The sequence below is a fragment of the Gemmatimonas sp. genome, from assembly GCF_044345575.1.
GTDB lineage: Bacteria > Gemmatimonadota > Gemmatimonadetes > Gemmatimonadales > Gemmatimonadaceae > Gemmatimonas.
In genome coordinates, this window is sequence record NZ_JBIJAW010000002.1 from 1 (window position 1) to 44,532 (window position 44,532).

47 protein-coding genes are annotated in these 44,532 nt (G+C 66.5%); 43 read left to right on the plus strand and 4 right to left on the minus strand.

Annotation, left to right across the window (positions count from 1 at the left end):
* The 3 genes from ACIQ6O_RS00200 to ACIQ6O_RS00210 form a co-directional block, all read right to left on the minus strand.
* The coding region (locus ACIQ6O_RS00200) for a tetratricopeptide repeat protein (protein ID WP_396205749.1) at positions 1-973 on the minus strand (973 nt) is incomplete at its 3' end.
* A 7-nt stretch (positions 974-980) separates the two neighbouring features.
* Positions 981-1,460, minus strand: a complete 480-nt coding sequence (gene fliW / locus ACIQ6O_RS00205; RefSeq protein WP_396205750.1) for a flagellar assembly protein FliW — start codon at positions 1,458-1,460, stop codon at positions 981-983.
* Positions 1,461-1,480: 20 nt separating this feature from the next.
* Positions 1,481-2,392, minus strand: coding sequence for a flagellin (locus ACIQ6O_RS00210; protein ID WP_396205751.1), 912 nt, complete (start codon positions 2,390-2,392; stop codon positions 1,481-1,483).
* Positions 2,393-2,664: 272 nt separating this feature from the next.
* Between ACIQ6O_RS00210 and ACIQ6O_RS00215 the strand changes: the two genes are divergently transcribed.
* The 42 genes from ACIQ6O_RS00215 to ACIQ6O_RS00420 all read left to right on the plus strand — a co-directional run bounded on the left by ACIQ6O_RS00215 (position 2,665) and on the right by ACIQ6O_RS00420 (position 43,503).
* A complete protein-coding gene (locus ACIQ6O_RS00215; protein WP_396205752.1) occupies positions 2,665-4,161 on the plus strand; it encodes a sigma-54-dependent transcriptional regulator in 1,497 nt (498 codons plus the stop codon).
* A gap of 373 nt (positions 4,162-4,534) precedes the next feature.
* Positions 4,535-4,834 (plus strand): hypothetical protein, encoded by a 300-nt coding sequence (locus ACIQ6O_RS00220; RefSeq protein ID WP_396205753.1) that lies wholly within the window; start codon positions 4,535-4,537, stop codon positions 4,832-4,834.
* Positions 4,834-5,454 carry a flagellar basal body rod protein FlgC gene (locus ACIQ6O_RS00225; RefSeq protein ID WP_396205754.1) on the plus strand — a complete coding sequence of 207 codons (621 nt, stop codon included), beginning with the start codon at positions 4,834-4,836 and terminating at the stop codon, positions 5,452-5,454. Before ACIQ6O_RS00220 ends, ACIQ6O_RS00225 begins: the two co-directional genes overlap by 1 nt.
* Before the next feature lie 149 nt (positions 5,455-5,603).
* A complete protein-coding gene (locus ACIQ6O_RS00230) occupies positions 5,604-5,975 on the plus strand; it encodes a hypothetical protein (RefSeq protein ID WP_396205755.1) in 372 nt (123 codons plus the stop codon).
* A 53-nt stretch (positions 5,976-6,028) separates the two neighbouring features.
* Positions 6,029-6,340, plus strand: coding sequence for a flagellar hook-basal body complex protein FliE (gene fliE / locus ACIQ6O_RS00235; RefSeq protein ID WP_396205756.1), 312 nt, complete (start codon positions 6,029-6,031; stop codon positions 6,338-6,340).
* Positions 6,341-6,354: 14 nt separating this feature from the next.
* Positions 6,355-8,004 (plus strand): flagellar basal-body MS-ring/collar protein FliF, encoded by a 1,650-nt coding sequence (fliF, locus tag ACIQ6O_RS00240; RefSeq protein WP_396205757.1) that lies wholly within the window; start codon positions 6,355-6,357, stop codon positions 8,002-8,004.
* Positions 8,005-8,019: 15 nt separating this feature from the next.
* Positions 8,020-9,060: a flagellar motor switch protein FliG gene (gene fliG / locus ACIQ6O_RS00245; protein ID WP_396205758.1), complete on the plus strand. Its 1,041-nt coding sequence runs from the start codon at positions 8,020-8,022 to the stop codon at positions 9,058-9,060.
* Positions 9,047-9,715: a FliH/SctL family protein gene (locus ACIQ6O_RS00250; RefSeq protein ID WP_396205759.1), complete on the plus strand. Its 669-nt coding sequence runs from the start codon at positions 9,047-9,049 to the stop codon at positions 9,713-9,715. Before fliG ends, ACIQ6O_RS00250 begins: the two co-directional genes overlap by 14 nt.
* Before the next feature lie 83 nt (positions 9,716-9,798).
* The gene (locus ACIQ6O_RS00255; RefSeq protein ID WP_396205795.1) at positions 9,799-11,115 is read left to right on the plus strand and encodes a FliI/YscN family ATPase; all 1,317 of its coding nucleotides are present in this window, start codon (positions 9,799-9,801) and stop codon (positions 11,113-11,115) included.
* Positions 11,116-11,125: 10 nt separating this feature from the next.
* The gene (fliJ, locus tag ACIQ6O_RS00260; protein ID WP_396205760.1) at positions 11,126-11,602 is read left to right on the plus strand and encodes a flagellar export protein FliJ; all 477 of its coding nucleotides are present in this window, start codon (positions 11,126-11,128) and stop codon (positions 11,600-11,602) included.
* Positions 11,603-11,648: 46 nt separating this feature from the next.
* On the plus strand, positions 11,649-12,311 hold the full coding sequence (locus ACIQ6O_RS00265) for a magnesium transporter MgtE N-terminal domain-containing protein (RefSeq protein ID WP_396205761.1): 663 nt from the start codon (positions 11,649-11,651) through the stop codon (positions 12,309-12,311).
* Positions 12,308-14,383, plus strand: coding sequence for a M15 family metallopeptidase (locus ACIQ6O_RS00270; protein ID WP_396205762.1), 2,076 nt, complete (start codon positions 12,308-12,310; stop codon positions 14,381-14,383). Before ACIQ6O_RS00265 ends, ACIQ6O_RS00270 begins: the two co-directional genes overlap by 4 nt.
* The gene (locus ACIQ6O_RS00275; protein WP_396205763.1) at positions 14,383-15,183 is read left to right on the plus strand and encodes a flagellar hook assembly protein FlgD; all 801 of its coding nucleotides are present in this window, start codon (positions 14,383-14,385) and stop codon (positions 15,181-15,183) included. Before ACIQ6O_RS00270 ends, ACIQ6O_RS00275 begins: the two co-directional genes overlap by 1 nt.
* A 13-nt stretch (positions 15,184-15,196) precedes the next feature.
* Positions 15,197-16,717, plus strand: coding sequence for a flagellar hook protein FlgE (locus ACIQ6O_RS00280; protein ID WP_396205764.1), 1,521 nt, complete (start codon positions 15,197-15,199; stop codon positions 16,715-16,717).
* A gap of 284 nt (positions 16,718-17,001) precedes the next feature.
* On the plus strand, positions 17,002-17,604 hold the full coding sequence (fliL, locus tag ACIQ6O_RS00285; RefSeq protein ID WP_396205765.1) for a flagellar basal body-associated protein FliL: 603 nt from the start codon (positions 17,002-17,004) through the stop codon (positions 17,602-17,604).
* A 24-nt stretch (positions 17,605-17,628) separates the two neighbouring features.
* Positions 17,629-18,624, plus strand: coding sequence for a flagellar motor switch protein FliM (locus tag ACIQ6O_RS00290; protein WP_396205766.1), 996 nt, complete (start codon positions 17,629-17,631; stop codon positions 18,622-18,624).
* Between the two features lie 12 nt (positions 18,625-18,636).
* The gene (gene fliN / locus ACIQ6O_RS00295) at positions 18,637-19,065 is read left to right on the plus strand and encodes a flagellar motor switch protein FliN (protein ID WP_396205767.1); all 429 of its coding nucleotides are present in this window, start codon (positions 18,637-18,639) and stop codon (positions 19,063-19,065) included.
* A 59-nt stretch (positions 19,066-19,124) separates the two neighbouring features.
* On the plus strand, positions 19,125-20,903 hold the full coding sequence (fliP, locus tag ACIQ6O_RS00300; protein ID WP_396205768.1) for a flagellar type III secretion system pore protein FliP: 1,779 nt from the start codon (positions 19,125-19,127) through the stop codon (positions 20,901-20,903).
* Between the two features lie 321 nt (positions 20,904-21,224).
* Positions 21,225-23,621: a chemotaxis protein CheA gene (locus ACIQ6O_RS00305; RefSeq protein WP_396205769.1), complete on the plus strand. Its 2,397-nt coding sequence runs from the start codon at positions 21,225-21,227 to the stop codon at positions 23,619-23,621.
* Entirely contained in the window at positions 23,614-24,060 is a 447-nt protein-coding gene (locus ACIQ6O_RS00310) for a chemotaxis protein CheW (RefSeq protein ID WP_396205770.1), read from the plus strand. Before ACIQ6O_RS00305 ends, ACIQ6O_RS00310 begins: the two co-directional genes overlap by 8 nt.
* Positions 24,061-24,088: 28 nt before the next feature.
* Entirely contained in the window at positions 24,089-26,053 is a 1,965-nt protein-coding gene (locus tag ACIQ6O_RS00315; RefSeq protein WP_396205771.1) for a PAS domain S-box protein, read from the plus strand.
* A gap of 90 nt (positions 26,054-26,143) precedes the next feature.
* On the plus strand, positions 26,144-26,530 hold the full coding sequence (locus ACIQ6O_RS00320) for a PleD family two-component system response regulator (protein WP_396205772.1): 387 nt from the start codon (positions 26,144-26,146) through the stop codon (positions 26,528-26,530).
* 8 nt (positions 26,531-26,538) lie between these two features.
* Entirely contained in the window at positions 26,539-27,750 is a 1,212-nt protein-coding gene (locus tag ACIQ6O_RS00325) for a chemotaxis response regulator protein-glutamate methylesterase (protein ID WP_396205773.1), read from the plus strand.
* Entirely contained in the window at positions 27,741-28,595 is an 855-nt protein-coding gene (locus ACIQ6O_RS00330; protein ID WP_396205774.1) for a CheR family methyltransferase, read from the plus strand. The genes ACIQ6O_RS00325 and ACIQ6O_RS00330 overlap by 10 nt, the downstream gene beginning before the upstream one ends.
* Positions 28,582-29,040 (plus strand): chemotaxis protein CheX, encoded by a 459-nt coding sequence (locus ACIQ6O_RS00335; RefSeq protein WP_396205775.1) that lies wholly within the window; start codon positions 28,582-28,584, stop codon positions 29,038-29,040. The genes ACIQ6O_RS00330 and ACIQ6O_RS00335 overlap by 14 nt, the downstream gene beginning before the upstream one ends.
* A 269-nt stretch (positions 29,041-29,309) precedes the next feature.
* Positions 29,310-29,579 carry a flagellar biosynthesis protein FliQ gene (gene fliQ, locus ACIQ6O_RS00340; protein ID WP_396205776.1) on the plus strand — a complete coding sequence of 90 codons (270 nt, stop codon included), beginning with the start codon at positions 29,310-29,312 and terminating at the stop codon, positions 29,577-29,579.
* 24 nt (positions 29,580-29,603) lie between these two features.
* On the plus strand, positions 29,604-30,428 hold the full coding sequence (locus tag ACIQ6O_RS00345; RefSeq protein WP_396205777.1) for a flagellar biosynthetic protein FliR: 825 nt from the start codon (positions 29,604-29,606) through the stop codon (positions 30,426-30,428).
* Between the two features lie 6 nt (positions 30,429-30,434).
* Complete coding sequence (locus tag ACIQ6O_RS00350; protein WP_396205778.1) at positions 30,435-31,532, plus strand: flagellar biosynthesis protein FlhB; 1,098 nt, start codon at positions 30,435-30,437, stop codon at positions 31,530-31,532.
* Between the two features lie 10 nt (positions 31,533-31,542).
* Positions 31,543-33,636, plus strand: coding sequence for a flagellar biosynthesis protein FlhA (flhA, locus tag ACIQ6O_RS00355; protein WP_396205779.1), 2,094 nt, complete (start codon positions 31,543-31,545; stop codon positions 33,634-33,636).
* On the plus strand, positions 33,629-34,486 hold the full coding sequence (locus ACIQ6O_RS00360; RefSeq protein WP_396205780.1) for a hypothetical protein: 858 nt from the start codon (positions 33,629-33,631) through the stop codon (positions 34,484-34,486). The genes flhA and ACIQ6O_RS00360 overlap by 8 nt, the downstream gene beginning before the upstream one ends.
* Positions 34,487-34,497: 11 nt before the next feature.
* Complete coding sequence (locus tag ACIQ6O_RS00365; RefSeq protein WP_396205781.1) at positions 34,498-35,382, plus strand: MinD/ParA family protein; 885 nt, start codon at positions 34,498-34,500, stop codon at positions 35,380-35,382.
* 35 nt (positions 35,383-35,417) lie between these two features.
* Positions 35,418-36,167 (plus strand): sigma-70 family RNA polymerase sigma factor, encoded by a 750-nt coding sequence (locus ACIQ6O_RS00370; RefSeq protein WP_396205782.1) that lies wholly within the window; start codon positions 35,418-35,420, stop codon positions 36,165-36,167.
* A gap of 45 nt (positions 36,168-36,212) precedes the next feature.
* Complete coding sequence (locus tag ACIQ6O_RS00375; RefSeq protein ID WP_396205783.1) at positions 36,213-36,653, plus strand: hypothetical protein; 441 nt, start codon at positions 36,213-36,215, stop codon at positions 36,651-36,653.
* A gap of 385 nt (positions 36,654-37,038) precedes the next feature.
* Entirely contained in the window at positions 37,039-37,716 is a 678-nt protein-coding gene (locus ACIQ6O_RS00380; RefSeq protein WP_396205784.1) for a flagellar hook-basal body protein, read from the plus strand.
* Positions 37,717-37,753: 37 nt separating this feature from the next.
* Entirely contained in the window at positions 37,754-38,542 is a 789-nt protein-coding gene (flgG, locus tag ACIQ6O_RS00385; RefSeq protein ID WP_396205785.1) for a flagellar basal-body rod protein FlgG, read from the plus strand.
* 23 nt (positions 38,543-38,565) lie between these two features.
* Positions 38,566-39,093: a flagellar basal body P-ring formation chaperone FlgA gene (gene flgA / locus ACIQ6O_RS00390; RefSeq protein WP_396205786.1), complete on the plus strand. Its 528-nt coding sequence runs from the start codon at positions 38,566-38,568 to the stop codon at positions 39,091-39,093.
* Positions 39,094-39,340: 247 nt separating this feature from the next.
* The gene (locus ACIQ6O_RS00395; protein WP_396205787.1) at positions 39,341-39,781 is read left to right on the plus strand and encodes a flagellar basal body L-ring protein FlgH; all 441 of its coding nucleotides are present in this window, start codon (positions 39,341-39,343) and stop codon (positions 39,779-39,781) included.
* Positions 39,778-40,878 carry a flagellar basal body P-ring protein FlgI gene (locus ACIQ6O_RS00400; RefSeq protein ID WP_396205788.1) on the plus strand — a complete coding sequence of 367 codons (1,101 nt, stop codon included), beginning with the start codon at positions 39,778-39,780 and terminating at the stop codon, positions 40,876-40,878. The genes ACIQ6O_RS00395 and ACIQ6O_RS00400 overlap by 4 nt, the downstream gene beginning before the upstream one ends.
* Positions 40,875-41,222 (plus strand): rod-binding protein, encoded by a 348-nt coding sequence (locus ACIQ6O_RS00405; RefSeq protein WP_396205789.1) that lies wholly within the window; start codon positions 40,875-40,877, stop codon positions 41,220-41,222. Before ACIQ6O_RS00400 ends, ACIQ6O_RS00405 begins: the two co-directional genes overlap by 4 nt.
* Complete coding sequence (locus ACIQ6O_RS00410; protein ID WP_396205790.1) at positions 41,222-41,767, plus strand: flagellar protein FlgN; 546 nt, start codon at positions 41,222-41,224, stop codon at positions 41,765-41,767. The genes ACIQ6O_RS00405 and ACIQ6O_RS00410 overlap by 1 nt, the downstream gene beginning before the upstream one ends.
* Before the next feature lie 3 nt (positions 41,768-41,770).
* The gene (flgK, locus tag ACIQ6O_RS00415; protein WP_396205791.1) at positions 41,771-43,219 is read left to right on the plus strand and encodes a flagellar hook-associated protein FlgK; all 1,449 of its coding nucleotides are present in this window, start codon (positions 41,771-41,773) and stop codon (positions 43,217-43,219) included.
* Between the two features lie 2 nt (positions 43,220-43,221).
* Positions 43,222-43,503: a carbon storage regulator gene (locus ACIQ6O_RS00420; RefSeq protein ID WP_396205792.1), complete on the plus strand. Its 282-nt coding sequence runs from the start codon at positions 43,222-43,224 to the stop codon at positions 43,501-43,503.
* Positions 43,504-43,505: 2 nt separating this feature from the next.
* Here ACIQ6O_RS00420 and ACIQ6O_RS00425 read toward each other — a convergent pair whose 3' ends face one another.
* Positions 43,506-44,159: a hypothetical protein gene (locus tag ACIQ6O_RS00425; protein WP_396205793.1), complete on the minus strand. Its 654-nt coding sequence runs from the start codon at positions 44,157-44,159 to the stop codon at positions 43,506-43,508.
* Between the two features lie 33 nt (positions 44,160-44,192).
* On the opposite strand from ACIQ6O_RS00425, the gene ACIQ6O_RS00430 reads away from it, so the two are divergent.
* Positions 44,193-44,532 (plus strand): motility-associated protein (locus tag ACIQ6O_RS00430; RefSeq protein ID WP_396205794.1); only part of this gene is annotated, 340 nt, incomplete at its 3' end.

Sequence of the window (44,532 nt, forward strand, 5' to 3'; positions counted from 1 at the left end):
GCGAGTCGGCGCGCAGATACGCATCGCCACTTCCCATCACCGAAGCCGAGCTGTCGAGCTGAAGGACGAAGGGCAGACTCGTGAGCGCCACCTGCACATCGTAGGTGGGTAAACTCTCGCCGAAGGCAAATACGGCGTCGGCGAGCGCCGATTGCGTCAGCAGTGTCTTGAGTGTCGCCGGGACCTGTAGGAGCACGCGCGCGCCAGACGTGCGTAGCACCGGCACATAGCGCGCAAACTGAATCGTGTCACCGAATCCCTGTTCCGCGTGTACAAGGATGGTGCGACCGGCGAGCGGCTCGCCCTGCCAGGCCGGAGCCTGCCAGGTGCGGCGTTGCCCGTCGAGCAGCGCCGTGTGACCACGCCACTCATACTCCTGCCACCCCTCGCGCCAGCGCGCCTGCGCGAGCAACGACACGGCGAGATTGAGGTGTGCGCCGGCATCGTGTGGCTCGCGCTCGATCGCGGCACGCGCCTCGGCCTCCGCATCAGTGTAGGCGTCGAGGAAGTTGAGTACGGCGACGCGGTTCGCACGGGCGTCGCGATGGGCCGGATCGAGCTCGAGGGCGCGCACGTAGGCAGCATCGGCCTCGGCGACACGGCCACACGTCTGGAGCGCGCGCCCGTACCCGTACCAGGTCATGGCGTTGGCATCCGGTGCCGCCACCGCGCGCTTGAACGGCGCAACGGCGTCACCGGCCCGGCCAGCCGCGATGAGCGCATTGCCGTAGTTGATCTGGATAGGGGCGGCCTGCGGGAGCTCGCGCGCGAGCGGCTTGAGCAGCGCAAGCGCCCCCGCCGCGTCCCCCGACTCGAGGCGCAATACGCCCAGCGCGTTCCGCACACCCACGTGCCGCGAATCCAGCGCATGCGCCCGCGCGAGCAGCGATATGGCGGTCGTACGATCGCCGCTGCGCGCCGCCGTCAGTGCATCGCCGAGCAACGCCGCGGCGGCCGTCGCCGGCTTCGCCATGCGCGCGTCAGGCTGACGGCGAATCGGCGTCGGCGCGGAGCGGATAGCTGCCGAGGGCCATCGGCCGCTGCATCGCGTGCGCCTCGTCGCGACTGACCACCTGCATCGCGACGTGAGTACGAATGTTGATCACGATCGGCGCGCGGAAGTTGCCCGTCACCGTGCCGCCCTGTGCCGTGGGGAGGGCGAGCATCACGAGCGCCAGCGCGTCTTCGGGCGCGTCGATGCCCAATGTCCTGCGCTCCTTCTCGCCGAGGTCCACCACATAGCCGGCGTCGACGACAAAGGGGTCGGCCACCACAAAGGTGGTGGCGTCGTCCCCCGTCGACTGCAGCCACCAGATGCCGTCGCGCGCGGCCGGCCGCAGCGCGTACGATCGCTGATCGGCGAAGCCCCACAGCGGCGCACAGAACGCGATGGCGAGTTCGCCGGCGCCCGGCGTATAGGAGGTGGAGGAGGTATCGGTGCCCTGGGGCTCGGTTGCCATGGATGTGGCGCTCACGGACATCAGAGGTAATTGGCGAGACTGAGGCCAAGAATGCGCGAAGTTGCACTCATGGCTGCCTGATACAGAGTCTGCTTGCCGACCAGCTCCACCATCGCCTTGTCGATTTCGGTGTCGCGGAGGTCGGCGCGATACTCCGTGAGGTTCATCTCCATGACATCGAGATTCACCTTCGCGCTTTCCATTTCGTTGATGCGCGCCCCGTTCTTCCCGACGAGCGCTTGCACCTTGTTGCTGGAGCCGGTAAGTCGGTCGGCCGCCGCCTGAATGGCAGTGCGGTCATTGTTCCCCAACGCAGTGGACAGCGCGCGCAGCGCATCGAGCGCGTCGGTATCAATGAAGACTTCGGTGGCGTTGTGGTTCGGCGTGACGAACTTGCCGTCTCCCACCTCGAGCGTGAGGTTGCCGCTCGGATTGACCGAATTGCCGCCCCCATCGGTCAGGCGCGAGAAGCTGCCGGTGGTCGGCGCCGGGGTCTGAAGGGGGGGCTCTCCGGCTCGGGTGCCACCGAACAGGTATTCGTCGGCAAAGCGGGTGTTGCCGAGATCGGCAGCGAGATTGATCAGCTGGTCGACTTCCTTCTTCACCGTCAGCCGCGATTCGGCACTGGCCGTAGCGTTGGACTGGCTGACCCCGAGCTCGATGGCGCGCGTGAGCGAATTGCCCAGAAGATTGAGCGCCGTCTCTTCCGCCTGCGCCCGGTTGATCCCGGTATCGGCATTCCGGCGGAACTGCGTAATGGCCCGCATCGAGCTGCCGAGGCGCACCAGCTGCCAGGCGTCCGTCGCATTGTCCGACATCTTCCGGATCTTCACGCCGGTGGCGATGTCGTCACGCACACGATCGATCCCCTGCATGCTCTGCTGCAGGCGGAGTTGACTCCGTGCGATGATGATCGAGTTGGAAACGCGCATGAACACCCGGGGTGAGCGAAAGCGGCAAGACCGGTAGCCCCGGTCCCGGATCGGAACAGGGCGGAAACCACCTGAGAGTATCGACCCCCCCAGGTACCACTTAACCGACCAGCACCACATGCAAGGGGTGCGCCACGCCGCTCCGGCCGGATCGTCCAGAGGCTAGTTGACTCAACGGCAAGGGTTTGCGTCAGGAAACCTTTAGCGTTTTCTTCGGTAGGCGGCTAAATTTGCCGGGTACGAAATTCCGCGCGCCCCTCCCTTTCCGTTCCATGGCCACGATTCTGTACGTCGATGACGAACCCGCGGTCGGCCTGATTCTCGAGGACTCCCTCGCGCAATCCGGTCATTCGCCTGTGGGGGCGCGCAGTGTTCCGGAAGCGCTGCTGATCCTGGAGCGGGGCGGTATCGACCTCATCATCTCCGACTACAGAATGCCGGGGCTGACGGGGCTCGAATTCCTGCAGTTGCTGGCACGGGAAGGGTACGATATCCCGCTCATCATGCTCACCGGGCATGCGAGCATCGAACACGCTGTGGCCAGCATCAAGGCCGGCGCCATCGACTATATCACCAAGCCGGTTCGTCCCCAGCAGCTCGAACTGGCCGTCGACCAGGCGCTGGAGTTCGTGCGCCTGCGCCGCGAGAACGAGGCCCTCCGCAAGGAGGTCATGCAGTTCCGCAATGAGCGGCAGATCATCGGCGACTCGCCCACGATCCGCCGGATCATGCAGACGGTGAGCATGGCCGCCCCCACCCGCGCCACGGTGCTGCTGCAGGGGGAGTCCGGGACCGGTAAGGAGCTGTTTGCCCGCGCCATCCATGACCAGTCGGAGCGCCGCGACAAGCCATTCATCAAGCTCAACTGCGCCGCGCTCCCCGAGGGGCTCATCGAATCCGCCCTGTTCGGGCACGAAAAGGGGGCTTTCACGGGCGCCATCAAGCGGGTCGAAGGCGCTTTCGAACGGGCCAACCGCGGCACGCTGCTGCTCGACGAAGTCTCCGAAATGCGGCTTGACCTTCAGGCCAAGCTGCTCCGTGTCCTGCAGGAACAGGAGTTCGAGCGCGTGGGCGGAACGGCGCCCATCAAGGTGGATGTCCGCATCGTCGCCACCACCAACCGTGATTTGGCCATGGAGGCCGATCACGGGACGTTCCGACAGGACCTCTACTATAGACTGAGCACGATCCCGGTGCTCATCCCGCCCCTGCGTGATCGCCCGGAGGACATCCCCGTGCTGGCGCTCCGGTTCGCGATGCGCGTGGCGGCAGAGCTGGGGAAGAAGATCGATGGTCTGTCGCCCGACGCCCTGGAGGCGCTCCAGCAGTACCCGTGGCCAGGCAACGTGCGCGAGCTGCAGCACGTGATCGAGCGGGCGGTGATTCTCACCCCCGACCCCATCATCCAGCCGCACTGCCTCGAGGGCACCCGGTTCGGGCTGGCGCATTCCCTAGGGGCGCCCAACATGCGCCCGCGGGCCTTTGCCACCCCGGGCATCGGGGGGGGTGGCGCCGTCCTCGCGGTCTCCGGCGCCATGGCCGCCCCTGGGGCCGCCGGCGTCGGCGGCGCACCGGCGGCGGGCGGCGGCAGCGGCAGCGGCATCGCCCTCACCTCCCTCAATGTGGCCGACGCCGAGCGGGTGCTCATTCAGCACGCGCTCCAGGCGGCGGATAACAACCGCACCAAGGCCGCAGAACTCCTGGGCATCAGCGTGCGCACCCTGCGCAACAAGCTGAACGGTCCCGGCAAGGACGGCGACGAGGAGTAGGCGGGGTACCGCATTCGCATTAAACTCGCGCGCCCCACGTGCCGATAATGCCACGGGAGCGGTTGAGAGGGGCCTGAGCCCCCTTCGCTCCCAAGGCGCGGCCGATTTCTGGCCCGACCGGCACGTGTTGCCGGGCAAGCGCCACCTTTCCACACGGCAACTTGGATCACTGGCCTACCGGCAAAACATTCCGTTTTGCCGGCGTTTTGAGCGCCCGGCACTTCCTACCTCCCGAACATCCCCCACCGCGCGAACGTCATAAGCTGTTGCAGTTATTGATCTTGTAATAAATCTGGCGCAGCCACGACCGTTTGGCCCGTCCATTGCTTTTGTCGGTACCGGATTCGCTCGCCCTTTCACTCCGGTACCTCAGATGCTCTTCGGACTCATCGATCGCACCACCAGCGCCACGACCCTCAAGGGGTCGCTCGACCGTAGCGTCGAGCGCTCGCGCGGCATCGCTGATCGCGTCTCCAAGGCCACCCTGCAGAACGGTGATGGCTTTGCCCTCGAGGCCAAGGCGGGAACGCCCCAGCCCCAGGCCAATCCCGTCAACGTGGAAGACGAAATGGTGGCGCTCGCCGACGAACAGCTCCGCTTCCTCGCGACGTCGCGCCTCCTCGAAAAGACCTATCAGTCGCTCCGCACCGCCATCAAGGGAGGTAACAGCTGATGCCGATCAACCCGATCCGGCAGCCCGCGCTGCTCCCCATCCCCGGCCAGCAGGTCGTGCGCCCCATGTTCAAGAGCATGGGCATCGCCGCCAGCGGCATCTCGGCGCAGCGCCAGCGCATGGAAGTGATCGCGCAGAACATCGCCAACGCCGACGTCACGCGCGGCCCCGACGGACAGCCGTACAAGCGTCGCGACGTGGTGCTCGAAGCCGCCACCTCGCAGAACGCCCTCTTCAATCCCGGTAACCCGGCCGCTCAGGCCATGGGATCGAGCAAGGCCACCGGTGTCTTCGGCTCCCCCGCCTTCGACGTGCCCCTCACGAGCGACGGCCCCAAGGCGATCGAAGTGCCGGTCATCGGCGCCCAGAGCGCGGGCACCGCGCCCGTCGGTGGTGAGTACGGCGTGCGCGTGGCGGGCATCGCGGAAGATCAGGGAGAAGGCCGCCTCGTCTACGAACCCGGCCACCCCGATGCCAACGAAGCCGGCTACGTGCGCTACCCCGACATCGACACCACGCAGGAGCTCGTGAAGCTCATGGACGCCAAGCGCATCTACGAAGCCAACGCCGCGGTCTTCACCACCGCGAAGTCGATGCTCCGCGCCGCGCTCGACATCTGAACGACCCGCTCGTGTAACCGCCTGTTGCGGCGGGTTCGGGATTCGGTGCGAGGTCACTTCCTCCTCCTCCTCTCCGACACCGCATCGAGTCCCGACCCGCCGCTCCTTCTTCTCGCAGCACACCGCAGCACACCCGACGTCCACCGACCATGAGCATCAACGGTATCAACTCCACTCCGCTGCTTCCCAACCTCGGCGCCACGCGCACCGAGGCCGCGCGTACGCAGAGCGCCGGCAACAACGGGGTGGCCGCGCAGCAGGGACTCACGCAGGCCCGCACGGCCAACGCACTCAAGCCGCAGACGCCCATCGCCGGCCAGGGTGCGACGCAGTCAGCGGTTCCCGCCGAAGCCCCAGCCGGTACCGACCCCGCGCTCTGGAGCGTGCTCACCGCCGAAGAACGGAACTTCTTCGCGAAGACGGCGAGCCTCGGCCCACTCACCTACAGCCGCTTCAAGGAAGCGACGACTGCGCAGACGCCTCCGGCGGCGCGCGGTGTCCGCCTCGACGTGCGCGCATAACGCGAATCGCGTAATCCACGGACCACAGACGCTCGGTTTCTCCGAATCCCCCCATGCAGACCCGTCTCGATCTCTACACACGCAACCTCACGCTCGGTCAGGACAAGGCGCTTACCACGCCCGTCCAGATCACGGGTGAGAGCAACAACAGCTTCGGCGACACGCTCACGCGGGCGCTCAACGAAGTCTCCGACGCGCGCGATTACTCGAGCGATCTCACCAAGCGATTCGCCAACGGGGAAAACGTGGAGCTGCATCAGGTGATGGCCGCGAGCGAAGAAGCCGGTATCGCCCTCGACATGGTCATCGAGCTGCGGAACAAGGTCGTCGAGGCCTACCGTAGCGTCATTGCCATGCAGTCCTGAGCCCCGACGCCACCATGAACTCCCTCTTCGATTCCATCATGGGCCGTCTCGGCGGCGGCCGTCAGGCGACGATCATCACGATCGGCGTGCTGGTGACCGCGCTCGTGTTCGGCGTGTCGCGCTGGGCAACCGCCCCCACGATGGTCCCGCTCTACGCGGACGTGCCGGTGGAGCAGGTCAAGGCGATGACCGACAAGCTTACCGAGTCGGGCATCGCGTACGAACTCGATCGCACCGGCACCACGATCCTGGTGTCGAACAACGATCTCGCCCGCGCCCGCGTGGACCTCGCCGCCGGCGAGACGCCCAACGCCGGCCGCCCCGGTCTCGAGCTGTTCGACAAGCCCACGTGGGGCATGACGGACTTCACGCAGAAGGTCAACTACCGCCGCGCGCTCGAGGGCGAACTCGAACGCACCATCGGCAAGATGAAGAACGTCGAAGCGGTGAAGGTCCACCTCGCCATCGAGGACGAGAAGGTCTTCAAGAACGACGACCGGCCGAGCAAGGCGAGCGTGACGCTCACCATGCAGGGCGGTGATCGTCCCGCGCAGGAAACCGTGCAGGGCATCGCGCAGCTCGTTGCGAGCAGTGTGGGTGGGCTCGAACCCGAGCACGTCACCGTCGTGGACGAGCGCGGCCAGGCGCTCACGATGCAGGACGAAGGCTCGCTCGCCGGGCTTTCCAGCCGCCAGCTCGCCGTGCAGAAGGAAGTCGAGACCTACATGGAGGAGAAGGCGAACAAGCTGCTCTCCAGTCTCGTCGGCAACGGCAACGCGCGCGTGCAGGTCGCGGCCGTCATCAACTTCGACAAGGTCGAGCGCACCGTCCAGGCGGTGGATCCCGAGAAGCAGGCGCTCGCCACCGAACAGAAGGCCGAAGTCACGCCCAGCTCACCGCAGCAGGGTGCCGGCTACAGCACGTCAGCCACGTCGTATGAGAACACCAAGAGCGTGGAAAGCTTCAGCGGCGCCATCGGCAACGTGAAGAAGCTCACCGTGGCCGTGCTCGTGGCCGACAAGGTCACCTTCCCCGCCGCGCCCGCTGCGCCCGCCGCTGACACGACCGCGCCGGCCGACAGCACGAAGGCCGCTGCACCGGTCGCGCTCCCCGATCCCATCATCACCGCACGCACGCCGGAAGAAATCGCGCGCATCGAAGCCCTCGTGCGGAACGCGCTCGGTGTGGATAGCACCCGCGGGGACATGATCTCCGTGGTGAGCGCTCCGTTCGACATGCCGACGCCCGCTGTTGCGCAGGCCGATACCGCCATCGCGCCGCAGGACCTCATCGGCAAGATCCAGGCGAACCCCAAGCCGGTCGTTGCCATTGCCGCCCTGGTGGTGCTGCTCGTCCTCGGACTCGCCGCCGTCTTCATGCTCCGCCCGAAGAAGCCGAAGCAGGTGGCTGCACCGCAGCTCCCCGACGCCCTGCCGCCCGGCAGCGGCTACGCCGAACTGCCCGCCAGCACGCAGATGCAGATGGCGATGCAAGAGCTCGGCGACGGCGAGGAGGAAAGCGACGAGGAAGAGGTCGAAGCGCGTCGCGCGCCGATCAAGCTCCCGCCGGTGCCGACGACCCCCGAACGCGAACAGGCTATCGCCACCGTGGAGCAGCGCCCCGATGCCGCGCTCCGTGTGACCCGTCAGTGGCTTCGCCAGTAAATCGCGGTGACATCCATGATCGCCCTCTCGAAGAACGCTTCCGATCGCTGGGCCCCAGACCGTCTGACGGGACGTCAGAAGGTGGCCATCGTCTGCATGGCCATCGGGTCCGAAGCGGCCGCCTCGCTCACGTCGCAGCTGAACGCCGAAGAAGCCGAAATCGTCGCGCTGGAAATGGCGCAGCTGGATCGCGTACCGCCCTCCACGGTCGACGCGGTGCTCAACGAATGGCTCGAAACGACGCTCGGCGTGGATTCGCTCAGCGCCGGCGGCGTGGAATTCGCCAAGGACGTCCTCGAAAAGGCCTTCGGGCCGGCCAAGGCGCAGCAGATCCTCAAGCGCATTCAGGGACAGCTCGCCGACAGCGACCGTTTCGGCCGGCTGCGTCGTGCCGATCCGCAGCAGCTCGGCAACACCCTGCGTGGTGAACACCCGCAGACCATCGCGCTCATTCTCGCGCACCTCGATCCCGCCCACGTGGCGGCGATCATCCGCGAGTTCGACCCGGCGATCGGTGGTGAGGTGATGTTCCGCATCGCCAAGATGGAAAAGGTGTCGCCCGAGATGATTTCGCTCGTCGAACGTGCCATCGGCAACGAGGCGGATCTCGCCTTCTCGGCCGGCATGAGCAGCGTCGGTGGCCCGGCCGCCGTGGCCGCGGTCCTCAACCTCGTCAGCAGCTCGCTCGAAAAGGAAGTGCTCGACCTGGTCTCCGAGAAGGATCCGCATCTCAGCGACCAGATCAAGAATCTCATGTTCGTCTTCGAGGACCTCTCGACGCTCGACGACAAGTCGCTGCAGCGCCTGCTGCGCGAGGTGGACGTCAAGCAGCTCGCCCTCGCCCTCAAGGCGGCGAGCCCCGACCTCAAGGCGAAGATCATGGGCACCATGTCGCAGCGCGCCGTGGCTGGCCTCAAGGAAGAGATGGAGTTCCTTGGCCCGGTCAAGATGCGCGACGTCGAAGCGGCGCAGACCGATATCGTCAGCAAGGTCCGCGCACTCGAGGAAACCGGCGAGATCGTGCTGAGCGCGGGTACCGACGATGTCATCGTCTGATCCGCATCGCATGAACGCCACCCCGTGGTCCCTCGATGAGTTCGTAGCGCACGACGTGTTCTTCACGTCGGCGCCAGAGTCCGACGAGACGCCGGCCACCCCCGGCGTCGACGTCGCCGCTCTGGAGGCCAACTTCGAACTGCGCCTGCAGGCCGAGCGCGCCCGCATCGAAGCCGACGCCTACGCGCGTGGCCTCGCCGATGGGGAGCGCGCCGCGCGTGCCGGGCTCGAGCAGCCGCTGCAGGCCGCACTCGACATGCTCACCGCGGCCGCACAGTCGGTGCAGCTACACGAGGCGCGCTGGCTCAACAACGTGGAAGAGAACATTGCCGCCATCGCGGTCAGCGTGGCGCGGCATATCGTGCAGCGGGAAGTCGAGCGCGATCCCACCTTCGTGGCGACGCTCGTAAACAACGCGCTCGCGCAGTATCCGATCGATCAGGAAATCATCATTCGCGTGTCGCCGGACGATCTGGCCACGTGCCGCGCCGTCATCGACAGCGACACCGACGGCGCGCGCAATCTGCGCTGGATCGGCGATGCGAGCATTGCCCGCGGCGGCTGTCTCACCGAAGGACGTGAGCGCATCATCGACGGGCGTGTGGACACCGCGCTCGAACGCGCCTATCGCACCATCGCGCAGATCCAGGCCTGAGGACGCCGACCATGGTTCCCGCCTACGTCACCCCGGCCCTCGGCACCGAGACCTACTCCCCCGATACGGCAGCGATCGACATCATGCTCGATCGGGTCGCCCGCACCGACCGCTTCGGCGAGTACGGCCGCGTCACACGCGTCGTGGGGCTGGTGGTGGAAGCCACCGGCATCGACGTGGGACTCGGCTCGCTGTGCCGCATCACCAGCCACTCGCGCGACCGCTCCGTGCTCGCCGAAGTGGTGGGGTTCAACGAGCGCAGCGTACTGCTGATGCCGCTGGGCGAACTCGATGGCCTGCACGCGGGCGCGAGTGTGCAGCCGCTCGGCCGCACGTTCGGCGTCGACGTGGGTCCCGGTTTGCTGGGGCGGGTGCTCAACGGCCTCGGCCACCCCATCGACGGCAAGGGCAAGCTCGACACGGTGGAGCGCGTCCCGCTCTCCGCCGAGCCCCCCAATCCGCTGCAGCGTGAAACCATCGAACGCCCCCTGGAAACCGGGGTCCGGGCCATCGATGGACTGCTGACGATCGGCCGCGGCCAGCGCGTGGGAATCTTCGCCGGCTCGGGTGTGGGCAAGAGCACCATGCTGGGCATGGTCGCGCGCCACGCGCAGGCCGACGTGAACGTCATCGCGCTCCTCGGCGAGCGCGGTCGCGAAGTCCGCGAGTTCCTGGAGAACTCACTCGGGGAGGAAGGGCTCGCCCGTTCGGTGGTCATCGTGGCGACCGGCGATCAGGCTGCGCTCGTGCGCGCTCGCGGTGCCCTCGTCGCCACCGCCATCGCCGAATACTTCCGCGATCAGGGCAAGCAGGTCCTGCTCATGGTGGACTCGGTCACGCGCGTCGCCATGGCGTGGCGTGAAATCGGCCTCGCCACCGGTGAGCCCCCCACCACGAAGGGCTATCCGCCCAGCGTCTTCGCCAACCTGCCTCGCCTCCTCGAGCGTGCCGGCAACGGTGAGCGGGGCGGCATCACGGGCATCTACACCGTGCTCGTGGACGGCGACGACTTCAACGAGCCGGTGGCCGATGCCACGCGCTCGATCCTCGACGGGCACATCGTGCTCACTCGGCGGCTCGCCGCGCAGAACCACTTCCCCGCCATCGACGTGCTCGACTCCAAGAGTCGCGTGAAGGACCACATCACGAACGAGCTCCAGCGCCGGTCGGGGAGTGCCATGCTCCGCCTCGAAGCGGCCTTCCGCGAAAAGGAAGACCTGATCATGGTCGGCGCCTATCAGAAGGGGAGCGACCCCTATGTGGACGCCGCGATCGCCTATCGCCACAAGGTCCTCGACTTCCTCCAGCAGCGCCCGGACGAAATCACCCATTACGGCGATACGTACGCGCAGCTGGCCCAGATCGCCGAGGCGATCGAAGCGTCCGTTCGGCGCACGTAGGAGCTGACCCGTGAGCTTCAAGTTCCGCCTGCAGCGCATTCTCGAACTCCGCGAGCAGCACGAGCAGGCCAAGGCCCGCGAGCTCGCCGCCGCGCAGAACATCGCCGAGGAGGCCGCGCAGACCAAGGACGCCCTCGCGGCGTTGCGCGCCGATTCGCATGCCCAGGTGCACGAGGCAGCCCGTTCCGAGACCCGCGTCGGGCATCTCCACCAGCTTGGCACAGTTCTCGCTTCTCTTGATGAGCGACTGGTCGTGGCCACCGACGTGTGCATGGAAGCAGATGCCGGTGTCCACAAGGCCAAACAGATCCTGGAAGAGGCTGCACGAGACCGACGCGTCCTCGACCGACTGAAAGAGCGCCATACGGGTGTATGGCGTGCAGAAGAAGCGGCCCGGGACCGGGTGCAGATGGACGAAGTCGCACTCACCCAGTTCGCACGCAAGCAGGAAGAAAAGAACACGCACTCGGCAGAGAATGCCGGGTAACCCCTCTGGGTGACCCCTCCACGACCGGAATGATGCGATGAAGGCGATGATCATCCCGATAGCCATCGGACTGCTGGCAGGACTCGGCGGCGGCTCGGGCTACGCATACATGAAGCAGTCGGCCAAGTTCGTCGTCGATTCCACCCTGGCGGTGGAAAAGGCGAAGGCGAAGGCCGACTCGGCCGCGCATGACAGCACGGGCCACGCCGACAGTACCGCACACAACGCCACCGACAGCACGGCGCTCGCCGAGCAGGTGCCGATGACACCGGCCGACAGCTTGCGCGCCGTCGAGGCCGCCCGCCAGCACGGTGAGGCATCGGCCGCGGGCTCGCATGCCGCGACGCCGGCCGCCCCGGCCAGCGAAAGCCACGCGCCGGCCAAGGGTGCGTCAGCCGCGGCATCGCACGCCCCCGCATCCAAGGCCGAGGCGAAAGCCGAAACGAAGGCGACGTCGACCAGCACCGCCGCCACGCAGGTAAAGGACGCCCGCGATCAGGCGCTGCAGACGGCGCTCCCCGAAGCGCGCCTCGCCAAGATCTTCGGCGCCATGGCCGCCAAGGATGCCGCCAAGGTGCTCGATCAGATGACCGACGGGGACATCCGCGCCATCCTCTCGCAGATGAACGACCGCCAGGCGGCGTCCATTCTCTCCGCCCTCCCGGCTGCCCGCGCAGCGTCCATCACCAAGGGTGCCGTCAAGCCATGAGTGCCATGAACGTGTTTCAGGCGGTGAATCGCCCGGCTCCGCGCGTGCCCGCCCCCCGCACCGAGCGTGTGCAGCGCGACGAGCGGGTGCGCGATACCACCGATAGCGACAAGAACGACGACAAGGCGCGCATCACCAAGGCGGACTTCGCCCAGCTGCTCGCGCTCCTCTCAGCGCAGAGCGACGGCGTTCGTGCGGACCTCGTGAAGCCGTTGCCCGAAGCGGGAGCGTCGCTGGTGGATGCCCTGCTCGACGGCGCGATGCTGGACGGTGAGGCGGCGGCGACCGCCGACGGCGTGTCGGCCACCGAAGCCGAAGCGGCGCTGCGCAACGGCCTGCTCAAGATGCAGCGTGCCGACCGTGAGGATGTGGTGGATCTCGCCGCCTATGCAAAGGCGCGGGAGGCTCGTCTCTCCGGCCTGGGCGGCATCGGCGGAGCGGTGGCCAATGCCACCGGACAGGACAATGCCCTCGATGCCCTGTCGCGCGTGGCCGCCCGTCGTGGCACCTCGCTCGAGCAGCTGCTCGCCGTAGGAGACGCACGCGGCGCCGACGCACGGGCGGCCCTCGACGCGATCCTCTCGCAGGCGGGCACAGCCACGGGCTTCAAGCTGGCCAATGCCGCCAGCGACAAGCGCTCGGCCAAGGACATCGCCCAGGAGATCCTCAGCGAGATCGACGGTCGTGGACTCGCCGGCGAGAGCGACGAATCGTCTCGGATCAACGGACTGATGAACGCGCGCAGCCATGCGGCCGACGCCGCGCTCGCCCATTCGGCAGCACTCGCGGCGGCCACGGCGGCCAGCGCGGCCAACCCGGCCTCGCCCGTCAAGAATCTCGAAGCGGTTTCGCCCGAGCTCCGCGGCAAGATGGAGCGGGTGATCGAGCGCATGAAGAACGAATACGGTCACGACGTGCAGGTGGTCGAGACGGCGCGTTCCCAGGAACGGCAGGAATGGCTGTTCGCGCAGGGACGCACCCGCAGCGGCCCGGTGGTCACGTGGACCCGCGACTCGGCGCACACGCGCGGCGAGGCGGTCGACGTGATCGTCGATGGCTCGTGGGACAACGCGGAAGGTTTCGCGCGGCTCCAGCGCATCGCGCGCGAAGAGGGGCTACGCACACTTGGCATGAAGGATCCCGGCCACCTCGAACTGGCCAAGGGGCAGGACCTGCCCAACGATCTCACGGCGCGTGGCGGGAGCATGGGCAATCCGTCGGCAGCCGGCGTGGCGCAGGTGGCGGGTGTGGCGCAGGTGGCCACCGTGGCCGACACCGCGCCCACGGGCAACGCCGCATCAGCGGCCGCCTACACCGCGGTGGCCCAGCAGACGGCACGCCAGGAACAGCTGAACAACGGCAACGCCTTCGGTCGCGGCGAACGCGACGAGCAGGGCAAGTCGCTCGACCATGGCCGCAAGCTCGGACACGAGAAGCGCGCGGCCGAGAGCGCCGACAGCTACAGCGCGTTGCAGCAGAGCGCGTCCGGTACGACGGGTGTCGAACGCAACAGCCAGCCGACGGCCGTGAACACCACCGAGCACGTGGGAAGCACGCAGGCGCAGCGCGTCTCCGACATTCAGGCGCTCCGCGCCGATGCACCGGCCGCGCCGCTCAATCGCATGACGCTCAATATCGACGGCGCCAATGGCGTGAAGCAGCAGGTCACCGTCGATCTGCGCGGTAACGTGGTAAGCACGCAGATCAACACCGATGCGGCGACCGCCGACCGCCTGCGCATGCGCACCGCCGACCTGCAGGATGCCCTCGGCCGTCACGGCCTCGAGAGCGACACGGTGAAGATCAGCGGCATCAAGCCGGCGGACGGTGTCGACCGCGGACACGCGGTGGGCGCCGAGCGCGATGCGCTCAAGGTCGGCTCCACCGCCTCATCGAATGCGCAGGATGGCGCCAACGCCAACGGGCAGCGCGACCGCGCCCCGTCGCGCGACTGGAACCAGGACGAATCGCGTCGCGAGCAGGCATCGCGTGCGCGTGACCAGCGCGAGCAGCGCGATCAGCAGCAGGATCGTCGCCGCCCGCGCCCCGACTTCCTCTTCGGAAATCCGTAATGCTCACAGCGCTTCGCAACACCTACGCTCCAGCGTTCAACACCACCTCGATGCCCGCCACGACCGGGGCGAAAGGCGCGGAACCGCCCGTTGGGCCAGCTGAACCGTCGACGCCCCGCTCGCTGCCGACGAACGCGAAAGGGGCGATGGATCGGGATCAGTTCCTGAAGATGCTCACCGCGCAGCTCAAGAATCAGGATCCGCTCAACCCGATGGACGGCAAGGACATGGCGGCGCAGCTCGCCCAGTTCTCCACCGTCGAGCAGCTGATTCAGATGAACAAGACGCTGTCCGGCCAGCAGAGCAAGGACAGCGAGATCATCGACGCCATCAACAAGCTCGGTGAATCGCAAAGCGCGCGCAGCGACGATCTCGCGCAGCTCATCGAAGGACAGATGGCGATGGCCACCGTCGGCAAGACGGGCGTCACGCCTGGCAATACCGCGTTCGTGGACCGTGATGGCAGCGGCACGATCGTCGTGGACACCGGGGCCCGCACGGGAACCGGCCGTGTCACCGTGACCGATGCCAACGGCAACACCGTGGGTACGGTACAAGTGGATGTCGCCAAAGCCGGCCAGCAGTCGTTCGCACTCGGAGATCTCTTCTCCCCGAAGCTCCCGGCCGGGAAGTACTCGTTCAAGTTCGAGGTCGCAACGGATGGCGGCCAGTTCCAGGCAGTCAAGACGTACACGGCCGGGCGGATCACCGGCATGAAGTACGAGAACGGCAACCCCATCCTGATCATCGGCGACAGTCTGGCTGTACCGATGTCGCAGCTCACGCAAATCCGCGCCTGAGGAACCACCACACATGCTTCGCTCTCTCTATGCCGGCGTCTCCGGCCTGCGCAACAACCAGGTCCGCCTCGACGTCATCGGTAACAACATCGCCAACGTCAACACCGTCGCCTTCAAGGCGGGTCGCGTAACGTTCAAGGAAGGATTCGCCCAGCTCCTGCAGGGTGCGAGCCGTCCGCCTGGCGATCAGGGTGGTATCAACCCCGTGCAGATCGGCCTCGGTATGCAGATCGGCTCCATCGACCAGATCTTCAACCAGGGTAATCTCGAAACGACCGGTCTCAACACCGACGTCGCGATCCAGGGTGATTCGTTCTTCGTCGTGCGAAAGGGCAACCAGAGCTTCTATACGCGCGCCGGCAATTTCCAGGTGGACGCGGAAGGCCAGCTGGTATCGCCGGCCAACGGCTTCATCGTACAGGGGCGCATGTACGACAACGGCCTCCCGCTCGACGGCATTCAGGACATCAAGCTGCCGTTCGGTCAGAAGGTCAGCGCCAAGCCCACGAGCGAAGCGAAGCTCGCCGGCAACCTCAACGCCTCGTCGCCGGTGTTCCAGGGCGACTTCAATGATCCGCTGGTGCGCGCCGACCCGATCAACGAGAAGGCGTGGACCGAGACGCAGATCGGCGTATTCGACTCACAGGGTACGAAGCACGACGTGAAGCTGCAGATGTGGAAGACGGGCCCGAACACGTGGGACTGGAAGATCGATCCCATCGCGTCGGCGCAGACGTTCGAAATCGAGACCGACGGCAACTCGCCGCCGAGTGACGTGGAACTCCCCACGCCGCCGAGCGGGTACGAGATTCTGCCGGAAAACGTGAAGGTCTACAGCACCACGGGTGTCGAGTATCTCTCGCCCGCCGACTTCAGCTTCAGCGCCGGTCCGCCGGCGGCGGTGCAGTTCACGGCGAGCATGCCGGCGAACTCGATGATCAAGGTGGGCTATTTCATGAGCCCGACCACGGCGACGGCGAGCGAGAACACCGGGACGTTCACGTTTGACCAGGCCGGTATCCTCAACACCAACGTGGTCGCCTCGCTGAACTTCGCGGCGCCGGGCGCCAACCCGGTGCGCATCGACCTCAAGCTGGGCGGTGGCGTGAACGGGCTCACGCAGTTCGCGTCGACCGCATCGACCGCCGTGCTGCGCGACCAGAACGGCTACACGGCCGGTACGCTGCAGAACTTCTCGATCGACCGGTTCGGCCTCATCACGGGCTTCTTCACCAACGGCACCACGAACCCGCTTGCGCGTATCGTGCTCGCCGACTTCAACAACCCGTCGGGTCTCCTGCGCATCGGTGACAACATGCTCCAGGAGTCGGCCAATTCCGGCTCGGGCGTGCTCGGGTTCGCCCTCGAAGGCTCGCAGTCGCAGCTCACGAGCGGTGCACTCGAAATGTCCAACGTCGACCTGTCGCAGGAATTCACGAACATGATCGTGGCCCAGCGCGCCTTCCAGGCCAACGGTAAGGTGGTGTCGGCGAGCGACGAGCTCCTGCAGGAACTGATGCAGGTGAAGCGCTAGTAGCCGGTAGTTAGGGGACGGCCTCCGGGAGAACCGGAGGCCGCCTCGACCGGTTTTGCCGTTTATTGGAATGTTCTCCCCGCGGCATTTTCTGCCGCTTCAATGCCTGATAGCGCATTTTGCCGGGTGTCCACCCCCCGTCGCTCAGGTCGGCCAATTCTGCCGATCAACACATAAAGCAATATAATACAACAGGTTAGCAGCGTCACGAACCTCCGCGGGATTCGTGGCACGCCCTCTGCTTCCTACGGGTCCGACGATTTCACCTTCGCCCGTATTGTCTCATGGCCAACGAACCGACTCCAGCAGCGGACGCCGCTGCTCCCGCAAAGCCCAAACTCCCCGTCCTGATCGGCATGGTCGCCGTGGGACTGCTCGTGGGTGGCGCCACCGGCGCTGTCTTCGTGGGACCCATGGTTGTCAAGAAGATGGGCAAGGTCACGCCAGTCGTCGTGGCGGTCGATGGTGAGCACGGCGATGCGGCGGCCGACGGCGAGGGCGGCGATCACGCCGACGCCAGCGCCGACGAAGCGGCCGCCGACGGCGAACACGCCGCACCGAAGGAAGGCGAAGCCAAAGCCGAGGGCGCGGCGGTGCACCTCCTCGAGAACCTCGTGCTCAACCCGGCATCGAGCGGTGGCAGCCGCTTCCTGCTCCTCACCGTCGCGATCGAGGTGGGTACGGCGAAGGCAGGTGAGGACTTCAAGAACCGAGACGCCGAGCTGCGCGACATCATCCTCACGGCGCTCGGAGTGAAGACGGTCGAAGAACTCACCGAGATTGCGCGCCGCGAACAGTTCAAGACCGAACTCAAGACCGCGATCAACGCGAAGTTCGGCAAGAAGGCCGTCAAGAGTCTCTACTTCCCGCAGTTCGTCGTTCAGTAATCCCGCAACACGGCATCGTCTGCGATGAGCTCGGAAACCCTCTCCCAACACGACATCGATCGCCTGCTCGGCGGTGGCAGTCGCGCCAGTGGTACGGCCGGCACCCCGTTCGCGAATGCGGCGCTCGATGTGCAGGTGTACGACTTCCGCCGACCACACCGGGTGTCGAAGGAACGCCTGCGCACCCTGGAAGCCATGTACGAGCGCCTGGTGAAGGCGCTCGAAGCCTGGCTCATCTCGCGCGTGCGCGGCCAGATCGAAGTACGCCTGCAGAGCGTCGAGCAATTCTCCTTCGGTGAGTTCACGCTCTCGCTGCCGATGCCCTGCTCGTCGTACATCTTCGACATCGCGGGTACCGGACAGAAGGGAGTCATCGATATCGGCCCCGAGTTCAGCACCTATGTCGTCGACCGCTTTTTCGGCGGCGAAGGCTCCGGCAACCCGCTCACGCGGGCCCTTACGCCCATCGAGCGCATGGCCGTGCGCAATGTGGCCGACAAGGTATCGTCGCTCCTCCAGGAAATCTGGCAGGACCACGTGCCCTTGGAGCTGAACATCACGGGCTTCGAGTCGTCGCCGGAAATCCTGCAGGTCGTGAACCGCGAAGATCCGGTCCTCGTGGCCAACGTGGAATTCAGCACCGGCAGCGTGAGCAGCCTGCTGCTGTTGTGCCTCCCGTTTTCGGTGCTCGACAAGTTCTTCACGTCGAGCGGTCAGCAGCGACTCGCGCTGCTCGCCACCAACGAACAGGAGCGCGAACAGACCCGGCTGCGCAGTGAAGCCGCGCTGCGCGCCACGAAGGTGCCGCTCACCGCGCGCCTCCCCGACTTCCAGCTCAGCATGCGCGACCTCGCGCAGGTCACCGAGGGGAGCATCATCCCCACAGGCATCCCCAAGGATGCGAAGGTGATTCTCCGTGCCGGTACGCAGGAACGCTTCATCGGTCACGCCGGTCGCGTGAACGGCAATCTCGCGGTGCGCATCATGGACGCGCTCCCTTCCTCCGCTATGACTCCCTGACACACCCGACTCATGAATCCCGCGGAAATTGACGCCCTCGTGGCGAGCGCCCAGGCTGCCAAGGCAGCCGGTCAGCCGATCTCCTCGCTGATGGATGGAGCCGAACCGGCCAGCGCGCCGGCGGCCCGTGCCCCGCAGCTCGCCGACTTCGAACAGACGATGCTGAACAACACCGAAGTGCCGATCGGCATGCTGCTCGATCTCACGTTGCCGGTGTCCATCGAGCTCGGTCGCACGAGCATGATGGTTCAGGAGCTCCTGCGCCTCGGCCGTGGCTCGGTGATCCAGCTCGATCGCCTCGCCGGTGAGCCCATCGACATCTACGTCGGCGAGCGTCGCTTCGCCGAGGGCGAAGTGGTGGTGCTCGGCGAACACTTCGGCGTACGCATCACGCGCGTGCTGGCCAATCCCGGCGCCGTGGGCGCGGCGAACGCGGCGTAACGCGATGACCACCGATTACGTCCCGCCGACCACCTGATTCTCTCGCGTAGACTGCTGCCATGCTGATCGCTTCCCTCGGGGTTCTTGCTGCCCTCGCCTTCGTGCTCGGACTCGGCGCTGTGTGCCTATGGGCACTCAAGCGCTGGGGTATGGGCTCGCTCAAGGCGAAGACGCGCGTGCCGGTGGAAGTCGTGCAGCGTGTGCCACTCGGCCCCAAGACCGGCCTCACCGTAGTGCGCGTAGGCGAAAAGGTCGTCGCGCTTTCCGTGGGAGAAGGTGGGGTGACGACGTTGTTCGAGCTGGCCGAGGATGACCGGCAGCGAGTGATCGCCACGAGCCAGCTGCCCGTACAGCACGCGTCCAGCACCGAAGCGACCGCCGCCTTCGCGCCGCTCGCCCCGGCCAGCTTCGCCAGCAACTTCGGCAAGCTCCTCGGCCAGAACCTGAAGAAGGAGTTCGGGCTCACGACGGATTCCGGGGTGCCCGCGGTCACGGTATCCGCGGTTGAGGTTCCCGCCGTTCACGCGTCCGCCGTCCGTGCTTCCGTAGTCCCGCTGTCTCTGACGGAACCCGCCGAAATCCCCCGGTTCCTCACCGCGCCGCTCACCACGAGCCACGGCGCCCCGGTGACCTATGCGCCGGTGGTCCGGAAGGCGGCGAGCGACACCGACTTTCGCGCCGCGCTCAACATCTCGCTGAGCGGCGCCACGCGCCTGGCTGCCCTCCTGGCCTTCGTGCTCGTGAGCACGGCCGGCACCCTGTCCGCGCAGCCCGCTCCCACGCAGCCCGCCCCCACGCAGCCCGCCCCCGCGCGACCCCAGCAGGCACAGACACAGCAGGCGCAGCCGGCCCAGCCGGCCGCGGCGCCGCTCGTGATCGACGTGCCCAAGCTCGAAATCACGCCGCTCGTCCCCATCACCACGGGTCGCCCCACGCCGCAGCGTCCGACGCCCCGCCTGTCCAACGCCGGCACCATCGCGCCCAACGCGCAGCCGCCGCGGGCCCCGCGCCCGGGGAACGGCGCACAGCTCGCGCCCCAGGCGGCGAGTGCGCGTCAGCCGATGAACAAGGTGGTGGTGGACAGCGCGCAGGACGTACCCCCCAAGGCCCAGAGCGCCACCCCCGCCCCCATTGCCGCCGACGACGCCATCATGCGCATGATGCCGCAGATGGATGTGAAGCTCGGCGGCGACGGCGACAACGGTGGCCTGCGCCTGAACGGCACCGTGGGCATCGTCATCATGATGGGGCTGCTCACGCTGCTCCCCACGCTGTTGCTCATGATGACGGGCTTCACGCGCATCCTCATCGTGCTGCAGTTCCTCAAGCAGGCCATGGGTACACAGAGCGCGCCGCCGGGGCAGCTGCTCGCGGCGATGGCCCTGCTCCTTACCGGCTTCGTCATGGGGCCCACGCTCAGCGAGATGAACCGCACGGCCATCACGCCCTGGCTCGACGGCAAGATGACGCAGGTGGAAATGATGAAGGAGGGCGTCAAGCCGATGCGCGAGTTCATGCTCAAGCAGACGCGCGAAGCCGACGTCAAGACGTTCGTGGAGCTGAGCCGCATGCCCCGCCCCGCGACCGTCGACGAGGTACCGCTGCACGTGCTCATGTCGGCCTTCGTGGCGAGCGAGCTGCGTACCGCGTTCCAGATCGGCTTCGCGATCTACCTGCCGTTCATCATCATCGATGCGGTGGTCGCCAGCGTGCTCATGAGCATGGGCATGTTCATGCTCCCACCAGCCATGATCTCCCTGCCATTCAAGTTGCTGCTGTTCGTGCTGGTCGACGGCTGGAGCCTCACCATCACGAGCCTCGTCCAGAGCTTCAAATAACTGATCAATGACTCTGACCCCGTGAAACCGGGGAGGAGTACGGGTTGTAGGGGTTGATGACGGTCCGGGGGGGGATACGTCATCGACACACGACGGCGGGTCGTCGGGCGCTCAGCAACGGGCAGCTCCGGCGGCCCGCTTCGCCATTGGGGACTGGGGGTGACCATGGCCGCGGCATTCACACGCCGGTGTAGGGATTTTTTCCAGTTCGCTGAAGGGGATTCCCTCTAAAGTGACGCTGGTACGCCTCCGACAATCACTTAGTGAGCGGGGGCAACGTCGCTTCCGATTTCTGTGGGTCCTCTGGACGGAGTGGCCGAAATGGCCGGGGCTGACGAAGGCAACGAGATCCTCAATGAGTTTCTCGTCGAGTCGTACGAAGGTCTCGATCAGCTCGATCGAGACATCCTCGAACTCGAACAAAATGGTGGCAGCACGGAAACGATTGGTCGCGTCTTCCGCTGCATCCACACAATCAAGGGTACCTGCGGGTTCCTCGGCTTCGGAACACTGGAGTCGGTGACGCACGTGGGTGAAAACCTGCTTTCACGCGTGCGCGAGGGGACCATCAAGGTCACCCCCGAGCTCACGTCGGTGCTGCTGCGCCTCAACGATGCCGTGCGCGGTATGCTGCAGCGCATCGAGGAGCAGGGCAACGAGGGCAACGAGGATTACAGTGCCCTTATCGACACGCTCGCCGCACTGAGCGACGGCCAGTCAGTGGCGATCGCGCCGCCGGTTGCCGAGGCGCTGCCGACCGAAGCCGAGATCCAGGCGGCGTTGGAAGATGCCGCCGATCTCAACGCGTGTGAGGACGCGTGCGAGCCCCCCCGTCTCGGGGAGATTCTCGTTGATCAGGGGCTGGTGTACCCGGCGGATGTCGCCGCCGCGGTGCACGAGCAGACGCAGGGCGCAAACGCCCGCGTTGGTGAGATCCTGGTGGCGCGCGGCAGCACCAACTCCGACGCCGTGAAGCAGGCGCTTGCCGCGCAGCAGGATGCGCGCGGTGGGCACGTCGCCGAGGGAAGCATCCGCGTGGACGTGGCGCTCCTCGACCGCCTCATGAACCTCGTGGGTGAGCTGGTGCTCGCCCGCAACCAGATCATTCAGTCGAGCGCCACGCGTTCCGACAGCGCGCTCCTGGGCACGACGCAGCGCCTCAACCTCATCACGAGCGAGCTGCAGGAAGGGGTCATGAAGACCCGGATGCAGCCCATCGGCAATGTCTGGAGCAAGTTCCCGCGCGTCGTCCGCGACCTCGCGGTGACGTGCGGCAAGCAGGTCGCCATCCAGATGGAAGGCGCCAACACGGAGCTCGACAAGACGATCATCGAGGCCATCAAGGATCCCCTCACGCACATCGTGCGGAACTCGGTGGATCATGGCATCGAATCGCCGCGCGACCGGGTGCTCGCTGACAAGTCGCCCGAGGGGCGCCTGTTCCTGCGCGCCTTCCACGAGGGCGGCCAGGTCAACATCGAGATCTCCGACGACGGCGCCGGCATCGACCCGGCCAGACTGCGGACAAAAGCCGTCGACAAGGGACTGCTGACCCCCGAGGCCGCGGCGAAACTCAGCGACCGCGAATCGCTCAACCTCATCTTCGCCCCCGGCTTCAGCACGGCCGCCAAGATCACCAACGTCTCCGGACGCGGTGTCGGCATGGACGTGGTGAAGACCAACATCGAGAAGATCGGTGGTACGGTCGACGTGGCGAGCACGGTGGGCGCGGGCACCACGCTGCGCATCAAGATTCCGCTCACCCTCGCCATCATCCCCGCCCTGGTGATCACGTCGGCGGGCGAACGGTTCGCCATCCCGCAGGTCAGCCTGCTCGAACTCGTGCGCATGGAGCACGAAGAGGCGCGCCAGAAGATCGAGATGATCTACGACAAGCCGGTCTACCGGCTGCGCGGCAAGCTGTTGCCGCTCGTGCATCTCAATCACACGCTGAATCTCGAGGCCACCCCGTGGCCGAACGAGCCCGGCGCGAAGGACGAGGCGATCAGCATCGTGGTGCTGCAGACCGACGGCATGCCCTTCGGGCTTGTGGTCGATCGCATCATGGACACCGAGGAGATCGTGGTGAAGCCGCTGGGTAAGCAACTCAAGGGCATCACCACCTTTGCCGGCGCCACCATCATGGGCGATGGCCGCGTGGCGCTGATCCTCGACGTGCACGGCCTCGCAGCCCGCGCCGATGTGCTGGCGGTGGAGCGCGAACGCGCCGCGAGCGATGCCCGCGACGAGCAGAAGGCCAGCGGTGAAATGACGCAGACCCTGCTCGTGTTCTCGGGCGGCGGCGACAGTCGCATGGCCATTCCGCTCTCGGAAGTGGCGCGCCTCGAGGAGTTCGCGCCCGACATCGTGGAGCGCACGGGGCACCACGAAGTGGTGCAGTATCGCGGCTCGATCATGCCATTGCTCCGCCTCGCGCGGGTGCTCGAGCTGCCCGAAGCCGAACTGGCACCGGAGGCGCTGCTGCAGGTGATCGTGATCCGTCACGAGACGCAGCACGTGGCCGTGGTGGTGGACCGCATCGTGGACGTCGTGGAAGTGGCCGTCACAGTCCATCAGCGCCGCCGCCCCGGCGTAGTGCTGGGCTCCACCGTCATTCAGGGCCGTGTCACCGACCTGCTCGATGTCCGGCAGCTCGTGAAGACCGTCAACGAAGACTTTCTCGCCGTAACGGAACTGGCAGGAGCATCCCATGGCTGATCTCACCCAGTACTGCACCTTCCACGTTGCCCACCTCTTTCTGGGCATCGACGTGCACGCGGTACAGGAAGTGATGCGCCCGCTGGAGATGACACCGGTGCCACTGGCCACCCCGTCGGTCATGGGGCTCATCAATCTCCGCGGTCAGATCGTCACGGCAGTCGATCTGCGACGGCGACTCTCGCTCCCCGAGCGGCCACCAGACCAGGAACCGATGAACGTGGTGATGCGCACCGACGATGGCGCCGTGAGTCTCATCGTCGACGAGATCGGTGATGTGATCGAAGTGACCACCGATGCCTGGGAGCGTGTCCCCGACACCCTGCAGGGCGAAGCCCGCACCCTCATCAAGGGCGTGTACAAGCTGCAGGACCAATTGCTGCTCATCCTCGACACGTCCCGTGTCGCCTTGCCCGAACCGTCTCTTGCTGCGGTCTGACCGCGCCCCCTCTCTCAGGATCGAAATCATGTCGCCCGTCACCACCCAGAAGCGCCCGACCAGCCGCAAGAGCGTCAGCAAGCCGGTCACCCCGACCCGTCCCCAGGCCGCAGCCATCGTCGACGCCATCGCCCGCACGCAGGCGATGATCGAGTTCGACCTCGACGGCACCATCCTCAGGGCCAACGACCTGTTCTGCAGCACGATGGGCTACCGCCCCGAGGAGATTCAGGGCCAGCACCATCGCCTGTTCGTCGACGCCGCGTATGCCGCGGGCGCCGACTACGCCAAGCTCTGGTCGGATCTGCGCGCCGGCAAGGCGTTCACCGCCGAGGTCTCCCGCCGTCGCCGCGATGGGAGCGAGATCATCCTGCAGGCCAGCTACTTCCCGGTGTTCGACGAGACCGGGCGCACGGTGATGATCGCGAAGATCGCCACCGATGTGACGGCCTCGCGCAATGCTGCCGCCGATACCGCGGGCCGCCTCGAGGCCGTCAGTCGCACTCAGGCCGTGATCGAGTTCCTGCCCGACGGGACCATCGTCACGGCCAACGACAACTTCCTCAGCACGGTCGGCTACCGGCTCGACGAGATCGCCGGGCGCCATCACCGCATGTTCGTCGAACCGTCGCATGCGGCCAGCCCGGAGTACGCCGACCTGTGGCGCCGCCTCGCCGCGGGTGAATACCAGAAGGCCGAATTCAAGCGCGTCGGCAAGGGCGGGAAGGAAATCTGGATCGAAGCGTCGTATAACCCGATCTGCGATGCCCGGGGCAATGTGTCAAAGGTGGTGAAGTACGCGATCGACGTGACCGCAGCGAAACTGCGCGCCGCCAACTTCGAGGGCCAGCTCGCCGCCATTAACCGGGCACAGGCGGTAATCGAGTTCAACCTCGATGGCACCATCATTACCGCCAACGACAACTTCCTCAACACAGTCGGCTACCGGCTCGAGGAAATTCGCGGCCAGCACCATCGCCTGTTCGTGGAACCGTCGTACGCTCAGACGCCCGACTACACGAACTTCTGGGCCGACCTCAACGCCGGCAAGTTCCGCCAGGCCGAGTACAAGCGCATCGGCAAGGGCGGCAAGGTGGTGTGGATCAACGCCAGCTACAACCCGATCTTCGATCTCAACGGCAAGCCGTACAAGGTCGTGAAGTACGCCACCGATGTGACCGAACAGAAGAACCTGCTCTCCACGGTGAACATGAGCGCGAATTCGCTCGCCGCGGCCGCCGAAGAGCTCACCGCCACCAGCCACACGATGAGCGCCACGGCGGAGGAAACGAGCGCGCAGGCGAACGTGGTGAGCGCCGCATCGGAGCAGGTGAGCCGCAACGTGGACACGGTGGCTACGGGCACCGAAGAAATGAGCGCATCCATCCGCGAAATCGCCGGGAATGCGGCCGAAGCCAGCCGGGTGGCCGTGCACGCGGTGAAGGTGGCCGAAAGCACCAACGACACCGTGGCCAAGCTGGGCGTGTCGAGCGCGGAGATCGGCAAGGTCATCAAGGTCATCACCAGCATCGCACAGCAGACCAACCTGCTGGCGCTCAACGCCACCATCGAAGCAGCGCGCGCTGGTGAAGCCGGCAAGGGCTTCGCCGTGGTCGCCAACGAAGTAAAGGAACTGGCGAAGGAGACGGCGAAGGCCACCGAGGATATCAGCCAGAAGATCGAGGCGATCCAGAGCGACACCGCCGGGGCCGTGAACGCGATCCGCGAGATCTCACAGATCATCGACAAGATCGCCGAGATTCAGACCACCATCGCCAGCGCGGTGGAGGAGCAGACGGCCACCACCAACGAGATGGGCCGCAACGTGACCGAGGCCGCGAAGGGATCGGCCGAGATCGCGCAGAACATCACCGGTGTGGCGCAGGCGGCCATCGCGACCAGCCAGGGTGCCGCGGATTCGCTCCGTGCCTCCACGGAACTGGCCCGCATGGCAGCCGATCTGCAGGCCATGGTCGGCAAGTTCCAGTTCTGATCGCCCGACGCGACACGTGAGTACCGCCTCGGGGCGCGGGAGCGTGGCACCCGGCCACGCACCCCGCCCCCGACACGCTTTATCGGAGGGATGCACTCGGTGCGTGCCCTGATCGTGGATGACAGCCGCGCCATGCGCGCGGTGATCGGCAAGATGGTGAGCGACCTCGGCGTCGACACGACGTTCGCGGCGAATGGCCGGGATGCCCTCGTGCAACTCGAAGCCACCGGCCGCCCCGACTTTGCCCTGCTCGACTGGAACATGCCGGAGATGAACGGGTTCGAACTGCTCGTCGCGCTCCGCGCCGACGTACGCTACGCGGACCTGCCGGTGGTGATGGTGACCACCGAGACGGAGATGAGCCAGATCGCGCGCGCGCTCGAGTGCGGGGCGAACGAATACGTGATGAAGCCGTTCACGCCCGACATTCTGCGCGACAAGCTCGACATGCTCGGCCTGGTTCCCGCCGGGAGCTGAGTCCATCTATGCGTCGCATTCGCGTGCTCGTGGTGGACGATGCCGTCGTGGTCCGACGGATGGTCTCCGATGTCTTGGCTGCCGATCCGCAAATCGAAGTGGTCGGGGCGGCGGCCAACGGGCGCATCGCGTTGCAGAAGATCGTGCAGCTCACGCCCGACCTGATCACCCTCGACGTGGAAATGCCCGAGATGGACGGGCTGGAGACCATCGTCGAAATCAGGAAGACGTGGGCGACGCTTCCGGTGATCATGTTCAGCACGCTCACCGAGCGCGGCGGACAGGCCACGCTCGAGGCCCTCACGCGCGGGGCGACGGACTACGTGACCAAGCCGGCGAACGTCGGCAGCGTGAGCATTGCGCAGCAGCGCATTCGCGACGAACTGATTCCGAAGATCAAGACGTTGTGTGCCGGGGTGCTGGCGTCGGCCCCGGCACCGGCACCTGCCGGTGGTGCGGCGCGCGCGTTGACATCGTCGATCGCAAGAGCGACGCCGGTGACGGCTGTCCCGGTGAAGCTCACGGCCGGGACGTCACCGTTCGCGCCGCAGATTGTTGCTATCGGGACGTCCACCGGTGGGCCCAACGCCCTGCTTGAAGTGATTCCGAAGCTGCCGGCCCAGTTCCCCGTGCCGGTGGTCATCACGCAGCACATGCCGCCCATGTTCACGCGACTCCTGGCCGAGCGCCTGTCGAAGCTTTCACGCATTCCGGTGCGTGAAGCCGCCGAGGGCGACGTGATTCTGCCCGGTACCGCGTGGGTGGCCCCGGGCGATCATCATCTGGTCCTGCAACGGAAGGACGATCAGGTGGTGGCCACCCTCTCGCAGGCCCCGCCGGAGAACTCGTGCCGTCCTGCCGTGGACGTGATGCTTCGCTCCGTGGTGGAGTGCTACGGCGGCCGGGCGCTCAGTGTCATTCTCACGGGCATGGGGCAGGACGGCCTGCGCGGCAGTGAACTCGTCCACGACGCCGGCGGCATGGTGCTCGCGCAGGACGAGGCGTCGTCAGTCGTATGGGGCATGCCCGGGTTCGTCGCCCGGGCCGGCATCGCTCAGGCGGTGCTCCCGATCGGCGACGTGGCCGCGGCCATCGTGTCCCGCGTCCTGCAAACACCATCCAACCCGCGCAGCGCTTCTCCGGCGACGTCGCCAGCCGGTTCTGCGACCGGATCCTCCGCTGTTCTTCCTTCCGTTCGCTCAGGTGCCACATGGCGATGACCGCCAAGACCTTCGAGTACGTGCGTCAACTCGTACTCTCCCGCAGCGCCATCGTGCTCGAACCGGGGAAGGAGTACCTGGTGGAGTCGCGTCTGCTTCCGCTGGCAAAGGTGCACGGGTTCGCCACGCTCGACACCTTCGTCGACGCCATGGCGGCGAGTGCATTCAACACGATGCACCGCCAGGCCGTGGAAGCGATGACGACCAACGAGACCAGCTTCTTCCGTGATCATCATCCGTTCGATGCGCTGCGCACCCAGATCATTCCCGATCTGATCAATCGCAAGGCCGCCAGCAAGCAGCTCACCATCTGGTGCGCGGCCGCCTCGACAGGGCAGGAGCCGTACTCGGTGGCCATGCTGCTGCGCGAGCACTTTCCCGTGCTCACCTCGTGGAAGCTCACGTTCATCGCGACCGACCTGTCCACGCAGGTGCTCGCCAAGGCGCGCAGTGGCCGCTACGGACAGCTCGAAGTGAACCGGGGGCTCCCCGCGCCCCTGCTGGTGAAGTACTTCACGAAAGACGGCACCGAGTGGGTCGTGAAGGAGGAGCTACGCAACATGATCGACTATCGCGAGCTCAACCTGATCGAGACCTGGCCGGCCCTGCCCGTGCTCGATCTCGTGATGATCCGCAATGTGCTCATCTACTTCGACGTGCCCACGAAGAAGAAGATCCTCGGCAACATCCGGCAGCGCATGGCGCCGCACGGGTACCTCATGCTCGGTGGGGCGGAAACGACCCTGGGGATCGACGAGCAATTCGAACGCGTGCAGATCGACAAGGGTGTCGCCTATCGTCAGGCCGGCAACGGCCCCACCGGGAAATCGTATGCAGCAGCTTGATGAAGCCATCGACGGCATCGTAGCCACGGTCTGGGAGAGCATGCTCGACATCCCCGTGCGCCCCGACTCGCCCACCCGTTCGTTCGGCCAGGAGGCCGTGCCGCAGCATACCTTCGCTGGCGTCGTGCAGATCGCGGGGGCGTGGGACGGCGCCGTGGCCGTGCAGTGCTCAGGACCGCTCGCCACCCGCGCCGCCCAGCGCATGTTCAGCCTCGAGGCCGCGACCGTGAGCACCGCCGACCTGCAGGATGCGCTGGGCGAGCTCACCAACATGACCGGGGGCAACATCAAGGCCCTGCTCCCCGAACCGTGCACCCTCGGACTACCGGTGGTGGTGGAAGGCGGCGATTACCGCCTGCGCCTGCCGGGATCGTCGGCGGTGCACCGCGCCTATTACCGCGCCGAGGGCGAAATGCTGATCGTGACGGTCCTCGAGCGGACCTGACCCAGCCAATGAAAAAAGCTGCTATCGGTCATTTTGACCGATGGCAGCTTCTGCCGCTCCCCCAGATTGGTGATCCAAGCGGCATTTCGCACCCGGCAACTGTTGCCGCTGAATAGCAGGCCTTCGGTGCGCCGCTTCCTGCTCGCTGCAGCATAAGTAGTTGCAGAGCAATGACATAGACACAATTGGCGCCAAAGCGCGGCTTTGGCACTATCCCTGCTTTACCACGGTGTCGGCAGCAGTACGTCATTCCTGAAGCCCGACCGACCGTGACCCACCAACTCGTCATCGACCTCACCCGCGACGCAATCATGACCGCGCTCATGATCGCGGCGCCCATGCTGCTCATCGCGCTGGGCGTGGGCTTGGTGATCTCGATCATCCAGTCGGTCACCCAGATCCAGGAGCAGACGCTCACCTTCGTGCCGAAGCTCGTCCTCGTGGGCGGCGCCTTCATCGTCGGCATGCCGTGGCTGCTGCAGATCCTGATCAAGTTCACCACCCAGATCCTTCGCGGCATTCCCGCGATGGTCGCGTAAGCCGAGCCGCACCGGACCGCGACCGTGAATTCGCTGATCTTCGGCCTCCCCGACTTCTTCGCTCCCGGCGTCGCGACAGCCACCGTGCTGACGGCGCTGCGCGTGGGCGGGTTGTTGCTGGTGGCGCCGGCATGGTCGGCCAAGTCGGTGCCGATGCGCCTGCGCACGGCCTTGCTCGTGGTGTTCGCGGTCCTCCTCCTCCCGGCCGCGCTCGAATCGGCCGACCGCGCGCACCTCGCCATCACCCCCGCGACATTCCTCGGCGAAACGGCCATCGGATTCGCGCTCGGCTTCGCCGCCGCTCTCGTGGTGGCCGGCGCCGAGTTCGCCGGCGAACTCGCCACGAACACCATCGGCCTCTCCGGCGCCGCCATCTTCGACCCGATCAACAACACGCAGAGTTCGCTGCTGAGCAGCTTCATGCAGCTCATGGCGCTGACACTACTGCTCATCGCCGGCGGCCACGTGCTGATGATCGAAGCCGTGGCGAAAAGCTTCACCGTCCTGCCGCTCGGCGCGCCCCTTGCCCTCGACCAGGGCTTCCTGCCGCTGGCCAAGGCGGGCTCCCAGATCTTTGCGAGCGGGCTGCAGTTCGCCGCTCCGGTCATCGCGGCCGTACTGCTCACCAATATTGCCCTTTCGGTGCTTGGACGCGCGGCGCCAAGCCTGCAGGTGATGAGCCTCGCCTTCCCGCTACAGATAGGCATCGGCCTCATCACGTTCGCCGGTTCGATCGGCCTCGTAGTCCAGGCGATGGGTGGCTGGACCACCCAGTATGGCAGCACCATCGACACTTTTGTGCGGGCGGCCCACGTGGCCCCGGTGCCGGCGACGGAGGCGCTGCGATAACGCCCCATGGCTGAAAACGACTCCGGCGAAAAGACAGAAGAACCCACTGGCAAACGACTCGAGGATGCCCGTGAGAAGGGGCAAATCGCCAAGAGCCCCGAGTTCGTCACCGCCGCCTTCCTGCTCGGTTCCCTCATGGTGTTCTCGTTCGCGGGACCGCCGCTTTGGCGTTTCCTCGTGGAGAGCATGGGGAGCACGCTCGCCAGCGCCGGCGATCACGCCGGCGAGACGTCGGGACTCATCTCCTATGTGCAGGTCATCGGCTTCCGCACCATCGTCGCCACCGTGGCGGCGATGGCGGCGCTATCGGTCATCGCCATTGCCGTGCAGGCCATGCAAACGGGCGGCCTGCTCACCACGAAGCCGCTCGAACCCAAATTCGAACGCATCAATCCGCTGGCCAACGCCAAGCGATTCCTCGGCGCACAACCGTACGTGGACCTGGTCAAGTCGCTGCTCAAGATGAGCATCGTAGGCTACGCCGTGTACGCTACGCTGCAGGGAGCATGGCCGGATATCCAGTCGCTTGCCCTCGTCTCCTCACCGCTGGCGCTGATGGAGATCGTGCACACCTACGGCTTCGCGCTGCTCAAGAACGCCGGCATGATGTTCCTCGTGCTGGCGGTTGCCGACTACGGCTATCAGCGCTGGAAGACGAACGAAGACCTCAAGATGACGAAGCAGGAGGTCAAGGAAGAAATGAAGTCGCAGGAAGGCAACGCCGAAGTGAAGGGGCGTCGCCGCCAGATCGCGCGTGAGCGTATCCGCCGCGCGATGTTCGCCAACGTGAAGACCGCCGATGTGGTGCTGGTGAACCCCACCCACATCGCCATTGCCATCAAGTACGACCCGGCCGTCGCGCCGGCGCCGTACATCGTCGCGCTTGGCGAACGCAAGATCGCCCAGCGCATCAAGGAGCTGGCGTTCCAGCACGGCGTGCCCGTGATCGAGAACAAGCCGCTCGCCCGTGCCCTCATCAAGGTCGCGAAAGTGGGAACGATGATTCCGGTGGAGATGTACCTGGCCGTCGCGGAGGTCCTCGCCTTCGTCATGCGTGAACGTCAGAAGTACGGCGCCTCGTGGCGCGGTACCGCCGCCGCCTGAGGACTGATCCATGACGAGTGCAGCCCTCCCCATGAGCACCGGCGCCGCCAAGCCCAAGATCGCCGAAATCGCCGTCGCCCTCGTGGTGGTGATGATCCTCGCGCTCATCATCGTACCGCTCCCGCCGGTGCTGCTCGACCTCTTCCTCGCCGCCAGCATCGGCTCGTCGCTGGTGGTGCTGCTGGTCGCATTGTACACGACCAACCCGCTCGACTTCAGCAGCTTCCCCGCGCTGCTCCTCCTCCTGACGCTCTTCCGCATCGGCCTCAACGTCTCATCCACGCGCCTCATTCTCACCGAGGCGCACGCGGGTAAGGTCATCGAAGCGTTCGGCCAGTTCGTCATCGGCGGCAACTATGCCGTCGGTATCGTCATCTTCCTCATCCTCATCGGCATCAATTTCATCGTCATCACCAAGGGTGCCGGGCGTATCGCCGAAGTGGCGGCGCGCTTCACCCTCGATGCGATGCCCGGCAAGCAGATGGCGATCGACGCCGACCTGTCGGCCGGTCTGATCGACGAAAAGGAAGCGCGCGTCCGCCGCGACGAAATCTCGCGCACCGCCGACTTCTACGGCGCGATGGACGGTGCCTCGAAGTACGTGAAGGGCGACGCCATTCTCGGCATCCTCGTCGTGGTGGTGAACATCGTCGGTGGCATCTTCATCGGTGTCATCCAGCGGGGCATGGACGTCGGCAAGGCGGCCACCACCTACACGATCCTCACCGTCGGTGACGGCATCGTCTCGCAGGTGCCGGCGCTCATCATCTCCACGGCTGCCGGTATCATGGTCACGGCGGCCACCAGCACCGACAAGATCGGCACGGTGCTGAGCCGTCAGCTCGGTGGACACCCGCGCGCCATGTGGATGGTGGCCGGGGTGCTCGGCGCCTTCTCGCTCATTCCGGCGCTCCCGATGCTCCCGTTCATGACCATGGCGATCGGTGCCGCTGCCCTCGCGAAGATGTCGGAGAAGGCGGAAGCGCAGCGCGCGGCCGAAGCCCTGGTGCTCACGCCCACTGTGAGCGATGCCGCCGAACTGCCAGCGGCACCCGATCCGATGCAGGACCTCCTGCAGATTGATCCCATCGAACTCGAAGTGGGCTTCGCGCTCATTCCGCTCGTGGACGAAGGCCAGGGTGGCGATCTCCTCGAGCGCATCTCCCTGCTACGCAAGCAGGCTGCGCTCGAACTCGGCATCCTCGTGCCGCCCATCCGCATCCGCGACAACGTACGTCTGCCGGCCAATGAATACGTGATCAAGCTGCGTGGCAGCGAAGTCGCGCGTGCCGAGGTGCTCCCCCGCTTCCTCATGGCGCTCAACACCGGCGGCGTGATCGCCGAAATCGACGGCATGGACACGATCGACCCCAGCTTCGGCATGCCCGCGCGCTGGGTCGCCGCGTCGCGCCGCGCCGAAGCCGAAGCGCTCGGCTACGTGGTGGTGGAGCCCACCACCGTCGTGGCGACGCACCTGCTCGAAACGCTCAAGGGCAGTGCGGCTGAGCTGCTCGGCCGTCAGGAAGTGCAGGAGATGGTGGAGACGCTCAAGAAGTCGCACCCCGCCCTCGTGGAAGAAATCATCCCGGCCAAGGTGTCGCTCAGCGTACTGCACCGCGTGCTGCAGCGCCTGCTGCGCGAGCGAGTGCCCATCCGCGACCTCGTTACGATTCTCGAGGCACTCGGCGACGGCGCGGAAGCCACCAAGGATCCGGAAGCGCTCACCGAAGTGGTGCGCAAGTCGCTCACCAACGTCATCGCGCGGCTCTTCGCCGACCAGACGGGCATGGTGCGCGGCATCACCATCGGCGCGCGCCTCGAGAGTGCGCTGCTCGGCCTCTTCTCGCCGCGCAGTTCGCAGATGAATGCGCCCGTCCTCACGCCCGAATCACTCGCCGGCATGCTGCGCGATCTGAACCATCTCGCCACCACGTACGCCGTGGATGGCCGCCCGCTGCCGCTCATCACGCCGCCGTCGCTGCGCGTGGGTGTGCGGCGCCTCATCGAACCCGTGCTGCCCAGCCTCCCGGTGGTCTCGCTCGCCGAGCTCCCCGCGCAGATCACGCTGAGCAGCGTCGCAACCTGGGAGATGCCGAATGGCTAATCTGATGCCGGCCGAACGTTTCCGCGGCGCCGACCTCTCGCGCGTGGCCGACCGGGCCCGACGCACGCTCGGCGACGACGTGATGATCCTGCACACCCGCTCGGTACGCGATGGTGGCGTGCCGATGGTGGAGGTCCTCGCGGCGCCAAGCCACGCCATCGACCAGGTACGCGCCCGGCTCGAGGCCGCGCCGCTCCCGGCCACCTTGCGCAAGGCCGACGGCCGACCGTACTGCATCGCGCTCGTGGGTCCCACGGGGGCGGGCAAGACGACCACCGCGGCCAAGCTCGCCGTGCGACGTGGCATGTTTGGCGCCAATCGCACGGGACTGCTCACCATCGACACCTATCGGGTGGGGGGCATGGAGCAACTGGCCACCTACGCCGACCTCGCCGACGTGCCCTTCGAAGTGGTGTACGATGCGCGCGAAGTCGACGCCGCCATCAAGCGGCTCTCGGCCGACTGCGACGTCATCATCATTGATACGCCGGGACGCAGCCCCGCGAGCGCCGAACTCACCGAGCGGTGGCGTTCGCTGCTCGACGGCCTCGCGCCCGACGAAGTACACCTCGTCTTGCCGGCGTCGTTGCGCGCCGATCTCGCCGTGGACATCGGCCGCGCCTACGCGCCCAGCCGCATGCACTGCGGCGCGACACATCTGCTGCTGTCCAAGCTCGACGAAGTGCCGCGTGAATCCGGCATCACCGACCTCGCGCTGTCACTCGGGATGCCCACCCGTTGGATCACCGATGGCCAGGATGTGCCAACTGATCTCAGGCCCGGGGTGCCGCGCCTCTTGCGCACCTGGGGACTCGCGGCCGACGCCGAACCTGACTGGATGCCGGCCTGATGCCTCTCCTCATGTCTCCACCACGCGGGACGGGCTCCCTCACGCAGGCCGATGGCCTGCGCGCGGGTCAGGCCGCCGCGGCATACGGCACCGGCGCGCCAGGGGGCGCGCGCGATATCGGCGTACCAACCCTGCTCGTTGCCAGCGGCCGCGGCGGATCCGGCTCCACCTTGCTCTCGGCGTTGCTTGCGGTGAGTGCCGCCGGCGAAGGGCACCGGGTGCTGCTCGTGGACGCCGACGATTTCGTGGGGCCACTCGCCCTCACCCTCGGGGTGACCCCACGTGCCAGCTGGACAGACTTGCGCGCTGGCCGGGCGACCCCGGCCGATGTGGCCCTACCGGTAAGCGCCACCCTCACGCTGGTGGCCGGTGGCGCCCCGCGGCTGAGCGACGGCACCGCCGCCCAGCCTATCAACGCCGCTGAACGCAAGGCGTGCATGCGTCGCGTAAGCATGCTGGCCGAGTCGATGGATCTCGTGGTCATCGACTGCGGCGCCCGCCTCGATTCGGTACTCGGCGCGCTCACGCCGCACGCCGCGGAACGCCTCATCGCGGTGTCGGCCGGCAGTGATCCGGTGGCACTCGCCGCGACCTACGCGCTGTGCAAAGCCGTGGGGCAGCGACACAGTGCCCTTCCGGTGGACATACTCGTCAATCGTCACGAAGGTAGCGAGGCCGCTCGCTGCTACGACGCCATCGACGCCGGTGCCCGTCAGTTTCTGGGACTTACGCTGCGCCTGGCCGGTGCCATCCCGGCCGATCCAACACTCGATGCTGCGCTCCGCGCGGGAATGCCGTTCCCCGATGCGGCGGCCGGATCACCGGCCGCTATCGCTGCTCACGAAGTCGTGATGCGCGTTCTGGCGGCTCGTACCTCCTCACGCTCCGGTACCTGATCGTGTATTTCGCCACTTCTTCCGCCCCATCCGTCATGAACGCGAAGCTCTGGGAGTCGTATCATGCTGGCAACTCGGGTGCCCGCGACCGTTTGCTCGAGGAGCATCTCGGTCTGGTGCATCACGTGGCACGCCAGGTGTCCCGCACGCTGGCCGTGCGCGCCGACTTCGACGAGCTCGTAAGTGCCGGAACCATCGGCCTCATGGCGGCACTCGAAGGCTTCGACGCGACCCGCGGACTGGCGTTCAGCACCTTCGCCGCCCCGCGCATCCGCGGCGCCATCCTCGATGAGCTGCGCAAGCAGGATCATGTGCCGCGCTCCATCCGCCGGAAGACCCGCGAGATCACCGCGGCGCGTGAAGCGTATCAGCGCGTACACGGCCGCGCACCGGAAGACCGAGAGCTCGCCGAGCATCTGGGCGTGGACATGGACACGCTCTGGCGCTGGCAGGCCGACGTGGAAGGCGCGCATCACATCCCGCTCGATCGCGCGCCGGGCGACCGCGAAAATTCCGCGCCGGTCCCGGCGGAGACGCTGGCGAACGACCTGGACGGCGACGTGGAAGCGTCACTCACGCACGAGCAGGAAGTGGCGCACCTCAAGGACGCCATTCTCCGCCTCAAGGAGCAGGAGCGCGTGGTGCTGTCGCTCTACTACTCCGAAGAGCTCAAGCTGCACGAGATTGCCAAGGTGCTCGAACTCACCGAGAGCCGCGTGTCGCAGATCCGCAGCAAGGCGCTGAGCAAGCTGCGCGTCGATCTCAAGCCGCTCCGCGACGCGTAAGCCATCGCATCGAAACCAGCCGAGCCTTTTGTTGAGGATGTTCTGATGTGGAAGCGGTGGAAGGAAGCGCTGCAGATGGCGGCGCTTGGGGTGGGTGTCACGATCATCGGCCTGGTGGCCGGCGCGTTCCTCATGTCTCCCGATGTGTCGCGTGAGCAGCGGATGATGGCGTTCGTGGCGTTGGGAGGCACGGCGCTGCTCGTCCTGCTCTTCGACGCGATGCGGCGCGGGGTAAGCGCCCTTGGTAAACGCCGAGGCCGCCGGACGGCACGGGGAGGAGCGCGTCAGGCAAACAGCGCGCGTCCCACGACCGTGTCCCCCGTGATCGCGTTGCGCGGCAGCCGTTCGAGCAAGAGCCCCAAGGCGGTGCAGGCACTCGCCGCCGCCGGGACCGCCCCGGCCGAAATCGCCTGGAAAACCGGCCTGCCCCACGACGCCGTCTCCATGCTGCTCGAGATCAACGGCGGGGCGCTGGCAGGGCGCTGACTCCTCGTTCGTCCCGGAGAAAAAGGGAAAAGGGGGAACTGAAATTGGGAGAAAAGGAGAAAAGGAGAAAATGAGACCGACTCCTTTTCACGTTTTCCCCTTTTCTCCCATTGTCAGTTCCCCCCTTTCTCTTTGGCCCCCGAGAGGCCCACTGCCCCGGCAGTTGTGACCACCACGCCCCCCAAGCGGCACGAATTGCCGCCTTCGGTTCGCGAAAAACGGTCGGCACGATTTTCTGCGGGAAACCCGTAACGACTTGTAAAACAACACGTTACAGAATTTGAAGATGGCCGGGCCAGCTTTGGCCCGGCCATTGCTATTACCCCTGGTGAGTTCGTGCACCCAAACCGACCACGACATGCCAGGTCCCGTCCAAACCAACGGAATGAGCAGTGCCGCCGCCGCGCTCCAGATGCTGGAACGCCGTCAGGCTGTGCTCGCCAATAACCTCGCCAACGCCTCCACCCGGGGCTTCAAGGGCGAGATGGCGTTTTCCCGCATCATGGGGAACGCCCTGGCCGCTACCGACACCGCCGTCGATCTCACCCAGGGCACCCTCACCCAGACCCACAACCCGTTCGACCTCGCGGTCGAAGGGGACGGGTTCTTCGTGGTGAACACCCCCAACGGTGAGCGCTTCGTACGCAACGGCAGCTTTTCGCTCAACGCCAACCGGCAGCTCGTGGACGGCAAGGGCAACGCCGTGATGGGCGAAAACGGCCCGATCACCATCCCCAACGGCCGCGTCGACATCGACGCCGCCGGCCAGATCCAGATCAATGGCAAGCCGCTCACGATGCTCCGCGTGGAACGCGTGGCCAGCGGCGCCGACCTCCAGCACGAGGGGGGCACGATGTTCGTACCGGATGCCTCGCGGCAGAGCATCCCCGCCGGTGAGCGCAAAGTGCAGCAGGGATTCCTCGAGGAATCCAACGTGAACGCGATGTCGGCGATGACCGACATGCTGAGCGTGCTGCATCGCTATCAGGCCGCGCAAAAGACGCTGACCACTATCGACACGGTGCGCGGGATCGCCGTGACCGACCTCGCCAAGCCCGTTTGAGTACGCCCACAACGGGCACGCACCGGAGATCTGATCCATGAATCCAGCACTACGCGCCGCCGCCACCGGCATGATGGCGCAGCAGACCCGCACCGAGGTCATCGCCAACAATCTGGCCAACGTGAACACGGCCGGCTTCAAGCGCAGCCGTGCGCAGTTCGAAGACCTGCTCTATCAGACCATCCAGGGTCAGCAGGTCCTCGGCGGCACGGAGGCCGAGACGCTCCCCGCCATCCAGGTGGGCCGCGGCACACGCCTCTCGGGCGTGCAGCGCATGCATGAGCAGGGCCCCATCGAACAGACGGGGCGCAATCTCGACGTGGCTATCGAAGGCGAAGGCTTCTATCAGGTGCAGCTCCCCAACGGCGAGCTCGGCTACACCCGCGACGGCAGCTTCCAGATCAGCGATCAGGGCGTGCTCGTCACCAACAGCGGCTACGCCGTGCAGCCGCCGGTGCGCATCCCCCCCGACTCCAGCGAGCTCACGATCTCGGTGACCGGCGTCGTGAGCGTGCGTCGCGGCAACGACCTCATGCCCACCGAAGTGGGACGCATCGAGATCGCGCGCTTCGCCAACCCGAGCGGCCTCCTCAACCTTGGCCAGAACATGCTCGCGCCCACCACCGCGTCGGGACAGCCCATTGTGGGCTTCCCCAACGACGAAGGCATGGGGCGCCTGCAGCAAGGCAGCCTCGAGGGCTCCAACGTGCAGATCGTCCAGGAAATGGTGGAGATGATCGCCGCACAGCGCGCGTACGAGATCAACTCCAAGTCCATCAAGACGGCCGACGAAATGGGCCAGATCGCCAACAATATCGTCAGCTGATTCACGCTCCGCCGTTCACCGCCATGCGCCCCCTCGCCTTCCGCCCGTCCACCGTCGTGGTGTCGTACCTCTGCTCGCTGTTCGCAGCAGTGGTGGTGTCGCTGCTGCTGCCGCTGGCGCTGCGCGCGCAAGCCACACCGGTCACGACCGCGCTGCGCAACGACCAGCGTCGCGTGTCCGTGACGGTGGCGACGCGCGCCATCGTGCGCGGCGAAACGCTGCTGGCCACGGATATCGCCGTGGCCGATACGGTGATCACGTGGCGCTGGAACGGCATGACGCCCGATACCACCCGCGCACAAGCCGGCTGGGTGGCGCAGCGCGCCATCGCCGCTGGTGAAGTCCTGCGCGCCCCCGCGGTTACCCCGCCGCCGGTGATCACCAGTGGCAGCGCAGTCAAAGCCATCTGGCAGGACGGCCCGCTCACGCTCGTGATGAGCGGCGTCGCCACCAACACCGCCGCCCTCGGCGCGCCGGTTGGCATTCGCATCGATCGCACTCGCCGGCTCGACGGCATCGCCGTCGCGCCGAACACCGTTCGCCTCCGCTGAGACAAGGATGTCACGTCAGCGTTCGTTGTCCCTGATCACCGCGGCCATGCTGGCCGCGCCCGTCGCTTCGCACGCGCAAGCCGCGCAAGGCGCCCCACCGGCAAGCGGCACTCAAGCTGGCGCCCCTGCAGCTAGCGCCCCTGCAGCTAGCGTCCCTGCAGCTAGCGCCCCCGCAGCTAGCGCAGTACCCGCCCGCAGCTCCTGGGTCGCCGACCGTCGCCAGTTCGCCGTCGGGGACATCATCACCGTGCTCATCGACGACTACACGATCAGCACGGCCGTGAAGGAGAACTTGGCGCAGGACACGCGCAATCGCGGCTTCGGCCTCAGCGCGCGCCTCCCCAGCACCAGCCAGACCGCGAACATCGATGCGCGAAACGCCGCGGATCAGACCCAGCGTGGCCAGGCCCGTCGCGAGAATCGCTTCCAGAACGAAATGAGCGTGCGCGTCGTGGGTACGGGCCCGAACGGCCTGCTGCAGGTGAAGGGCACCAAGAAGATCGACGTGGACCGCCAGATGCAGGACATCGTCTTCACCGGCTGGGTCCGCGCGCAGGACGTGTCCGTCACCAACGTCGTCGAATCGAGCCGCGTGGCCGATGTGCAGTTGGGGTACGCCTCGCCGGGCAACCTCGGCAAACCCAAGCAGGGCATCATCAGCAAGGTGCTCGGAGTCGTCTGGCCGTGACCTCTTCCATTCTCTTCACCCTCGCCACGCACATGCTTTCGCACTACACCGCGCGCATCGTGCGCACGGTTGCGGCGGCCGCGGCGCTCCTGCTGCTCCTGCCCTCCGAGGCGGTGGCGCAGAACGACGTGAAAATCCGCGACCTTACGCAGGCCGAAGGCGCGCTCCCCGTGCGCCTGGTGGGCTACGGGCTCGCCGTGGGCCTCGACAACACTGGTGATCGTGCGATCGGCGGCCAGACCGGTGGCCCCACGGTGCAGAGCGTCATCAACATCCTGCGCCGCTTCAATGTGGAAATTCCCGCCGACGTCATTCGCATGCGCAACGTCGCGGCGGTGCTGGTCACGGCCGAGGTCTCGCCGTTCCTCCGCGCCGGTGGCCGCTTCGAGGTGCACGTCAGCAGCATGGGCGACGCCCGCTCGCTCAAGGGCGGCACGCTCTTCATGACGCCGCTCGTGGCAGATCCCAACGGGCCGCCGCTCGCGAGCGCGCAAGGCTCGCTGCTCATCAGCGAAGGCGGCAGCACCACCCGCTTCGTGCCGACCCATGAAACCACGGCGCGCATCCCCACCGGTGGCGTGCTCGAGGCCGACCTGCCCCGCCCCACCATTGGCACCACCTCACGCCTGCTGCTCCGCGAACCCGATCTTGGCATGGCGACACGGATCGCCACCGCCGTCAACGGGGCGATGGGGGAGAAGACGGCCCTGGTCGAAGACGAAGGCTCCGTGATCATCACCCTCGCCGACTCGGTGCAGAAGCCGGTGGCGATGGCCAAGATCCGTGACCTCGCCGTCGCGCCCGAGGCGCGCGCCCGCATCATCATCGACGGCCGCGACGGCACGGTGGTGGCCGGCGGCGATATGGTGGTCGGGGCCGCCACGGTCAGCCACGGCGCCATCACGCTCGCCATCGGGAACCTCGCGCCCAACGATTCCGCCGCCATTCCCGGCAGCGTGCGTCTCCCCGCCGGAATTCCGGTGCAGCGCGTGGCCTCGGCGCTGCATGCCGTGCAGACGCCGGCCAGCGAAATCGCCGCCATCTTCGCCGCGCTCAAGGAAGTCGGTGCGGTCACCGCCGAGATCATCGTCCGGTGACCGACCCCATTCGCTCCCGGGCCTCGCTGGTGACCGTCAATCCGCCCGCCGAACGCCCCATCGACCCGGCGACGGACCGGAAACTGCGCGACACCGCCAAGCAGCTCGAAGGGCTCTTCGTCCAGCAGATGTTCAAGGCCATGCGCGAGACCGTTCCACAGCAGGAAGGGATCGTTTCAGCAAACGCCGGTGAAGACATGTTCACAGGACTGATGGATCAGCACCTAGCTGCCGAAACTCCAAGCCAATGGCAGGGCGGGCTCGCCGAATCGGTGTACCGCCAGCTGCGCGGCCAGGTCACCGCCGCAGCTCTCCAGTCGCCTTCCAGCTCCACTGACCGCTGATGTCGCCCTCGACTATGTACGCTCCCGAATCCGCGTCCCGTATCGGCCAGCAGCCTTCGGCTCTGCTCGATGCCCTGTACGACGCACTGGTCAGCGAACGTCGTCTGCTCGATGATCTCATCGCGCAGATGCGTCGGCAGCGCACGGCCGTGAGCGCCGACGACATTCAGGGCGTCGACGACAGTACCTTCGCGACCCACCGCATTCTCGCCACGCTCGGCCAGGCCCGGACGCGTCGCCGGCAGCTGAACGTGCTGCTGGGTGGCAGCGAAGAGATGACGTTGCGCGAAATCGAGGACCTGCTCGGCGACCTGGTGGACGACCGGTTCCGTGAGGCCCGTCAGCGGTTGCAGCTCGCGGCGGACATGCTCACGCGCGAAGTGGGCATGAACCGCAAGCTCCTGCGCGAAGCGCTCACCAACACCGACCAGCACGTGCGCACGCTCGTCGGCGCCCCCGCGGCGCCCTCCACGTACGCGACCGAGGGCATGGTGCCTCCCAGCACGGGAGCGCCGCGCGGCGTGCTCGTCAACCGCACGGTGTAAGCCATGAGCTCCGGCCTGTTCAGCATCGCGCGCTCGGCGCTCCTCACGCACCAGACGGCGCTCCAGACGATTTCGCAGAATGTCGCGAACGCGGAGACGCCCGGTTATTCGCGTCAGGAAGCCCTGCTGACCGCGAACACGCCGGTGCGCATGCCGTTTGGCAGCGTCGGGACCGGCGTAAACGTGCAATCGATCGTCCGCCGGCGTGACGTCCTCCTCGACGACTCGTTCCGGTCGGCCAACACGCTCGCGGGTGATGCGAGCATGCGTCGGGACCTGCTCCAGCAGATCGAATCGGTGTTCGGCGAGCCCAGCGACGCAGGCATGGCCAATGCGCTGGACCAGTTCTGGAATGCGTGGAGCGATCTCTCCGCACAGCCCAGCAGCCTCGCCGCCAAGGCCGTCGTGCAGCAGCGCGGCCGGCAGCTTGGCCAGCTCTTCAATGAGTACGACACCCAGCTCACCAGCATCCGCACCAGCACCCTCGAGCGCCTCGACAACACGGTGGGGCGCATCAACGCGGTCGCGGCGCAGGTGGCCGAACTGAATGTGCGGATCGTGAGCTCCGAGGGAGGGGGCAACACGGCCAGCGACCTGCGCGACCAGCGCGATCTGAAGCTCGACGAGCTCTCGAAAATCGCCGGTACGCGCGTCATTTCGCAGGCCAACGGCTCGGTATCGGTGACCATCGGCAACTCCATGCTCGTCGAGGGCGAAACGGCGGTGCCGCTCTCGCTGTATGCGGAAACCCCGAATCCGTTGCCGGCCACCCCGCTCACCGACGTGCCCATTCGCATCCGTCTCGGGGATTCCCTCGATCGACTGGCGCCCTTGGCCGGTGAGCTCAACGCGTTGATGAAGGGGCTCAACGAGGACATCCCCGGCGCGCGCACGCGTCTCGACGCCATGGCGAGCCAGCTCGTGTCCGTGGTGAATACCACGCACCGCTCAGGGTTCGTCTTCAACGGCAACACCATCCCGGGCACTGCCGCCGGTGATTTCTTCGCGCCCGGCAGCATGGCCGCTCCGGTCTCCGCGGCGAGTATCGCGCTGAGCAGCGACGTGGCTGGCAACCCGTCGAGGATCGCGTCGTCGGGCAACGCCAACGCCCCCACGGACAACTCGATCGCCCAAGCGTTGTCGGCGTTGCGCGGTACGGAAGGTACGGTCACCTACACCTCGTCCACGGGCGGCACCGAGACAGGCTCGTTCCTCGGTTTCTTCCGGAGCGTCGTGACCACGATCGGTATCCGGACGGCATCGGCCACCGACGATGCCGCCGTGGCGGACACCCTCACCGACCAGGCCAACCTGCGTCGGCAAGCCGTAAGCGGCGTGAACACGGACGAAGAGCTCGTGAACATGCTGCGCATTCAGCAGTCGTATCAGGCCGCCACCAAAATGATCAAGGCCGCTGACGAAATGCTGCAGACTCTGATCAGCCTGGTCTGACCATGCTCATACTCGGACGCCGTGAAGGCGACTCCATTCTGATCGACGGCGGGATCCGCATCGTGATCGTGTCATGCGACCGCGGCGGCGTCCGCATCGGGATCGAAGCACCGAACGACGTGAAGATCCTGCGCGGCGAGATTGCCCAACAGGTGGCGCAGGAGAACCAGCGCGCGGCCAGTACCCCGGTGGCCGCCGACTGGCTGGCCACCCTGGGGGCACCTGCTGCTCCGCTCCCCCCGCCAACCAGCGCGCCCGCACCCGATGCGGGAGCGTCAGGCTGATGTCACCCCGCGCGGCGTCGCGAAGCCTGCAGCGTGGGTACAGCCACCGTGCACCCGATCGGGTGGGCGGTGGCGCGCCCGTTGCTGCCGGCCAGCAGCCACTCCATGGCGAGCACGTCGTGCGCGAGGGGAATCCCGTCGGGATCACCGTCGGCCGCTGCCCCATCGTGACGCGCAGTGAGCCGGACATCATCGCCAATGGTCTCGAGCTCGGCCTCGATCGGACCGGGCCCTACGCGCGCGGCAGCCAGCAGCGCCACGGTCGTCGCATGCAGCAGGGCCCCCGGTTCGGCGCGAACGGGCATCACATCACCGAGGTACACCACCCGCAACTCGCGGCCTCGCAGCAACGGATGCTCCTCGATCAGGCGCTTCGCACCATCCAGCGCGTCGGTGAAGAGCATGGGTTCGAGGGCAGCATCGCTGCGGCGCGGCAGTTGCCGCAGCTGCTGCAGCAGCCCCTCCAGCCGGTCAGCATCACTTCGCAATCCATCGAGAAAGCGGGCATCAGGCACGCCGCCGACATCCAGCACACTGGCCGCCGCGGCGATCGTCGCGAGCCGGTTGCTGATGGCATGTGCCAAAGTGCGCAGCAACTCGTCATGTACAGAGAGCCATCGTTCGGCGCCGATGTAGGCCTGCCGGGTTTCGCTCACTGATTCCCCCCCTCGTACATCGGTACCCCTCGCGTGTTCGTCATCATCGGATTGGTAGTCGTGCTGGGTTCGGTCATCGGTGGCTATGTCATGCACCATGGCCAGCTCGCCGTGCTCGTCCAGCCCAACGAATTCGTCATCCTCGGCGGGGCCGGCATCGGCTCGCTGATCATCGCGAATCCGCCCGCGGTGCTGAAGGGGTGCATCTCACAGACGCTCGGCCTGCTGAAGCCCAACCCATACGGGGCCAAAGCCTACGCCGAGCTGCTGCAGGTACTCTACGAGGTATTCCAGAAGGCCCGCAAGGACGGCCTCGTCGGCCTCGAGTCGCACATCGAGAGTCCCGAAAGTAGCGACATTTTCCAGAAGTATC

Bases quoted from the DNA above. Each gene is read 5' to 3' on its own strand.
- fliW (WP_396205750.1), bottom strand. From the start codon at position 1,460: ATGGCAACCGAGCCCCAGGGCACCGATACCTCCTCCACCTCCTATACG.
- ACIQ6O_RS00210 (WP_396205751.1), bottom strand. From the start codon at position 2,392: ATGCGCGTTTCCAACTCGATCATCATCGCACGGAGTCAACTCCGCCTG.
- ACIQ6O_RS00215 (WP_396205752.1), top strand. From the start codon at position 2,665: ATGGCCACGATTCTGTACGTCGATGACGAACCCGCGGTCGGCCTGATT.
- ACIQ6O_RS00220 (WP_396205753.1), top strand. From the start codon at position 4,535: ATGCTCTTCGGACTCATCGATCGCACCACCAGCGCCACGACCCTCAAG.
- ACIQ6O_RS00225 (WP_396205754.1), top strand. From the start codon at position 4,834: ATGCCGATCAACCCGATCCGGCAGCCCGCGCTGCTCCCCATCCCCGGC.
- ACIQ6O_RS00230 (WP_396205755.1), top strand. From the start codon at position 5,604: ATGAGCATCAACGGTATCAACTCCACTCCGCTGCTTCCCAACCTCGGC.
- fliE (WP_396205756.1), top strand. From the start codon at position 6,029: ATGCAGACCCGTCTCGATCTCTACACACGCAACCTCACGCTCGGTCAG.
- fliF (WP_396205757.1), top strand. From the start codon at position 6,355: ATGAACTCCCTCTTCGATTCCATCATGGGCCGTCTCGGCGGCGGCCGT.
- fliG (WP_396205758.1), top strand. From the start codon at position 8,020: ATGATCGCCCTCTCGAAGAACGCTTCCGATCGCTGGGCCCCAGACCGT.
- ACIQ6O_RS00250 (WP_396205759.1), top strand. From the start codon at position 9,047: ATGTCATCGTCTGATCCGCATCGCATGAACGCCACCCCGTGGTCCCTC.
- ACIQ6O_RS00255 (WP_396205795.1), top strand. From the start codon at position 9,799: ATGCTCGATCGGGTCGCCCGCACCGACCGCTTCGGCGAGTACGGCCGC.
- ACIQ6O_RS00265 (WP_396205761.1), top strand. From the start codon at position 11,649: ATGATCATCCCGATAGCCATCGGACTGCTGGCAGGACTCGGCGGCGGC.
- ACIQ6O_RS00270 (WP_396205762.1), top strand. From the start codon at position 12,308: ATGAGTGCCATGAACGTGTTTCAGGCGGTGAATCGCCCGGCTCCGCGC.
- ACIQ6O_RS00275 (WP_396205763.1), top strand. From the start codon at position 14,383: ATGCTCACAGCGCTTCGCAACACCTACGCTCCAGCGTTCAACACCACC.
- ACIQ6O_RS00280 (WP_396205764.1), top strand. From the start codon at position 15,197: ATGCTTCGCTCTCTCTATGCCGGCGTCTCCGGCCTGCGCAACAACCAG.
- fliL (WP_396205765.1), top strand. From the start codon at position 17,002: ATGGCCAACGAACCGACTCCAGCAGCGGACGCCGCTGCTCCCGCAAAG.
- ACIQ6O_RS00290 (WP_396205766.1), top strand. From the start codon at position 17,629: ATGAGCTCGGAAACCCTCTCCCAACACGACATCGATCGCCTGCTCGGC.
- fliN (WP_396205767.1), top strand. From the start codon at position 18,637: ATGAATCCCGCGGAAATTGACGCCCTCGTGGCGAGCGCCCAGGCTGCC.
- fliP (WP_396205768.1), top strand. From the start codon at position 19,125: ATGCTGATCGCTTCCCTCGGGGTTCTTGCTGCCCTCGCCTTCGTGCTC.
- ACIQ6O_RS00305 (WP_396205769.1), top strand. From the start codon at position 21,225: ATGGCCGGGGCTGACGAAGGCAACGAGATCCTCAATGAGTTTCTCGTC.
- ACIQ6O_RS00310 (WP_396205770.1), top strand. From the start codon at position 23,614: ATGGCTGATCTCACCCAGTACTGCACCTTCCACGTTGCCCACCTCTTT.
- ACIQ6O_RS00315 (WP_396205771.1), top strand. From the start codon at position 24,089: ATGTCGCCCGTCACCACCCAGAAGCGCCCGACCAGCCGCAAGAGCGTC.
- ACIQ6O_RS00320 (WP_396205772.1), top strand. From the start codon at position 26,144: ATGCACTCGGTGCGTGCCCTGATCGTGGATGACAGCCGCGCCATGCGC.
- ACIQ6O_RS00325 (WP_396205773.1), top strand. From the start codon at position 26,539: ATGCGTCGCATTCGCGTGCTCGTGGTGGACGATGCCGTCGTGGTCCGA.
- ACIQ6O_RS00330 (WP_396205774.1), top strand. From the start codon at position 27,741: ATGGCGATGACCGCCAAGACCTTCGAGTACGTGCGTCAACTCGTACTC.
- ACIQ6O_RS00335 (WP_396205775.1), top strand. From the start codon at position 28,582: ATGCAGCAGCTTGATGAAGCCATCGACGGCATCGTAGCCACGGTCTGG.
- ACIQ6O_RS00350 (WP_396205778.1), top strand. From the start codon at position 30,435: ATGGCTGAAAACGACTCCGGCGAAAAGACAGAAGAACCCACTGGCAAA.
- flhA (WP_396205779.1), top strand. From the start codon at position 31,543: ATGACGAGTGCAGCCCTCCCCATGAGCACCGGCGCCGCCAAGCCCAAG.
- ACIQ6O_RS00360 (WP_396205780.1), top strand. From the start codon at position 33,629: ATGGCTAATCTGATGCCGGCCGAACGTTTCCGCGGCGCCGACCTCTCG.
- ACIQ6O_RS00365 (WP_396205781.1), top strand. From the start codon at position 34,498: ATGTCTCCACCACGCGGGACGGGCTCCCTCACGCAGGCCGATGGCCTG.
- ACIQ6O_RS00370 (WP_396205782.1), top strand. From the start codon at position 35,418: ATGAACGCGAAGCTCTGGGAGTCGTATCATGCTGGCAACTCGGGTGCC.
- ACIQ6O_RS00375 (WP_396205783.1), top strand. From the start codon at position 36,213: ATGTGGAAGCGGTGGAAGGAAGCGCTGCAGATGGCGGCGCTTGGGGTG.
- ACIQ6O_RS00380 (WP_396205784.1), top strand. From the start codon at position 37,039: ATGAGCAGTGCCGCCGCCGCGCTCCAGATGCTGGAACGCCGTCAGGCT.
- flgG (WP_396205785.1), top strand. From the start codon at position 37,754: ATGAATCCAGCACTACGCGCCGCCGCCACCGGCATGATGGCGCAGCAG.
- flgA (WP_396205786.1), top strand. From the start codon at position 38,566: ATGCGCCCCCTCGCCTTCCGCCCGTCCACCGTCGTGGTGTCGTACCTC.
- ACIQ6O_RS00410 (WP_396205790.1), top strand. From the start codon at position 41,222: ATGTCGCCCTCGACTATGTACGCTCCCGAATCCGCGTCCCGTATCGGC.
- flgK (WP_396205791.1), top strand. From the start codon at position 41,771: ATGAGCTCCGGCCTGTTCAGCATCGCGCGCTCGGCGCTCCTCACGCAC.
- ACIQ6O_RS00420 (WP_396205792.1), top strand. From the start codon at position 43,222: ATGCTCATACTCGGACGCCGTGAAGGCGACTCCATTCTGATCGACGGC.